The sequence below is a fragment of the Streptomyces sp. NPDC006365 genome, from assembly GCF_042870755.1.
Classification (GTDB): Bacteria; Actinomycetota; Actinomycetes; order Streptomycetales; family Streptomycetaceae; genus Streptomyces; species Streptomyces xiangluensis.
The window spans coordinates 1-54,445 of the sequence record NZ_JBIAHS010000025.1 but is presented as its reverse complement, the minus strand read 5'-3'; the positions used below and the strand labels follow the sequence as shown (position 1 = coordinate 54,445).

The 54,445-nt window shown below is 69.1% G+C and carries 56 protein-coding genes, 1 tRNA gene and 8 pseudogenes (1 of these 65 cut by a window edge); 25 read left to right on the top strand and 40 right to left on the bottom strand.

Annotated elements, in window-relative coordinates:
* From ACFYO0_RS41290 to ACFYO0_RS41275, 4 genes are all read left to right on the top strand, one after another.
* On the top strand, positions 1–1,244 hold the 3' portion of the coding sequence (locus tag ACFYO0_RS41290; RefSeq protein ID WP_388686680.1) for a benzoate-CoA ligase family protein. It extends 355 nt beyond the left edge of the window; the window shows 1,244 of its 1,599 coding nt (coding positions 356–1,599); the start codon falls outside the window, past its left edge; its stop codon occupies positions 1,242–1,244.
* A 248-nt stretch (positions 1,245–1,492) separates the two neighbouring features.
* Positions 1,493–2,530, top strand: coding sequence for an NAD(P)/FAD-dependent oxidoreductase (locus tag ACFYO0_RS41285; protein WP_388686679.1), 1,038 nt, complete (start codon positions 1,493–1,495; stop codon positions 2,528–2,530).
* 24 nt (positions 2,531–2,554) lie between these two features.
* On the top strand, positions 2,555–2,896 hold the full coding sequence (fdxA, locus tag ACFYO0_RS41280) for a ferredoxin (RefSeq protein ID WP_388686677.1): 342 nt from the start codon (positions 2,555–2,557) through the stop codon (positions 2,894–2,896).
* A 27-nt stretch (positions 2,897–2,923) separates the two neighbouring features.
* Complete coding sequence (locus ACFYO0_RS41275; protein ID WP_388686676.1) at positions 2,924–3,781, top strand: amidohydrolase family protein; 858 nt, start codon at positions 2,924–2,926, stop codon at positions 3,779–3,781.
* A 63-nt stretch (positions 3,782–3,844) separates the two neighbouring features.
* Here ACFYO0_RS41275 and ACFYO0_RS41270 read toward each other — a convergent pair whose 3' ends face one another.
* A complete protein-coding gene (locus ACFYO0_RS41270) occupies positions 3,845–4,753 on the bottom strand; it encodes a PaaX family transcriptional regulator C-terminal domain-containing protein (protein WP_388686674.1) in 909 nt (302 codons plus the stop codon).
* Between the two features lie 224 nt (positions 4,754–4,977).
* Here ACFYO0_RS41270 and ACFYO0_RS41265 point away from each other — a divergent pair, with 224 nt between their 5' ends.
* The 3 genes from ACFYO0_RS41265 (at position 4,978) to ACFYO0_RS41255 (ending at position 7,595) form a co-directional block, all read left to right on the top strand.
* On the top strand, positions 4,978–5,502 hold the full coding sequence (locus ACFYO0_RS41265; protein WP_388686672.1) for a gamma carbonic anhydrase family protein: 525 nt from the start codon (positions 4,978–4,980) through the stop codon (positions 5,500–5,502).
* A 41-nt stretch (positions 5,503–5,543) separates the two neighbouring features.
* Positions 5,544–7,136: a phenylacetic acid degradation bifunctional protein PaaZ gene (gene paaZ, locus ACFYO0_RS41260; RefSeq protein ID WP_388686670.1), complete on the top strand. Its 1,593-nt coding sequence runs from the start codon at positions 5,544–5,546 to the stop codon at positions 7,134–7,136.
* Between the two features lie 87 nt (positions 7,137–7,223).
* Complete coding sequence (locus ACFYO0_RS41255; protein ID WP_388686669.1) at positions 7,224–7,595, top strand: hypothetical protein; 372 nt, start codon at positions 7,224–7,226, stop codon at positions 7,593–7,595.
* A gap of 15 nt (positions 7,596–7,610) precedes the next feature.
* On the opposite strand, the gene ACFYO0_RS41250 is transcribed toward ACFYO0_RS41255, so the two are convergent.
* From ACFYO0_RS41250 to ACFYO0_RS41240, 3 genes are read right to left on the bottom strand one after another with little or no spacing between them, the layout of a single operon-like run.
* Entirely contained in the window at positions 7,611–8,138 is a 528-nt protein-coding gene (locus ACFYO0_RS41250; protein WP_386336203.1) for an NUDIX hydrolase family protein, read from the bottom strand.
* Positions 8,139–8,170: 32 nt separating this feature from the next.
* The gene (locus ACFYO0_RS41245; RefSeq protein ID WP_388686667.1) at positions 8,171–9,145 is read right to left on the bottom strand and encodes a pyridoxal-phosphate dependent enzyme; all 975 of its coding nucleotides are present in this window, start codon (positions 9,143–9,145) and stop codon (positions 8,171–8,173) included.
* Positions 9,142–9,855, bottom strand: a complete 714-nt coding sequence (locus ACFYO0_RS41240) for a transcriptional regulator (protein WP_388686666.1) — start codon at positions 9,853–9,855, stop codon at positions 9,142–9,144. Before ACFYO0_RS41240 ends, ACFYO0_RS41245 begins: the two co-directional genes overlap by 4 nt.
* 195 nt (positions 9,856–10,050) lie before the next feature.
* On the opposite strand from ACFYO0_RS41240, the gene ACFYO0_RS41235 reads away from it, so the two are divergent.
* The 9 genes from ACFYO0_RS41235 to ACFYO0_RS41195 all read left to right on the top strand — a co-directional run bounded on the left by ACFYO0_RS41235 (position 10,051) and on the right by ACFYO0_RS41195 (position 20,179).
* Positions 10,051–10,806 (top strand): alpha/beta fold hydrolase, encoded by a 756-nt coding sequence (locus ACFYO0_RS41235; RefSeq protein ID WP_388686664.1) that lies wholly within the window; start codon positions 10,051–10,053, stop codon positions 10,804–10,806.
* Between the two features lie 174 nt (positions 10,807–10,980).
* Positions 10,981–13,056: a pectinesterase family protein gene (locus ACFYO0_RS41230; protein WP_388686663.1), complete on the top strand. Its 2,076-nt coding sequence runs from the start codon at positions 10,981–10,983 to the stop codon at positions 13,054–13,056.
* A gap of 104 nt (positions 13,057–13,160) precedes the next feature.
* Positions 13,161–13,838, top strand: coding sequence for a helix-turn-helix domain-containing protein (locus tag ACFYO0_RS41225; RefSeq protein ID WP_388686661.1), 678 nt, complete (start codon positions 13,161–13,163; stop codon positions 13,836–13,838).
* 42 nt (positions 13,839–13,880) lie between these two features.
* Positions 13,881–15,218: a M24 family metallopeptidase gene (locus tag ACFYO0_RS41220; protein WP_388686660.1), complete on the top strand. Its 1,338-nt coding sequence runs from the start codon at positions 13,881–13,883 to the stop codon at positions 15,216–15,218.
* Entirely contained in the window at positions 15,215–16,210 is a 996-nt protein-coding gene (locus ACFYO0_RS41215; RefSeq protein WP_388686658.1) for a thiamine pyrophosphate-dependent dehydrogenase E1 component subunit alpha, read from the top strand. The genes ACFYO0_RS41220 and ACFYO0_RS41215 overlap by 4 nt, the downstream gene beginning before the upstream one ends.
* Positions 16,198–17,178 (top strand): alpha-ketoacid dehydrogenase subunit beta, encoded by a 981-nt coding sequence (locus tag ACFYO0_RS41210; protein ID WP_388686657.1) that lies wholly within the window; start codon positions 16,198–16,200, stop codon positions 17,176–17,178. Before ACFYO0_RS41215 ends, ACFYO0_RS41210 begins: the two co-directional genes overlap by 13 nt.
* A 22-nt stretch (positions 17,179–17,200) precedes the next feature.
* Positions 17,201–18,565, top strand: coding sequence for an amidohydrolase family protein (locus tag ACFYO0_RS41205; protein WP_388686656.1), 1,365 nt, complete (start codon positions 17,201–17,203; stop codon positions 18,563–18,565).
* Between the two features lie 28 nt (positions 18,566–18,593).
* Positions 18,594–19,499: a cupin domain-containing protein gene (locus ACFYO0_RS41200; protein ID WP_388686655.1), complete on the top strand. Its 906-nt coding sequence runs from the start codon at positions 18,594–18,596 to the stop codon at positions 19,497–19,499.
* Positions 19,496–20,179: an SDR family NAD(P)-dependent oxidoreductase gene (locus tag ACFYO0_RS41195; RefSeq protein WP_388686654.1), complete on the top strand. Its 684-nt coding sequence runs from the start codon at positions 19,496–19,498 to the stop codon at positions 20,177–20,179. Before ACFYO0_RS41200 ends, ACFYO0_RS41195 begins: the two co-directional genes overlap by 4 nt.
* Positions 20,180–20,202: 23 nt before the next feature.
* On the opposite strand, the pseudogene ACFYO0_RS41190 reads toward ACFYO0_RS41195, so the two are convergent.
* From ACFYO0_RS41190 to ACFYO0_RS41165, 6 genes and pseudogenes are all read right to left on the bottom strand, one after another.
* Positions 20,203–20,277, bottom strand: a pseudogene (locus ACFYO0_RS41190) (SAM-dependent methyltransferase); the annotation flags it as partial.
* A 102-nt stretch (positions 20,278–20,379) separates the two neighbouring features.
* A complete protein-coding gene (locus ACFYO0_RS41185) occupies positions 20,380–21,060 on the bottom strand; it encodes an endonuclease (RefSeq protein WP_388686652.1) in 681 nt (226 codons plus the stop codon).
* Positions 21,061–21,062: 2 nt separating this feature from the next.
* Positions 21,063–21,410 carry a DUF3140 domain-containing protein gene (locus ACFYO0_RS41180; RefSeq protein WP_388686651.1) on the bottom strand — a complete coding sequence of 116 codons (348 nt, stop codon included), beginning with the start codon at positions 21,408–21,410 and terminating at the stop codon, positions 21,063–21,065.
* Positions 21,411–21,462: 52 nt separating this feature from the next.
* Positions 21,463–21,942: a Dps family protein gene (locus tag ACFYO0_RS41175; RefSeq protein ID WP_388686649.1), complete on the bottom strand. Its 480-nt coding sequence runs from the start codon at positions 21,940–21,942 to the stop codon at positions 21,463–21,465.
* Entirely contained in the window at positions 21,939–22,241 is a 303-nt protein-coding gene (locus ACFYO0_RS41170) for a WhiB family transcriptional regulator (RefSeq protein WP_388686648.1), read from the bottom strand. The genes ACFYO0_RS41175 and ACFYO0_RS41170 overlap by 4 nt, the downstream gene beginning before the upstream one ends.
* A 134-nt stretch (positions 22,242–22,375) precedes the next feature.
* The gene (locus ACFYO0_RS41165; protein ID WP_388686646.1) at positions 22,376–23,185 is read right to left on the bottom strand and encodes an alpha/beta hydrolase; all 810 of its coding nucleotides are present in this window, start codon (positions 23,183–23,185) and stop codon (positions 22,376–22,378) included.
* A 178-nt stretch (positions 23,186–23,363) separates the two neighbouring features.
* On the opposite strand from ACFYO0_RS41165, the gene ACFYO0_RS41160 reads away from it, so the two are divergent.
* Both ACFYO0_RS41160 and ACFYO0_RS41155 read left to right on the top strand, forming a co-directional pair.
* On the top strand, positions 23,364–24,137 hold the full coding sequence (locus ACFYO0_RS41160) for a sulfite exporter TauE/SafE family protein (protein ID WP_388686644.1): 774 nt from the start codon (positions 23,364–23,366) through the stop codon (positions 24,135–24,137).
* 97 nt (positions 24,138–24,234) lie between these two features.
* Complete coding sequence (locus tag ACFYO0_RS41155) at positions 24,235–25,011, top strand: cobalt-precorrin-6A reductase (protein ID WP_388686643.1); 777 nt, start codon at positions 24,235–24,237, stop codon at positions 25,009–25,011.
* Positions 25,012–25,102: 91 nt separating this feature from the next.
* Here ACFYO0_RS41155 and cobF read toward each other — a convergent pair whose 3' ends face one another.
* Positions 25,103–25,873 carry a precorrin-6A synthase (deacetylating) gene (cobF, locus tag ACFYO0_RS41150; RefSeq protein WP_388686642.1) on the bottom strand — a complete coding sequence of 257 codons (771 nt, stop codon included), beginning with the start codon at positions 25,871–25,873 and terminating at the stop codon, positions 25,103–25,105.
* A gap of 81 nt (positions 25,874–25,954) precedes the next feature.
* Positions 25,955–26,467, bottom strand: a complete 513-nt coding sequence (locus tag ACFYO0_RS41145; protein ID WP_388686640.1) for a DUF309 domain-containing protein — start codon at positions 26,465–26,467, stop codon at positions 25,955–25,957.
* Positions 26,468–26,566: 99 nt separating this feature from the next.
* Here ACFYO0_RS41145 and ACFYO0_RS41140 point away from each other — a divergent pair.
* Positions 26,567–26,640: transfer RNA gene (locus tag ACFYO0_RS41140), tRNA-Pro, on the top strand.
* Positions 26,641–27,038: 398 nt separating this feature from the next.
* Here ACFYO0_RS41140 and ACFYO0_RS41135 read toward each other — a convergent pair.
* The 8 genes and pseudogenes from ACFYO0_RS41135 to ACFYO0_RS41100 all read right to left on the bottom strand — a co-directional run bounded on the left by ACFYO0_RS41135 (position 27,039) and on the right by ACFYO0_RS41100 (position 32,678).
* On the bottom strand, positions 27,039–27,653 hold the full coding sequence (locus tag ACFYO0_RS41135) for a hypothetical protein (RefSeq protein ID WP_388686639.1): 615 nt from the start codon (positions 27,651–27,653) through the stop codon (positions 27,039–27,041).
* Between the two features lie 148 nt (positions 27,654–27,801).
* Entirely contained in the window at positions 27,802–29,067 is a 1,266-nt protein-coding gene (locus tag ACFYO0_RS41130; protein ID WP_388686637.1) for an Ig-like domain-containing protein, read from the bottom strand.
* 78 nt (positions 29,068–29,145) lie between these two features.
* Positions 29,146–29,994: pseudogene (locus ACFYO0_RS41125) on the bottom strand (prolipoprotein diacylglyceryl transferase family protein).
* A gap of 46 nt (positions 29,995–30,040) precedes the next feature.
* On the bottom strand, positions 30,041–30,898 hold the full coding sequence (gene lnt / locus ACFYO0_RS41120; protein WP_388686635.1) for an apolipoprotein N-acyltransferase: 858 nt from the start codon (positions 30,896–30,898) through the stop codon (positions 30,041–30,043).
* Between the two features lie 114 nt (positions 30,899–31,012).
* Positions 31,013–31,594 (bottom strand): hypothetical protein, encoded by a 582-nt coding sequence (locus ACFYO0_RS41115; RefSeq protein ID WP_388686634.1) that lies wholly within the window; start codon positions 31,592–31,594, stop codon positions 31,013–31,015.
* A 17-nt stretch (positions 31,595–31,611) separates the two neighbouring features.
* Positions 31,612–32,067 (bottom strand): hypothetical protein, encoded by a 456-nt coding sequence (locus ACFYO0_RS41110; protein ID WP_388686633.1) that lies wholly within the window; start codon positions 32,065–32,067, stop codon positions 31,612–31,614.
* Positions 32,068–32,197: 130 nt separating this feature from the next.
* Positions 32,198–32,455, bottom strand: a complete 258-nt coding sequence (locus ACFYO0_RS41105; RefSeq protein WP_388686631.1) for a hypothetical protein — start codon at positions 32,453–32,455, stop codon at positions 32,198–32,200.
* Positions 32,456–32,471: 16 nt separating this feature from the next.
* On the bottom strand, positions 32,472–32,678 hold the full coding sequence (locus tag ACFYO0_RS41100; protein ID WP_388686630.1) for a hypothetical protein: 207 nt from the start codon (positions 32,676–32,678) through the stop codon (positions 32,472–32,474).
* Between the two features lie 477 nt (positions 32,679–33,155).
* Between ACFYO0_RS41100 and ACFYO0_RS41095 the strand changes: the two genes are divergently transcribed.
* A complete protein-coding gene (locus ACFYO0_RS41095) occupies positions 33,156–34,349 on the top strand; it encodes a DegT/DnrJ/EryC1/StrS family aminotransferase (RefSeq protein WP_388686628.1) in 1,194 nt (397 codons plus the stop codon).
* Between the two features lie 226 nt (positions 34,350–34,575).
* On the opposite strand, the pseudogene ACFYO0_RS41090 reads toward ACFYO0_RS41095, so the two are convergent.
* Together ACFYO0_RS41090 and ACFYO0_RS41085 are read right to left on the bottom strand one after the other, a co-directional pair.
* Positions 34,576–35,136: pseudogene (locus ACFYO0_RS41090) on the bottom strand (cytochrome c biogenesis CcdA family protein).
* Complete coding sequence (locus tag ACFYO0_RS41085; RefSeq protein WP_388686626.1) at positions 35,133–35,723, bottom strand: TlpA family protein disulfide reductase; 591 nt, start codon at positions 35,721–35,723, stop codon at positions 35,133–35,135. The pseudogene ACFYO0_RS41090 and the gene ACFYO0_RS41085 overlap by 4 nt, the downstream one beginning before the upstream one ends.
* A gap of 74 nt (positions 35,724–35,797) precedes the next feature.
* Between ACFYO0_RS41085 and ACFYO0_RS41080 the strand changes: the two genes are divergently transcribed.
* A complete protein-coding gene (locus ACFYO0_RS41080; protein ID WP_388686624.1) occupies positions 35,798–35,956 on the top strand; it encodes a hypothetical protein in 159 nt (52 codons plus the stop codon).
* A gap of 198 nt (positions 35,957–36,154) precedes the next feature.
* On the opposite strand, the gene ACFYO0_RS41075 is transcribed toward ACFYO0_RS41080, so the two are convergent.
* On the bottom strand, positions 36,155–36,502 hold the full coding sequence (locus ACFYO0_RS41075) for a transposase (protein WP_388686764.1): 348 nt from the start codon (positions 36,500–36,502) through the stop codon (positions 36,155–36,157).
* 63 nt (positions 36,503–36,565) lie between these two features.
* On the opposite strand from ACFYO0_RS41075, the pseudogene ACFYO0_RS41070 reads away from it, so the two are divergent.
* Positions 36,566–36,925, top strand: a pseudogene (locus tag ACFYO0_RS41070) (transposase); the annotation flags it as partial.
* Between the two features lie 90 nt (positions 36,926–37,015).
* On the opposite strand, the pseudogene ACFYO0_RS41065 reads toward ACFYO0_RS41070, so the two are convergent.
* A pseudogene (locus ACFYO0_RS41065) lies at positions 37,016–37,183 on the bottom strand (transposase); the annotation flags it as partial.
* 474 nt (positions 37,184–37,657) lie between these two features.
* On the opposite strand from ACFYO0_RS41065, the gene ACFYO0_RS41060 reads away from it, so the two are divergent.
* Positions 37,658–38,794 (top strand): amidohydrolase family protein, encoded by a 1,137-nt coding sequence (locus ACFYO0_RS41060; protein ID WP_388686622.1) that lies wholly within the window; start codon positions 37,658–37,660, stop codon positions 38,792–38,794.
* Between the two features lie 159 nt (positions 38,795–38,953).
* Here ACFYO0_RS41060 and ACFYO0_RS41055 read toward each other — a convergent pair whose 3' ends face one another.
* Together ACFYO0_RS41055 and ACFYO0_RS41050 are read right to left on the bottom strand one after the other, a co-directional pair.
* Positions 38,954–39,313 carry a hypothetical protein gene (locus ACFYO0_RS41055; protein WP_388686620.1) on the bottom strand — a complete coding sequence of 120 codons (360 nt, stop codon included), beginning with the start codon at positions 39,311–39,313 and terminating at the stop codon, positions 38,954–38,956.
* Between the two features lie 142 nt (positions 39,314–39,455).
* On the bottom strand, positions 39,456–39,782 hold the full coding sequence (locus ACFYO0_RS41050) for a rhodanese-like domain-containing protein (protein ID WP_388686618.1): 327 nt from the start codon (positions 39,780–39,782) through the stop codon (positions 39,456–39,458).
* Between the two features lie 36 nt (positions 39,783–39,818).
* Between ACFYO0_RS41050 and ACFYO0_RS41045 the strand changes: the two genes are divergently transcribed.
* Positions 39,819–40,448, top strand: a complete 630-nt coding sequence (locus ACFYO0_RS41045) for a TetR/AcrR family transcriptional regulator (RefSeq protein WP_388686616.1) — start codon at positions 39,819–39,821, stop codon at positions 40,446–40,448.
* 99 nt (positions 40,449–40,547) lie between these two features.
* On the opposite strand, the pseudogene ACFYO0_RS41040 reads toward ACFYO0_RS41045, so the two are convergent.
* The 13 genes and pseudogenes from ACFYO0_RS41040 to murJ all read right to left on the bottom strand — a co-directional run.
* A pseudogene (locus ACFYO0_RS41040) lies at positions 40,548–40,951 on the bottom strand (transposase family protein); the annotation flags it as partial.
* A gap of 464 nt (positions 40,952–41,415) precedes the next feature.
* The gene (locus ACFYO0_RS41035) at positions 41,416–42,645 is read right to left on the bottom strand and encodes an aminotransferase class V-fold PLP-dependent enzyme (protein ID WP_388686614.1); all 1,230 of its coding nucleotides are present in this window, start codon (positions 42,643–42,645) and stop codon (positions 41,416–41,418) included.
* Entirely contained in the window at positions 42,642–43,472 is an 831-nt protein-coding gene (locus ACFYO0_RS41030) for an amino acid ABC transporter ATP-binding protein (RefSeq protein WP_388686612.1), read from the bottom strand. The genes ACFYO0_RS41035 and ACFYO0_RS41030 overlap by 4 nt, the downstream gene beginning before the upstream one ends.
* Positions 43,469–44,116, bottom strand: a complete 648-nt coding sequence (locus tag ACFYO0_RS41025; RefSeq protein WP_388686610.1) for an amino acid ABC transporter permease — start codon at positions 44,114–44,116, stop codon at positions 43,469–43,471. The genes ACFYO0_RS41030 and ACFYO0_RS41025 overlap by 4 nt, the downstream gene beginning before the upstream one ends.
* Positions 44,117–44,136: 20 nt before the next feature.
* A complete protein-coding gene (locus tag ACFYO0_RS41020) occupies positions 44,137–44,976 on the bottom strand; it encodes a transporter substrate-binding domain-containing protein (RefSeq protein WP_388686608.1) in 840 nt (279 codons plus the stop codon).
* A gap of 396 nt (positions 44,977–45,372) precedes the next feature.
* Positions 45,373–45,537, bottom strand: a pseudogene (locus ACFYO0_RS41015) (ISAzo13 family transposase); the annotation flags it as partial.
* A 349-nt stretch (positions 45,538–45,886) separates the two neighbouring features.
* Positions 45,887–46,546 carry a class I SAM-dependent methyltransferase gene (locus ACFYO0_RS41010; RefSeq protein ID WP_388686606.1) on the bottom strand — a complete coding sequence of 220 codons (660 nt, stop codon included), beginning with the start codon at positions 46,544–46,546 and terminating at the stop codon, positions 45,887–45,889.
* Positions 46,547–46,633: 87 nt separating this feature from the next.
* A complete protein-coding gene (locus tag ACFYO0_RS41005) occupies positions 46,634–47,536 on the bottom strand; it encodes a M56 family metallopeptidase (protein WP_388686604.1) in 903 nt (300 codons plus the stop codon).
* Positions 47,533–47,883 carry a BlaI/MecI/CopY family transcriptional regulator gene (locus tag ACFYO0_RS41000; RefSeq protein WP_388686603.1) on the bottom strand — a complete coding sequence of 117 codons (351 nt, stop codon included), beginning with the start codon at positions 47,881–47,883 and terminating at the stop codon, positions 47,533–47,535. Before ACFYO0_RS41000 ends, ACFYO0_RS41005 begins: the two co-directional genes overlap by 4 nt.
* Positions 47,884–48,009: 126 nt before the next feature.
* Positions 48,010–48,486 (bottom strand): annotated as a pseudogene (locus ACFYO0_RS40995) (SulP family inorganic anion transporter); the annotation flags it as partial.
* Positions 48,487–48,687: 201 nt separating this feature from the next.
* Complete coding sequence (locus ACFYO0_RS40990; RefSeq protein WP_388686602.1) at positions 48,688–49,539, bottom strand: hypothetical protein; 852 nt, start codon at positions 49,537–49,539, stop codon at positions 48,688–48,690.
* On the bottom strand, positions 49,532–50,107 hold the full coding sequence (locus tag ACFYO0_RS40985) for a SigE family RNA polymerase sigma factor (protein ID WP_388686601.1): 576 nt from the start codon (positions 50,105–50,107) through the stop codon (positions 49,532–49,534). Before ACFYO0_RS40985 ends, ACFYO0_RS40990 begins: the two co-directional genes overlap by 8 nt.
* Positions 50,104–51,795 (bottom strand): murein biosynthesis integral membrane protein MurJ, encoded by a 1,692-nt coding sequence (gene murJ / locus ACFYO0_RS40980; protein WP_388686600.1) that lies wholly within the window; start codon positions 51,793–51,795, stop codon positions 50,104–50,106. The genes ACFYO0_RS40985 and murJ overlap by 4 nt, the downstream gene beginning before the upstream one ends.
* Before the next feature lie 143 nt (positions 51,796–51,938).
* On the opposite strand from murJ, the gene ACFYO0_RS40975 reads away from it, so the two are divergent.
* The gene (locus ACFYO0_RS40975) at positions 51,939–53,108 is read left to right on the top strand and encodes a lipid II:glycine glycyltransferase FemX (protein ID WP_388686599.1); all 1,170 of its coding nucleotides are present in this window, start codon (positions 51,939–51,941) and stop codon (positions 53,106–53,108) included.
* Positions 53,109–53,456: 348 nt separating this feature from the next.
* Here ACFYO0_RS40975 and ACFYO0_RS40970 read toward each other — a convergent pair whose 3' ends face one another.
* Positions 53,457–54,326: a F510_1955 family glycosylhydrolase gene (locus ACFYO0_RS40970; protein WP_388686598.1), complete on the bottom strand. Its 870-nt coding sequence runs from the start codon at positions 54,324–54,326 to the stop codon at positions 53,457–53,459.
* Positions 54,327–54,445 lie beyond the last annotated feature (119 nt).

Below are 54,445 nucleotides of genomic sequence, written 5' to 3'. Positions count from 1 at the left end.
GGGCGGCGCTCCAGCAGGCGCCGGAGGTCGAGCACACCGTCCTGACCGGAGAAGACAGCGCGGGACTGCCCGGCCACGTCCAGGGCCGCACCTGGCAGCAGCTGCTGGACGTCGGCGCCGGTGCGGACGACGGGCCGTATCCGACCTGGCCGGACTCGCCCGCCCTGTGGCTGTACACGTCGGGCACCACGGGCACGCCCAAGGCGGCCATGCACCGCCACGTCGACATCAAGTTCGTATCCGAGAACTACGGGCAGCGGGTGCTGGGCATCGGCCCGGAGGACCGCTGCCTGTCGGTCGCGAAGCTGTTCTTCGCGTACGGAATCGGCAACTCGCTGTTCTTCCCGCTGGCGGCGGGCGGGACGGCGCTGCTGGAACCTTCCAGGCCGTCTCCCGCGCTGTTCGCGAAGCGGGCGGCCGGCGACCGGGCCACGGTCCTGTTCGGCACACCCAGCTTCTTCGGGCCGCTGCTCGCGAGCGCCGACATCCCGGACGACGCCTTCGCGACGGTGCGGGTGGGCGTCTCGGCCGGGGAAGCGCTGCCCGCGCGGATGTACGAGGGGATGCTGGAACAGTTCGGTGTGGAGGTGCTCGACGGCATCGGGTCCACCGAGATGCTGCACATCTTCATCTCCAACCGTTCGGGCCAGGTCCACCCGGGCTCCTCCGGCGAACCCGTTCCCGGGTACAAGGTCGAGCTGCGCGACGTCGACGGCGGCGTGGTGGAGGGCGACGGCACACCGGGCGAGCTCCACGTCCGCGGTGAGTCCGCGGCCACCGGCTACTGGTGCCGGGCCGAGACCACACGTCAGGTCTTCCTCGGCGACTGGGTGCGCACCGGCGACACCTACATCCGCAACGCCGACGGCACCTACACGTGTATGGGCCGCACCAACGACCTGCTCAAGGCGGGCGGCATCTGGGTCGCGCCCGCCGAGGTGGAGGAGCGCCTCCTCTCCCATCCGGACGTCGCCGAGGTCGCCGTGGTCGGCGTACCGGACGCGGACGGCCTGGACAAACCCGTTGCCTGCGTGGTGCCCAGGCCCGGGCGTGAGGTCGACCCGGAGGCCCTCGTCGCCTGGTGCCGGGAAGGCCTGGCCGCCTTCAAACGCCCGCGCGGGGTGATCGGGCTGCCCGAGTTGCCCCGTACGCCCACCGGCAAGATCCGCCGCAACGTGCTGCGCGCCATGGTCCGCGACGGTTCCTGGGCGGAGGCGCCCTCATCGTCGGTGCCGCCGGGCTGACTCCGGGGGCTTCGCCCCCTACCCGTCCCATCCTCCAGGGGCTCTGCCCCTTCGACCCCGCCAGAGGGCTCCGCCCCTGGACCCCCGGGGTTGTGTTTGGACTGCGGGCCGTCCGTGGCTGGTCGCAGTTCCCCGCGTCCCTGACGGGGCGCCGGTTGTGGCTGGTCGCGTCCACGCGGCGGAGCCGCACATCGATACAGCCCCGAGCCCTGACGGGGCGCTGCCAACATGTGACAAGGAGGACGTGCATGTCCCCGCCCCCGCCCCCCGCGGATCACCGTACGGATCTGCTCATCGTGGGAGCCGGTCCCACCGGGTTGTTCGCGGCCTACTACGCCGGTTTCCGTGGGCTGTCCGTCACCGTTCTGGACTCGCTGCCCGAGCCGGGCGGACAGATCAACGCCATGTACCCCGAGAAGCAGATCTTCGACATCGCCGGACTCCCGGCGGTACGGGGGCGCGAACTCGTGGACCGGCTCCTGGAGCAGGCCGCGCCGTACGACCCGTGCTATCTGCTCGGCCACCGGGCCGAGACGATGGAGCGGATCCCCGGGGCCGGTGGCGGGCCGGACACCTTCACCGTGACTACGCATCAAGGGGCGCGGGTGCGGGCCAGGGCCGTGCTCATCACCGGCGGCATCGGCACCTTCACGCCCCGCCCTCTGCCGGCCGCCGCCGCGTACGAGGGAGCCGGGCCGGCGTACTTCGTGCGCAGGCCGGACGACTACGCGGGCCGGGACGTGGTGATCGTCGGGGGCGGTGACAGCGCCTTCGACTGGGCACTCACCCTGCACCCACTGGCCGCCTCCGTGACCCTGGTCCACCGCCGCGACACCTTCCGCGCGCACCCGGCCACCGTGGCCGCCGTACGGGCCGCAGGCGTGGAGATCCTCACCGAAGCCGAGCTGTCGAAGGTCATCGGCGACGGCGGGGACATCGAGGCCGTGGAGATCACCCGGCGCGACGGGCAGACGCACCGCCTGCCCTGCCGGGGGATCATCGCCGCCCTCGGCTTCACCGCCAACCTCGGCCCGCTGCTCAGCTGGGGCATCGACATCGCCCACCGGCGCCACATCCCGGTCGATTCGGCCATGCGGACCTCGCTCCAGGGGGTCTACGCGGCCGGAGACATCAACGACTACCCCGGCAAGGTGCGGCTGATCGCGGTCGGCTTCGGGGAGGCGGCGACCGCCGTCAACAACGCCGCGCACCACATCGACCCCGAGCAGCCGGTGTTCCCCGGCCACTCCACCGACGTCTCCACGGCGGCCCCCGCCGTCGCCTAGCACCGAAGAGAACCGAGACAGCCCATGCCCTACGTCATAGCCGAGGCGTGCATTGACATCATGGACCGCTCCTGTATGGAGGAGTGCCCCGTCGACTGCATCTACGAAGGCGACCGCAAGCTCTACATCAACCCGATGGAATGCATCGACTGTGGCAACTGTGAGCCCGTCTGCCCGGTCCAGGCGATCTCCCAGGACCGCCGGGTGCCACCGGAGCTGAAGGACTTCGTCGCCGACAACAAGCGGTTCTTCACCGAGTCCCTGCCGGGCCGCGACGAGCCGATCGGCCTGCCGGGCGGCGCCGTCGGCCACGGCCCGGTCGGCGCGGACACCGAACTCGTCGCCGGGTACGACCCGCGCGGCTGACCCATCGGCACATCCCGAGGAGGCGCAGTGATCGACGGCGAGACCGTGGTCGACGCGCACGTCCACGCCCCGAGGCTGTCCACACTCAAACCGGCCTGGTTCGAGTGGGCGGACACGTTCTCCGGCGACCACCCGTGGCGCGACGCCTACGACGAGCGGGGCGACCCCGTTCCCGAGCGGCTGGATGCCCTGCTGGAGTCCGAGGGCGTGGACCGTGCGCTGCTGTTCTGCGAGTACAGCCCACGCGCCACCGGGATCCAGCCGATCGAGGACCTACTGCCGATCGTCGCGTACAACCCGGTCCGCTTCCGCCTGGTGGCAAACGTCAATCCGCACCTGCACCACCCGCTGGTGGCAGAGGCCGAACGCCAGCTGGATCTGGGCGCGGTCGCGCTCAAACTGCACCCCGTACACGGCGGATTCGACCCGGCCGACAAGGAGTTCTACCCGCTGTACGCGCTGTGCGCCGAGCGCGGCGTCCCGGTCGTCGTGCACTCGGGCACCTCCAGCTTCCCGGGCGCCCGTGCCCGGTACGGTGATCCGCAGCTCCTGCTCGACGCCGTGGAGGACTTCCCGGACGTGCAGTTCGTCTTCGCCCACGGCGGGCGGGGCTGGTGGTACGACACCGCGGCGTTCCTCGCCCTGGCCAGGCCCAACGTCTGGCTGGACCTCGCCGGACTGCCCCCGCGGAAACTGCCCGAGTACTACGCCCGGTTCGGCCTGGCGAGGCTGGCCACCCGGTGGATCTTCGGCACCGACTGGCCGGGGGTGCCCGGCGCCTCCCGCAACATCGCCGCGCTGCGTGCGCTGGACCTGCCCGGCGACACCGTGCGTGCCGTGCTGTCCGGCAACGCGGCCAAGGTCTTCCCGGGCCTCGGAGTGTAAGGACATGACGACGGGTCAGCCGTAAGCCGGGCGGTTCGGTACGGTGCGGTGCGCCCCGCGATCTCACCTCTCGCCGTGCCCCTCGGCCAGCTCCTCCCAGCGCCGCAGCGCCACCGGATTCCACTCGGCGTGCCTGCTGTGGAAGAGTTCGGCCGCCTTGGCGCCGCTCCAGCCCGCTGGCAGCAGCTTCGACGGAAGCCGCGGATCGAGGAAGGGGAAGCGGCGCCACTCGTGCACCAGCATGGTCTGCGCATGCAGGACGGCGGCGCCGTCGGCGGGGCGCAGCCCGGTGAACTCGTCGATGAACGCCTCGTAGCGGTCCTCCACCTCGCTGAGGTCCCAGGCTCGGGCCACCATGGCCGCCTCGCTGCCCACAGCACCGTACGTGGCGGTGAAGGACATCGCGTCATCGGAGAGCCCGAGTTCCTTCAGGACGCCGAGCGCCTCCGCCTCACGGTCGGCGTGGGGCGTGATCCACACCCCGGGCTCCGGAGAGCCGAAGCCCGCCCAGGTGAGCCGGGTACGCACCCGGTGCCGCAGATCCCGCTTGGACTCCGGCACCGAGACCAGCACCACCAGCCAGGTGCCGTCCCAGGGGCGCTCCCCGCTGCCGAAGTCGTAAATGCGCTGCGCGCCTTCGGTCAGCAGCCGCCGCCCCGGCGGGGTGAGCGTCCAGCGGACGCGTCGTCCCATCCGCTCGGAGGCCAGCCAGCCCTCTGCCGCGGTCCGGGCGAGCGACTGGCGGGCCGACTTCTCCTCGACACCGAACATCGCCAGCGCGTCCACCAGGGCCGAGGTCCACACCGGCGTGCCCTTGGGCAGTACGTACTCGCCGAGCATGGTCATCAGCAGCGACCGGGCGCTGACGTCACCGACCTCCCGGCGCCGGCTGACCACCGGCCGTGCGCTCCCCGCTGCGGCCCGGTCGGCACGCTCCCTCCGGCCCGGTCCGCGCGACGCACGATCCACCATGGTCCTTCACTTCCCTTGTTGCTCGCCGATCCGATGTATCACGCCGTCGCGTGACATCGACGTCATCAGCGTATCCAGGGCGCTCCGGCACGAGAGCCCGGAGCCAAGCCCTCCCCACAGGGGAGCCCGCTCCTTCCTACACAATATCTTGTCGTTACGGAAAATATCAGTAGAGTGTCAGTCGCGTCGGCGGGCCGCCGACCAGAACGAGCGAGGTGGCAGCCATGCCGGTCTACGCCCTCGGACCCGACGAGCCGGACATCGATCCCAGCGCCTTCGTCCACCCGGACGCCGTCGTGATCGGGTGCGTGTCGATCGGCGCGGAGGCCAGCGTCTGGCCCGGAGCGGTCCTGCGCGGAGACCACGGCGGTCGTATCGAGATCGGCGCCCGCACCAGCATCCAGGACGGAACCGTGCTGCACACCACCGAGCAGTGGCCGACCGTGATCGGACCCGAGTGCGTGGTCGGCCACAACGCCCACCTGGAAGGCTGCACCGTGGAGCGCCACTGCCTGATCGGTTCCGGTTCCATCGTCCTGAACCGGGCCACCGTGCGCGAGGGCGCGGTGGTCGGCGCCGCCGCACTGGTCCCCGAGGACTTCGAGGTACCGCCCAGGACCATGGCGCTCGGCGTCCCGGTACGGCTGCGCGGGACACCGGTCGATCCCTCCTGGGTGGAGTACGCCGTACGCACCTACGGGGACGCCGGCGCGCGCTATCGGCGTGATCTCCGGCGCATCGACCGTTGAGAGCCCAAACGACCGCTGAGAGCACGAAAGGTGGGCCCGCCGTGGCCGCGAAACTGCACAGCTACCTCGCCGGTGACTGGTATGAGGCATCCGACGAGGGGCGTCCCCTGCGGGACGCGGCGACCGGCGCCGAGGTGGCCCGGCTCTCGGAGCGAGCCGTCGACGCCGCGGCCGTATTGCGCCACGCGCGTGAGGTGGGCGGCCCGGCACTGCGCGAGCTTACCTTCCACCAGCGGGCCGGCCTGATCAAGTCGTTGGGCAAGCACCTGGCCGCGCACACGGACGAGTTCCACGCACTGTCCACCCGCACCGGAGCGACCCGCCGCGACTCCGCGCTCGACGTCGACGGCGGCATCGCGGTGCTCTTCGTCTACGGCAGCAAGGGCACCAAAGAGCTGCCCGACGGGTATGTCCTGCCCGACGGCGACATGGAACCGATCGGCAAACAGGGCACCTTCGCGATACGCCACGTCCATGTGCCGCGGCAGGGCGCGGCCGTACAGATCAACGCGTTCAACTTCCCCGTGTGGGGCATGCTGGAGAAGCTCGCGCCGGCTCTGCTGGCGGGCCTGCCGTCCGTGGTGAAACCCGCGAGCCAGACGGCCTACCTGACGGAGCTGGTGTTCCGCCGCATCATCGAGTCCGGCATCCTCCCCGAAGGCGCCGTCCAACTGATCTGCGCCCCGCCGGACGGCATCCTCGACGCGCTCACGGGACAGGACGTGCTCAGCGTCACCGGGTCCGCTGCGACCGCGCGCACCCTGCGCAGCCACCCGGCCGTCGCCGGCCGCGCCGTCCGCTTCAACGCCGAGGCCGACTCGCTGAACTGCGCGGTTCTCGGCCCGGACGCCGGGCCCGGCACCCCCGAGTTCGACCTGTTCACGCAGACCCTGGTCACCGAGATGACCGTCAAGGCCGGACAGAAGTGCACCGCCATCCGCCGCGCTCTGGTGCCCGCCGGCCTTGTCGACGACGTACAGGAAGCGGTCTGCGCCAAGCTGGCCGACCTGCGCGTCGGCAATCCCGCCGATCCCGCGGTCGCCATGGGCCCGCTGGCAGGACTCGGGCAGCGGGAGGAGGTGCTGCGCGCGCTCAAGGCGCTCACGGCGGCGGCCCGCCTCGTCCACGGCGACCCCGACCGGTTCGAAGTCCTGGACGGTGACCGGGAACGCGGCGCCTTCCTCCCGCCGCTGCTTCTGCGCTGCGACGACCCCGACCGGGCCGAGCCGCACGAGGTCGAGGCGTTCGGCCCTGTCACCACCCTCCTGCCGTACGACGGGACCGCCGCCCATGCGGTCGCGCTGGCAGCGCGCGGCGAGGGCAGCCTCGTCGGCTCGGTCGTCACCCACGACCCCGGCTTCGCCCGCGAGGCCGTTCTCGGGGCCGCCCCCTGGCACGGTCGCCTGCTGCTCCTCGACCGCACCGACGCCGGGGAGTCCACCGGCCACGGCTCGCCGCTCCCGCACACCGTGCACGGCGGCCCCGGCCGGGCGGGCGGCGGCGAGGAACTCGGCGGCATCCGCAGCGTGCTGCATCACATGCAGCGCACCGCCGTCCAGGGGCCGCCCGCCATCCTCTCGACACTCACCGGGCTCCACCCGGTCGCTACCACTGAGCGACCGGGCGAGGCGTGACGTCAGGGCCGGTCTCGACGCGCGTGCTCCGGGAGCGCACGAAGCCGCCGGCTGTCGATGGCGAAGCGGGCCGGACGGGGCAGGACGATGGCGCCTCGGCCGCGGCTCAGGACCGGGGCGGGCATGCTCTCCGGCGGCGAGCAGTTGATGCTCTCACCGGCGCGCGCCCTGGGCCGGTCGCCGCGGCTGCTCCTCGCCGACGAACTGTCGCTCGGGCTCGCCCTGTTGGCGGTCGAGCGCCTGCTGCGCGCGGTCCGCGAAGCGGCTGACCGGGGCCTCGGGGCGCTGCTGGTCGAGCAGCACGTACGCAGGGTGCTGGACATCGCTGACCGGGTGTACGTGCTGCGCCGGAGCAATGGAGATGACCGGCACCCCCGGGAGCTCCGCGAGAACCTGGACGCCGTCGAGTCCTCCTGCCTCGCCCGGCCGGGGAGGACCAAGAACTCGGCGTCCCCGTGAGTGTCACGGGGTCCTTCAGGACAGGCAGCCGACATGCGCGAGGGCCTGCCTGAGGAGGACTCCCTGCCCGCCCGGCATCTCGCTCAGGACCAGTGCCTCAGAGGCTTCCTGAGGGCTGAACCAGACCAGGTCCAGAGCGTCCTGGCGGGGACGGCAGTCGCCGGTCACCGGGACGATATAGGCGAGCGCGACCGCGTGCTGGCGGGGGTCGTGGAACGGTGTGATCCCCTGCGTCGGGAAGTACTCGGCGACCGTGAAGGGTTGCAGGGAGGCAGGCACCTGGGGCAGTGCCATCGGGCCGAGGTCCTTCTCCAGGTGGCGCAGCAGGGCGTCCCGGACGCGTTCGTGGTGCAGTACGCGGCCGGAGACGAGGTTGCGGCTGACCGTTCCGTCCGACCCGATGCGCAGCAGGAGCCCGATGCTGGTGACTTCGCCGCTGTCGTCGACTCTCACGGGTACGGCCTCGACGTACAGGATCGGCATGCGGTCGCGCGCATACTCGAGTTCGTCGGGACTCAGCCAGCCGGGCGTGGTTTCGGTCATGTCAGACATTCGCTGATCATACTTTCCGCCACTCAGCTTCCGCTCCCGCACAGTTCTGCGAAGCGTCGGACATCGATGTTGCCGCCGGAGATGATCACGCCGACGCGGGAGGGGAGCCGCTCGACGTGACCGGCCAGCAGGGCGGCCAGTGCGGTGGCGCCGCTGGGCTCGACGATGACCTTCAGTCGTTCGAAGGCGAACCGCATCGCGACGCGGATCTCGTCGTCGGTGACCAGGAAGATGTCGTCCACCAGACGCTGGTTGACGGAGAACGTCAGCTCGCCGGGAATGTCCGCCGCCTGCCCGTCGGCGATCGTGCGCGGCACCGGGATGGAGACGCGCCGGCCGGCCTCGAGGGACCGCTTGGTGTCGTCTCCGGCCTCCGGCTCGATGCCGATCACCCGGATCCCGCTGAGCAGGCCCTTGGCCGCGGTGGCACTGCCCGCGATCAGCCCGCCACCGCCGACCGGCGTGACCAGGGCATCCAACTCCCCGGCCTCCTCGATCAGTTCGAGGGCCGCGGTGCCCTGTCCCGCGATCACATGCGGATGCTCGTACGGCGGGATGAGCGCAAGGCCGCGGTCGGCGGCGAGGGCCTCGCCGATGGCGACGCGGTTACCGGTGTAGCGGTCGTACGTGACGATCTCCGCGCCGTAACCCGCGGTGGCGTCCATCTTCGACTGCGGGGTGTCCTCGGGCATGAGGATCACCGCGGTGGTGCCCAGTTCCCGTGCGGCGAGGGCGACGGCCTGGGCGTGGTTGCCCGAGGAGTAGGCGGCGATGCCCTTGGCCAACTGCTCCGGTGACAGGCGGGAGGCGGTGTTGTAGGCGCCGCGGAACTTGAAAGCGCCGATGCGCTGGAAGTTCTCGCACTTCAGGAAGACCTGGGCGCCGACGAGCGCGTCCAGGGTGCGCGAACGCAGTACGGGGGTGCGGTGGGCCACGCCCTTGATCTGCGCGGCCGCGTCGCGGACGTCGTCGAGGGTGACCAGGGGAGTGTGCGTCATGGCTGGGCTCCGTCGGGGTGGGTGATGCCGGGCTGGGTGCTGTCTCTCGTGGAGGCGTGGAGCGTCGCCCTGGCATCGGACAGGTAGTTGTAGGCGGAGGCGCGGGAGATGCCGAGCCGGGCGGCGACCTGCTCGACCGCGCGTCGAACGGCGAAGACGCCGCGCTCGTCCAGGTTCCGGAACAACTCGAGACGCCCGGCTCGGTCGAGTTCCGACCAGGTCTTGTTCTGCCGCAGCTGATGACTGTCGACGATGGCGTCCACCACGGAACCGATGTCGTTGCCGAACGTCGTGGTCGGCACGGCGGCCGGTCCGACGGCGACCCCCGCGATCTCGCCGATCAGGGCGTGGGCCTGGTTGACGGCGGTGATGTCGAGATTGACGCACAGGGCTCCGAACACCGTGCCGGAGGAGTCGCGCAGGACCATCGTCGACGACTTGACGATCTTCCCCGTCCGGGTGCGGGTGAGGTAGTTCAGCTCGTCGCCCGCCTCGTCACCACGGGCGAGGATGCCCATCCCGATCTCGCTCATCGACCCGCCGACCGCGCGCCCGGTGACCGAGCCCGCGATGGCGACCACGGATTTCTCCGGTCGCCGGAAGTCGTGCACGACCACCTCGCAGAACGAGCCCAGCGTCGCCGCGATGCCGTCGACGACGGGGGTGAGCGCGGCGATGATCGCATCCTGTTCGTCGGTGTCGCTCGACATCGCGTGCTCCAGGGTCTGGATGTTGGGACCTGGATTTTTGGTCCAGTGCCTAGACTACACGTCCAGGATGGGTTTATGTACGGTGCTCATCCGGCCGTCCCTCCACATGCGCCGGTCGCGACCGCATGTGTGCGCCTACGGTGTGCCGTTGTGGTCCCCGTACGAGACGGTGGACCGGGGGAGAGGTGTTTCGAAATGACCGCGGTGTTCGTCCATGGCGTTCCCGAGACCGGTCAGTTGTGGGACCGGCTCCGGGCTCGCCTCTCGACCGACTCGATCGCCTTGGACCTGCCCGGGTTCGGCGTGCCGGTTCCCGACGGTTTCGGCGCGACCATGGACGAGTACAGCCAGTGGCTGGAGAGGGAGTTACGGGAGGTCGACGGACCGGTCGACCTGGTCGGGCACGACTGGGGCGCACTGTTCGTGGCCCGTGTGGCCACGAACTCCGCTGTTCCCGTGCGGAGTTGGGCCATGGACGTGGCCGGCATCCTGCACCCGGACTACGTCTGGCACGAGATCGCCCAGCTCTGGCAGACGCCGGGAGCGGGGGAACAGTGGGCGAAGGCCGCGGTCGAGGCCGCTCCGGGAAGCCCGGAGAGTCCCGCGGCGCAGCTCAAGAGGGCCGGTGTGCCCGCCGAGGATGCCGAAGCCTTGGGCGAGAGGCTGGACGCCACCATGGCCGCGTGCATCCTGGCCCTCTACCGCTCGGCGACGCCCAACCCGTATGCCCGCGCGGCGGCCCGGCTCTCCGGCCATGCTTCCGCACCGGGGCTGGTGCTCCAGGCCCTGCTCGACCCCTTCGACGACGCTGCGGCCTCCGATGAGATGGCTGCTCGCCTCGGCGCCCGCACCGAGCGGCTCGAGGGAGTGGGCCATTGGTGGATGCTGGAGGATCCCGGCACCGCGGCTGCCGTGTTGGAACGGTTCTGGGCCGGCGTCAGCGAGAACTGAGCTCAGCGCCGTCGGCACCGGAGAGCGAGTGGCCTCTCACGGTGCGCCGACAGGGCGCTGACTCCCTCCGTTCCGTCGAAAATTTCGCGGCAAGAAATGCGGCAACCCTTTCGCCCGGAGCGGCAACTGCCTGGCGGCAATGCACGACTTCATGTCACCAGGGCGGTTGAGATAATGGAAGCGAAGCAGCAGAAGGCGCGGCACCGCAGGCGCAGGGTCGGTCTGTCGATCGGGATCCCGGTGGCGGTGGCCGCGGCGGCGGGTATGGCGTACGGCACGGATCTGGGTGTGTTCGGCGAGGACGCCCAGCGCAGCGCCTCGGCGGCGACCGCGGCCCCAGCGTGGGCCGATGACGTCGCCGACGGCTTCGCGTCGGTCAACTCGCAGGGGCAGAACGGCACTTACGGCGGCCGGGACGGCAAGACCGTCACTGTGAAGACCCTTGCCGATCTGGAGAAGTACGCGACGGCCAAGGAGCCGTACGTCATCGTCGTGGCCGGCACGATCAACATGGACCCCAAGGGCAAGGAGATCAAGGTCGCCTCGGACAAGACGATCGTGGGGGCGGGGACCTCCGGGCAGATCGTCGGCGGCGGTTTCTTCCTCGGCCAGGGTGTACACAACGTCATCATCCGGAACCTGACGATCCGGGATTCGTACGCCGGTGAGTGGAACGACAAGGATCACGACTTCGACGCCATCCAGATGGACGGCGCGCACCACGTCTGGATCGACCACAACGATCTGCGGCACATGGCCGACGGCCTGATCGACAGCCGCAAGGACACCACCAACGTGACGGTGTCCTGGAACAAGCTGAGCGACAACAACAAGACGTTCGGCATCGGCTGGACCGAGAACACCACGGCCGACCTCACGATCCACCACAACTGGTTCCGCGAGACCGAGCAGCGCAACCCCTCCACCGACAACGTGGCCCACGCGCATCTCTACAACAACTACCTGCAGGACGTGCCGAACACGGACATCACCACGTCCTACGGCAACTACGCGCGCGGCAAGACGAAGATGGTGCTGGAGAACAGCGTCTTCGAGGGGCTCAAGAACCCCGTCACCAAGGACAGCACCGCGGCGGTGGTCCAGCGCGGCAATGTCTTCACCGGCACCAGCGGCCGTAACGAGAGCGGTGGCACAGCCTTCGACCCGAAGAGCTTCTACAAGTACACCCTCGACAAGGCGGCCGACGTCCCGGCGCTCCTCAAGTCCGGTGCGGGTCCCCGGACTTCCATCGGTACGACGGCGAGTGCGAGCACGAGGACGAACGCCGCCGCGACCGCGCTCACCGTCGCCAAGGACGGCAGCGGACAGTTCAGCAGCGTCCAGGCCGCCGTCAACGCCGTACCGGCGAACAACACTTCACGGGTCGTCATCTCCATCAAGCCCGGCACCTACCGCGAGCTGGTCAAGGTCCCGCGCGACAAGCAGCATGTGACGTTCCAGGGCACGGGTGCCAGCCGCAAGGACACCGTGATCGTCTTCAACAACGCCGCGGGGACGCCGAAGCCGGACGGTTCGGGGAACTACGGCACCAGCGGCAGCGCGACCGTCGCGGTCGAGGCCGACAACTTCCAGGCCCGTAACCTCACCATCTCCAACGACTTCGACGAGGCGAGGAACCAGAGCCTGAACGGACACCAGGCCGTCGCCCTGCGCACCAACGCCGACAAGGTCTTCCTCGACGGGGTCATCGTCACCGGCGACCAGGACACGCTGCTGCTGGACACGGCGGCCAAGGACAAGCTCGGCCGGGTCTACGTCAACAACTCCTACATCGTCGGAAACGTCGACTTCATCTTCGGCCGGGCCAGCGCGGTGATCAACAAGTCGGTGATCACGCTGAAGAAGCGGTGGAACGGCGACTCGGCAGGGTACGTCACGGCGCCCAGCACGGCGGCCAACCGCAAAGGCTTCCTGATCGCCAACAGCACGGTCAACGGCGATGTGTCCGCGTCCGGCTTCCACCTCGGCCGCCCCTGGCACGCGGGCGGTGACGCCGCCCTCGATCCGCAGACCACGGTCCGCAACACATCCCTGAGCAGCGCCATCAAGTCCGCTCCGTGGACCGACATGAGCGGCTTCTCGTGGAAGGACGACCGCTTCGCCGAGTACAAGAACACCGGCCCCGGCTCCGGCTCCGCGAGTGGCGACCGGCCCCAGCTCACCGATGCCCAGGCTGCCGACCAGGAGATCGGTGACTGGCTGGGCGACTGGACGCCCAGCGCGTCGTAGGACGGATTCGACAGTTCTCGGCCAGGCCCTCCGATCGGCTCGATCCCGCTGTTCAATAGGAACTGTTCAATAGCAGCGAACGATGCCCGCGAGAGGAGCCGTCCATGTCCCCAGTGGTCGTGCCGCCCGTCGGTGCGCGCATCCGGCAGGCGCGCACCGCGCGGGGCATGAGCCTGCGCGGTCTGGCGCGGGAGATCGGCGTGTCCGCGAGCCTGATCTCGCAGATCGAGACCGGGAAGAGCCAGCCGTCGGTCAGCACGCTGTACGCGATCACCACCGCGCTCTCCATCCCCGTCGAGTCGCTTTTCGACGGCTTCGACGGCTTCGACGGCTTCGACGGGGAGGAGACCGCGCCGGTGTCGGCTCCCGCCTCACCCGCCGCCGGTCCGCCCGGCACCGTCCTGCACGCGCTCGCCGCCTTCGCCGCCGACCCGGGCCACCGGATCGGACCGCTGGTCAGGGCCGAGGAGCGGGACGTGCTGGAGCTCGACTCGGGTGTCGTATGGGAGCGGCTCGGCCGTGTTCCGGGCGCGGACGTCGACTTCCTGCTGGTGACCTACCGGCCCGGCGGCGCCTCCTCCGGCACGGGCGGGCTTATGCGGCACCCGGGCACGGAGTACGGCTACCTGGTCTCCGGCGAGCTGGTGCTCACCCTCGGCTTCGAGGAGTACACGCTCCGCCCGGGCGACGCGGTCTCCTTCGAGTCCACGACGCCGCACCGCTATCGCAACGACGGCGACGAACCGGCCGTCGGCGTCTGGTTCGTGTTCAGTATGCCTTGACACTCTCCTCGGGCGGTCGTTCACTCGAAGGGGAGGTTCGCCATGGCGATCCGTACGTTCGGCCCCAACGCCGTCGACTGGGAAGAGCGCGTCGACCTCGACCGGCTGCGCAAGGAGCGCCTTGCCCGGCTGAACGCCGCGCTGAACCGTTCCGAACTGGGCGCCCTGCTCAGCTTCGACTTCTCCAACATCCGCTATATGTCGTCCACCCATATCGGCACCTGGGCGATGGACAAGCTGATCCGTTTCGCGCTGCTCGTCCGCGGCGGCGAACCGGTCGTCTGGGACTTCGGCTCCGCAGCCCGCCACCACCAGCTCTACAACCCCTGGCTCGACTACAGCGACGGCAAGGGCGGCCCGCCCACCGGCGCCCGCGCCGGTATCTCCACCCTCAGGGGCGCCTTCCATCCGGACGCCGGGATCGCCGAGGACGTCGCCGCCAAGATCGCCCAGATGCTGCGCGAACACGGCCTGGCGGGTGAGCCGTTGGGTGTCGACCTGGCCGAAATGCCCGTACTGCACGCCCTCAAGGAGGAGGGCATCGACGTCGTCGACGGCCAGCAGGTCTTCCTGGAGGCCCGCCGCATCAAGACCGGCGACGAGATCTCCCTGCTCACCCAGGCCTGCTCGATGGTCGACGCGGCGTACGAGGAGTTGTACGGCTATCTGCGGCCGGGCGTGCGCGAGAACGAGTGCGTCGGACTCGTCAGTAAGGTCCTCTACGACCTGGGTAGCGAGTACGTGGAAGGCGTCAACGCCATCTCGGGGGAGCGCTGTTCACCCCACCCGCACGTCTACAGCGACCGTCTGATCCGCCCCGGCGACCCGGCCTTCTTCGACATCCTGCACAGCCACCTCGGCTACCGCACCTGCTACTACCGCACGTTCGCCGTCGGCAGCGCCTCCGCCGCACAGCGCGACGCGTACGTCCGCTGCCGCGCCTACATGGACGAGGCCATCGCCCTGGTCCGGCCGGGCGCCACCACCGCCGACATCGTCCAGGTCTGGCCGCGCGCCGAGGAGTTCGGCTTCCCCGACGAGACGGCCGCGTTCGCCTTGCAGTACGGGCACGGGGTGGGCCTGTCCATCTGGGAGAAGCCCATCTTCAGCCGCCTCGTCTCGCTCGACCATCCCGAAGTCCTCGAAGAGGGCATGGTGTTCGCGCTGGAGACGTACTGGCCGGCCGCCGACGGCTGGTCGGCGGCGCGGATCGAGGAGGAGGTCGTCGTCACCGCCGACGGCTGCGAGGTGATCACCAAGTTCCCCGCGGAGGAACTGCTCGTGGCGGGCCGCAAGTACTGGACGGTCGGCGGCGCACTCAACACCCGGCGTGAGGCTCAGTCCCACCTCAACACCCCCGAGGGCAGGGGCGAGTCATGACCGGCGCCGCCTCGACGAATGCGGGTCAACTCCTCGCGCTCTACGAGCAGATGGCCGTGATCCGGCGTACGGAGAAGGCCGCCCACGACCTGTTCCTGGCCGGCCTCGTCAAGGGCACCACCCACCTCGCCTCCGGCCACGAGGCGATCGCGGTCGGCGCGAGCGCGGCCCTCCGGGACGACGACTACGTCTTCGCGACCTATCGCGGCCACCACCACGCGCTGGCCCGCGGCGCCACCCCCGAGGAATGCCTCGCCGAACTGATGAGCCGCGCCACCGGCCTGTGCAAGGCCAAGGGCGGCTCGATGCACCTCACCAAGGCGTCGCACAACATGCTCGGCTCGTACGCCATCGTCGGCGCCCACCTGCCCATGGCGGTCGGCGCCGCCTGGTCGGCACGGCTGCGCGGCACGGGACAGATCGCCGTGGCGTTCTTCGGCGACGGCGCGACCAACATCGGAGCCTTCCACGAGTCGCTGAACCTGGCCGCCGTATGGAAGCTGCCCGTGCTGTTCGTCTGCGAGAACAACTTGTACATGGAGTACACGCCGATCGCCGACGTCACCGCGGTGGCGAACCCCGCGGCGGACCGTGCGCCCGCGTACGGCATCCCCGGCGAGGTCGTCGACGGCAACGACGTGGTCCTCGTCCAGGAGGCGGTGGGACGGCTGGCGGACCGGGCCCGTGCGGGAGACGGGCCCAGCCTGCTGGAGGCGCAGACCTACCGGCACTTCGGCCACAGCCGCTCCGACCCGGCCACCTACCGACCGGCCGAGGAGGTGGAGCGCTGGCTGAAGCACGACCCGCTGGATCTCGCCCGCGGGCGGCTCGCCGAACTGGGCGTGCCCGAGGAAGCGGTCACGGAGGCCGACGCTCGCGCAACGGACCTCGTACAGCAGGCAGTCGATGCCGCGAAGCAGGCGCCCGCGGCCGATCCGCGGGAGGCGCTGACCGACGTATGGGCCGACGGAGGTGCGGCGTGGCGGACGTGATCACCTACCGTGAGGCGGTCGCCGAGGGCATCGCACGCGAGATGCGGCGTGATCCCGCGGTTGTCTGCCTGGGGGAGGACATCGGCGCGGCGGGCGGGGTGTTCAAGACGACCGTCGGGCTGCACAAGGAGTTCGGGCCCGAGCGGGTGTGGGACACGCCGATCTCCGAACAGGCCATCGTCGGGGCGGCGATGGGCGCCGCGATGACCGGGATGCGGCCCGTCGCGGAGATCATGTTCTCCGACTTCCTGGCCTGTTGCTGGGACTACCTCGCCAACGAGATACCCAAGGTGCGGTACATGACGGGTGGTCAGGTCACCGTGCCGCTCGTCGTCCGCACGGCCAACGGCGGCGGTCTCGGCTTCGGCGCCCAGCACTCCCAGGCCACCGAGAACTGGGCGTTCACCGTTCCCGGACTGAAGATCGCGGCACCCGCCACGCCCGCCGACGTGATCGGCATGATGGCCGCCGCCGTCCGCAGCGACGACCCGGTGGTCTTCTTCGAGCACAAGGGACTGTTCGCGGCCAAGGGGCCGCCCGCGCCACCTGACCACATCGTCGAGCTGGGGCAGGCCGCCGTCGTACGCGAAGGCGCCGACGTCACGCTCGTCGCCCTCGCCTCGATGGTGCCCGTGGCGCTGACGGCCGCCGAACGGCTGGCCGAGGAGGACATCGATGCCGAGGTGATCGATCTGCGCTGCCTGGTGCCGCTGGACACGCGCACGGTGCTCGGTTCCCTTGCGAAGACCTCGCGGCTCGTGACCGTCGAGGAGAACCCCTACCAGGGCGGATGGGGAGGCACCCTCGTATCGGTCGTGGCCGATGAGGGATTCGGCCTCCTCGACGCGCCCGTACGCCGGGTCGCGGCCGAGTGCGTGCCGCTGCCCTTCGCGGACGCGCTCGAAGAGCAGGTCATCCCCACCGTCGACAAGGTCGTGACGGCGGTCCGGCGGCTCGCCGCGTACTGAACACACCAAGGGAGGAAGGCCGATGACCAGTCGGATGCTTCTGCGCTCGGGCCACGTGATCTCGATGGACCCCGGCATCGGGGACCTGCCCGAGGGCGATGTACTGATCGAGGACGGGAAGATCGCGGCGGTCGCGGCGCAGATAGACGCCGAAGTCGACGCCGAAGTCCTGGACATGACCGGCCGCATCGTCGTGCCGGGCTTCGTCGACACCCACCGCCACACCTGGGAGGCGTCGATCCGCGGCTGCGCGCCCAACGCCACGCTCGACGACTACTTCGTCGAAGTCCTCGACACCTTCGCACCCGTCTACGGCCCCGAGGACGTGTACGCGGGCAATCTCGCGGGCTCCCTCGAGTGCCTGAACGCCGGGATCACCACGCTCGTCGACTGGTCGCACATCAACAACACACCCGAGCATCCCGACGCCGCCGTACGGGCGTTGAGCGAGACCGGGATCCGCGCCCAGTACGCGTACGGCAGCGCCAACACCTCGCTCGCCGACTACTGGTTCGACAGCAAGATCGCCATACCGGCGGACGACGTACGGCGGGTGAGGGAGCGTCACTTCGCGTCGGATGACGGCCTGTTGACCATGGCGCTCGCGACCCGCGGCCCGGGATTCTGCATCAACGACGTCGTCGAGGCCGAGTGGCTGCTCGCGCGCGAGCTGGACATCCCGATCACCGTGCACGTCGGCATGGGCCGGCTGGCCGGCCGCTTCGGGATGGTCAAGCAGCTGCACGACCTCGGGCTGCTCGGCTCCGACACCACCTACATCCACTGCTGCTACTTCAGCGAGGAGGAGTGGCGGATGGTCGCCGACAGCGGCGGCACGGTCTCCATCGCGCCGCAGGTGGAGCAGCAGATGGGGCACGGCTGGCCGCCCGTCATGAAGGCGATCGAGTACGGGCTGCGGCCGAGCCTGAGCATCGACGTGGTCACCACCGTGCCCGGCGACATGTTCACCCAGATCCGCGCGGCCTTCGGCGGCGAGCGCGCCCGGGTGAACGCCGAGTGCTGGGAGGCCGACACACCCGTTCCCGCAACGATGCTGACAGCACGCCAGATGCTGGAGATCGCCACCGTCAACGGCGCACATGTCGCGGGACTCGAGCACCGCACCGGCTCACTGACCCCCGGCAAACGCGCCGACATCGTCGCCATCGACGCGACGGCCCTCAACATCGCGCCCCTCATCGACCCGGTCGCCGCGGTGACCCTGTGCGCGGACGTGTCCAACGTGGACACGGTCATCGTCGACGGCACGGTCCGCAAGCGCGACGGCAAGCTGCTCGCCGACACCGCGCGGGCACGGCGCCTTGTCGAGGAATCCCGCGACCGCCTCGCCGTGGCGGTCGAGGACCGGAAGAGGCAGTCGGCGTAGGGGAGTTGACGCGGAGGTGGCGGCAGACATGACCCACTTCGTGGTACGGCGGGCGGCGGACGCCACGTTCGCCGTCCCGCCTCGACTGCCTTACAGCAGTACGGGATTCCGGCGGCGGACGGTCGTCGACGAGGCGGACGGCGCCGTGCACACCGGTTTCGGCGTCTGCGAGCTGTCCCCCGACGGAGCGATCGGCGCGCACGTGCACGCGTACGAGGAGTCCTTCCACGTGCTGTCGGGAAGGCTGATCCTCGATGTGCCGGAGGGCACGTACCTGCTCGAAGAAGGCGACTACGGACTGCTCCCGACGGGCGTGCCGCACGCCTGGCGCGGTGCCGGGGACACGGTGGCGCGCTGGGCGGACATGCTCGCGCCGGTGCCGCGGGCCCGCTATGGGTACGACACCCAGGCGGTACCCGCGCTCCCGGTGCTGCCGGCGCGTGAGCCGGTCCGCATCGACGTACGCGATCCGCGCACCCGCTCGTTCGGCCACTTCGAGGCCGTCCAGATGGACCCCGGCAAGCAGTCCCAGGACCTCCTGGCCGTGTCGGCCAGCATGCGGACGGCGCTGCTCGTCTACAGCGGCATCACCGTGAAGATGATGGTGGACAGCGATCTGGGCGCGGTCGCCTCGACGATGTTCATGGTGCAGTACGCGCCCGACGGCGTCGCCGGCAGCCACGACCACCCCTTCGAGGAGACGTATCTGATCGTCGAGGGCACCGTGGACGCCACCTTCGACGGCGAGCGCCACCGGCTCGGCGTGGGCGACGCCGCCTGGGCGGGCGCCGGTTGTGTGCACAGCTTCGCCAACGCCGGTACGGGACCGGTGCGTTGGCTGGAGACACAGGCGCCGCAACCGCCGTCGCGGCACTCCTACCGGTTCACCAGGGACTGGGACTATCTGCGCTCGACCTTGGGAGAGAAGCCATGAGCAGCGTGGTCGTCATCGGCGGTACGTCCGGGATCGGCCGGGAGTTCGCCCGGCACCGCGCGGCGAGCGGCGACGAGGTCGTACTCACCGGGCGCGACGCCGGCCGGGCCGCCACCGTCGCCAAGGAGACCGGCGCGTCCCTCGGCCTCGCCCTCGACCTGTCCCGGCCGCACGAGATCGCCGCGGCGCTGACCGATATCGGGCGTGTCGACCACCTCGTCCTCGTCGGGATCTCCCGTGACAACAACAGCGTCACGGAGTACGACATCGACGCAGCCACCCGCCTGATCACGCTCAAGCTCGTCGGCTACACGGAGGTCGTGCACACGCTGCGGCCAAGGCTGCACGACGACAGTGCCATCGTGCTGTTCGGAGGGCAGGCCAAGGAGCGGCCCTACCCGGGCGCGACCACGGTCGCCACCGTCAACGCGGGCGTCACCGGCCTCGTACGCACCCTCGCCACCGAGCTCGCCCCGATCCGCGTCAATGCGGTGCACCCCGGGGTCGTCGGCGACAGCCCCTTCTGGTCGGGCAAGCCGCTCGACGCCCTGATCACCAGGACGCCCACGGGCCGGCTGGCAACCATGCGGGACGTGGTGGACGCAGTGGACTTCCTGCTCGGCAACCGGTCGGTCAACGGGGTCGACCTGAGCGTCGACGGCGGGTGGCTGCTGCGTTGACGGTGCGCGTTGCGTTCGTCAGGAGGGGCTGAGCCGCGAGCTGGGTGGAGGTTGGGCCCGGTCGGGATGCCGGTGCCGATGTCGAGGAACTGCCGGATGCCCGCCCAGGTGGCTGACCTGGGGTCCCCCAGGCATTCAGCTCGACTGATTCCTGGGCGGCAAGGACAACCACCCGGTCGACGAGGAACTGGGCCAGGCTTTCAGCCCTCGTCCTTCGCCCGTTTCTCCGCGCGCCGCAGAACGTCGTCCACGACCTTCTTGTCGAGCGCGGCCCGCACCAACGCGGCTGCCAGCACGGCCGGTTCGGTGTGACCGGCGAGCTTCACCAGGTGGTCCGGCTCCTTGGGCAGCCCGAGCCGCTCCGCGCCCTGGAGCGCCTTCGCGTCGAGCCAGGGCGCGGCCTCGGGCCAGACCAGCTGCACCTCCCGCAGGAAGATGTCCACGCCGGCCGGACCGAGAGCCGGTATCTCCCGCAGCAGGGAACGCAGTTCGTCGAGATCGCCGTCCGCCTCGTCCCGCATACGCCGCAGATCGCCGCCCCAACGCTCCAGCAGCAGCTCGGCGCCCTCACCGAGCATCGTCGCCGTGCGCTCGTCGTAGCGCCGATAGCCGCCCTCGCCCAGTGCGTCGACCCGCTGCTGCCAGCTCGCGTCGGCCATCCGGCGCGGATCGCGCATCCCCGCCTCGTACAGGGCGCGGGTGGCCGCGAGGGCGACGGAGCCGCGGATCCGCGCGCTGAGGAGACAGGCCAAGACCAGGGTGCGGTACAGCGGCTGCGGTGTGTTCCGCAGTTTGATGCCCGCCTCCTCGGCGAACGTACGGCCGTGTTCGGCGATCAGCGTCTCGAGGACCCGGCTGTCCTGGTCTGTTCGTCTGGCCATGACTACGGCCTGAGCGGGTCATGGCCGAGCGTCATCAGCCGGTGACGGCGTTCGGTCTCCCGGGTCGCGGCTTCCCCCGCCGTGGGCTCCAGCGAGGGGTCCGTCTCGGCCTCGACCGTGTCCACGACCTCGTACATCACGCTGATGTCGTCCTCGGTGAGGTCCGTGCGACGCTTCTGGAGGATGGCCAGGACGTGCTGGCCGGTGGGCGAACCCGCGTGCTCCGGCAGCGGTTCGGTCTCCTCGTCGGCGTCACTGACCTTCAGCCAGGCGGCCAGTTCCTGCGAGGTCATGTTCACCACGCGGTGGAACTCGTCCCACAGCACGTCGAGTTCGAGGGCGTCGGCCATTGCGTACCCCTTTCGTTCGTACGCTGGTATGCGGCCATGCACTGGGCGGTGGTCAGTCGCGTGGCCAGTCCTCGGCCTGGAACATCCAGCGGTGCTTCTCGAGTTCGGCCGTGAGGGAGATCAGCAGGTCCTGGGTCACGGGGTCGGCTTCGTCCGTCGCGTTGATCCGCTCCCGAAGCTGCCCGATGGTCGTGTTCAGGGACTCGATGAGCAGGCCGACGACCTCGGTGTCCTGCACCCAGCCTTCTTTCGGGCTCTGGTGGGCGCAGGTCGCGGCGATGGTCTCGGGCCGCCCGTCGGGCGGGATGCCGAGTGCCGCGGCGCGTTCGGCCACGGTGTCGGCGTACGAACGTGCCGTGGCGACGACCTCGTCGAGCTGGAAGTGAATCGTGCGGAACCGGGGGCCCACGATGTTCCAGTGGACCTGTTTGCCGATGAGTGACAGCCCCAGCAGGTCCACCAGAGTGCCCTGCAGGGCGTCCGCGACCACCTGACGTGCGGGGTCGGGAAGGGTGCTCTTCACCACAGTCATGACGCGTTTCTCCTCGTGGTTTCGCGGCTTCTGGTTTCGCGGCTCGTGGCTTCGGCGCTTGTGGTCTGACGTCGGACAAGACGAAGCAGTCCCGCGCGTTCCTCCTCACACGTTCCGCCCCACACACCCGAGGTCTGTCCGGTTTCGAGCGCCCAGGCCAGGCACTGGTAGGACACCGGGCAGCGGGCACAGACCTCCTTGGCGGCCTCGACATCCTGCAGGGCCGGGCCGGTCGTGCCCACGGGGAAGAACAGTTCGGGGTCCTCATCCGCGCAGGCTGCTCTGAGCAACCACTCCATGCGGGCGCGAGTGCCCAAGGCGGATCTGCGGAAACACGTGCCTTTCGGGTCCCCGCTTCCCGAGCTCGCGGTCCGGTCAGCTCGCCGTTCTCCCGGGTACGCGGATGGGTCCGTTTCCCGAATCGACCGTCCGGTCAGTTCCCGAGCACGCGGTCCACGAAGCCGGTCACGTCCGCGAGGACCGCGGCCTTGTCCGTCTCGTTGAAGACCTCGTGCTGTGCGCCCGGGTAGACGCGCTCGGTCCAGTCGGCTCCGCGCAGTTCCTCGACACCCGCGCGGCTGGCCGGCAGTGGCACGAGGCGGTCGTCGTCGCCGTGCAGCCACAGCAGCGGGAGTGGGCCGACGCCGCCGCTCTTGGAGACGGTCTCCAGCGTGCGGACGAAGGCTTCCAGCGTCGGGCGCTTGAACGGGCCGTGCCAGACGAGGGGATCCTCCGCGTACGCCTCGCCCACCGCCGGGTCGCGCGAAAGCGTCGCCGGGTCGATGGGGACCTCGGGGATCGGGTCGTGCGCCAGCAGCTGCCGGGGAACGCCCCAGTCACCGATCACCGGCCCGGACAGCACGAGCGCGGCCAGACCGTCGCCGTACCGCTGTGCGTACCGCGCCGCGATGAGCCCGCCCATGGAGTGGCCGATCAGCACGACGGGCACGCCGGGGTGCGCGGCGCGGGCCAGCCGCTCCACCGCGTGGACGTCGGTCACCACGTCCTCGAAGTCCTCGATCAGCACCGGCTCGCCCGCCGACTTCCCGTGGCCCATGTGGTCCGGCCCGAAGACCGCGGCGCCATGCCCGTTCAGTACGTCCGCCACGTACTCGTACCGGCCGATGTGCTCCCCGTAGCCATGGACCAGGAGCGCGACATACCGCGGCCCCTCCCGTGGCCACTCGCGTGTGGTGATGCTGCCCCTGGTGCCGGTGAGGGTGTACTCGCGGGAGTCGGCCATGGCTCGCTCCTCCATCGACGTCGGCGAAGGTTCCGGATGATCTTCCCAGGCAGCGGGGCGGCGGTCCACAGCGCGATACCAGCGGCGTCACCTGGCGAGGTGCCTCTTACGGGCAAGGGGCCACCTGGCGAGACGGTTCTGACACGGAGAGATGGCTGCGCATAGCATCAGTCTCCGCATGAACACGATGACGCTCTGGCACATCTCTGTCTGGGAGTTCGCCGCACTCGCCGCCGCGGCCATGCTCGTCGGCTTCTCGAAGACCGCCGTGAGCGGGGCCAACACGGTCAGCCTCGCGATCTTCGCCGCCGTCCTGCCCGCCCGCGCCTCCACCGGCGTACTGCTGCCCGTGCTCATCGTCGGGGACGTACTCGCCGTGCTCACCTATCGCCGGCACGCCCACTGGCCCACGCTGTGGCGGCTCTTCCCGGCGGTGGCGGGCGGCGTGGTGATCGGCACGGTGTTCCTGATGTGGGCGGACGACCAGGTCGTACGGATGTCGATCGGCGCGATTCTGCTGCTGATGGCCGGGGTCACGGTATGGCGCCGCCGGAAGGCCACGGCGGAGGAGGAACCGGAGGCGGTGACCTCGCCGGCGGGCCGGATCAAGGCGCGTTCGTACGGTGTGCTCGGCGGCTTCACGACGATGGTCGCCAATGCGGGCGGTCCCGTCATGTCGATGTATCTCCTCTCGGCGGGCTTCCGCAAACTCGGCTTCCTGGGGACCTCGGCCTTCTTCTTCCTGATCGTCAACGTGTCCAAGGTGCCCTTCAGCGTGGGCCTCGGCCTGATCGACGGCCGCTCACTGCTGCTGGACGCCGCCCTCGCCGCCTTCGTCATCCCCGGTGCCGTGATCGGCAAGCTCGCTGTGGACCGCATCAACCAGCGGCTCTTCGAGCAGTTGGTGATCGCGGCGACGGTGGTGGGCGGGGCGCAGCTGCTGCTTCGCTGAGCCTGGTGTTTTGCCGATCCCTGTGGCCGGCTGGTTCCTCGTTGATTCCTGTGCCCCGTACGCTCGGCTGATTCGTGTGGCCCGTACGCTCGGCGGCATGTCCCCGGATGCCCGTGCCCGCGCCCATGTCCTGGTCCTGGGTGGCACGGCCGAGGCCCGCGAACTCGCCGCGGCCCTCGCCGCCCGGCCCGGCGTGCGCGTGACCACCTCGCTCGCGGGCCGGGTGTCTCGGCCGGGGGCCCTCGAAGGGGACGTACGCGTCGGGGGATTCGGCGGGGCGGAAGGGCTCGCCTGGTGGCTGCGTGCGGAGCGCGTGGACGCACTGGTCGACGCCACGCATCCCTTCGCCTCGGGCATCACGGCGAACGCGGCGCAGGCCGCGAGGGCCGAGGGTGTCCCGGCCGTAGTCCTGCGCCGCCCCGGCTGGCAGGCAGGGCCCGGCGACCGCTGGCACTCGACGACCTCCCTCGCAGAAGCCGCCGACCTGCTCCCGTCGCTGGGCCGCCGCGTCTTCCTCACAACGGGCCGCCTGGGCCTGGCAGCCTTCGCCCCGCTCTCCGAACTCCACTTCCTCGTACGCTCGGTGGAGCCTCCCGAGCCGCCGCTGCCACGCCACACGGAAGTCCTGCTGGCCCGCGGCCCGTTCACGGTGGAAGACGAGTCGACCCTCCTACGCGAGCACGCAATCGACGTCCTGGTGACGAAAGACAGCGGCGGCGCCTCGACGTCAGCCAAGCTGACGGCCGCCCGCGCCCTGGCCGTCCCGGTCGTGGTGGTACGCCGCCCTCCGCTGCCGGAGGGGGTGGTGCCTGCCGCCGGTGTCGCCGAGGTGCTGGCTTGGCTGGAGGGCGGCCTTCCGGGGACGGGGCCCTGATGGGGTGCCGGTGCGGTGAGTTGTTGCCGGCCCAGGGGATGGGACAGGGGAGACGGGGACACGTGGCGGGGCCCGGTGCGACCGTCCCGCCCTACCCCCGCGGCCGCCTGCGCAGCAAGTACGTGTCCATGATCCAGCCCTTTCGCTCACGAGCCTCCGAGCGGAGCTCGGTGATGCGAGGCGCCGTGTCCGCGAGCGGGCCCGAGGCGAGGATCTCGTCCGGGGTGCCTATGTAGGCGCCCCAGTAGATGTCGATGTCCTGGTCGGCGTACCGCTGGAAGGTCTGGTGGGCGTCGAGCATGACGACGACATCGTCGACGCCCTCGGGGAAGCCTTCGGCAAGGCGTCGGCCCGTCGTGATCTGCACTGGTCCTGCGACCCGATTGAGGCCCGTGCGATGGCGGGCGACGAGGGCGGAGACGCTGCTGATGCCGGGTACGACGTCGTAGTCGAAGGCCACCGCGCCCCGCTCGAGGATCTCCTCCAGGATCCCAAGTGTGCTGTCGTACAACGCGGGATCGCCCCAGACCAGGAACGCCCCGCTTTCCTCCTCGCCCAACTCCTCGCCGATCAAGCGCTCGTAGATGTCGGCGCGAGCCCGGCGCCAGTCCCCGACAGCGGGGGAGTAGCCCGCGCCACCGGCGGCCCGGTCCCGCTCCGGATCGCGGGCCTCCGCCAGCCGGTACGTCCCCTCCGGTATGTGCGCGTCGAGAATGTCACGGCGCAGCTGAACGAGGTCCGACTTCACCTCGCCCTTGTCCAGGATGAAGAACACGTCCGTGCTCCGCAGGGCCTTGACCGCCTGAAGGGTCAATTGGTCGGGGTCGCCTGCCCCAATGCCGATGACATGAATCTTTCGCACACCCCGAGTCTGCCCCACGCCACTGACACTCGGATCACCGCACCCGACCGGAACGGCCGGCAGGCCTTCAGGCCTGCGCCGCTACGCCTTGCTCCCGCGCAGCCGAGGAGCCCACGCCTCCGCGTCCACCGCGGCCTCGTCCCGCTCCACGACCCCGGCCAACTCACGTGCCCAGGCGATGAGTTCCGGCAGTTCCATTCCGTACGGCCGCTCCTGCCCGGCCTCCACGCCCCACTCCTCGACCGCCTCGGCCCCCCGCCGCAACAGCCGTGCCCCACCCGTGAGGTTCCCGCGAGCCGCATGCGTGAGCCCCACCGCGAGCTGGGCCAGTCCGCGCCACAGGGCCCGTTCCTCCTCCGGTCCCGACTTCCAGGCGTCCTCGAAGACCTCGTGCGCATGGAACGGCTTCCCCGCCTCCAACAGCGCCTGCGCCTCGTCGACGGTCTCCTCGGGCGTACGTACGACCCCTTCAGGCTGCCGCTCCACCCCGTCGGCCCCGTACGGCAACGGCCGCCCGAGCCCGTCCCGCGGCCGCGCACTGCGCGCCCGCCCCTCGGCATCTCGGTCCCGTCCGTCGTCAGAAGCACTATCCATACCCCGATTGTCCCCCGTCCCACGCCCACTTCGGAGCACGCCGCGACGTGAGGTAAAGTGCTCTACGCGCGATCACGCGGTTCACCGCGACGGTCGCATCGGGACGTGGCGCAGCTTGGTAGCGCACTTGACTGGGGGTCAAGGGGTCGCAGGTTCAAATCCTGTCGTCCCGACAGTGCGAAGGGTCTTCGCAGGCGAGAGCCTGTGGGGGCCCTTTTCGTATGGGTCGCATTCGGGCTTCGAGGTTGAGCATGCCGCTCATAGGCGCCTTTACTCGGAGGTTTGCGAGGATGCCGCTGCTGGACCTGGACAAGATCACTGCGGGGCTGTCGACGACCTGTCCGCGATTCCAGAAGACCTCCACGAGTACGTACTGACCGACGGCCCGGGCGCCGACAAGCGGCTACTCCTCGCCCGGTCCGACAGCTGGGTTGCCGTCCTCGCGGTCTCCACCGCAGCCGCGTACGACCACGCGCATCCGGACAGCCGTACCAATCAGTGCCTGGACCACGTGCTGCTCGGCGACGGTGCCACGGCCCGGCCGACGGATCCGGCGCAGCACTGCTGAGCGTCAGGACATACCTGGCATGCCCTCCGTGTCGCCGGACGAACCGGACCCACCCGATGTGCCGTCGGACGAACCGGAGCCGTCCGAGGACATCGCGGCCTTCTCACCGCCGGGCGTGACCGCGTACCACTTGCTGTCCTTGGCTTGGCCCTTCATCTCGCCAGCCTTGGCATCGCCCATGTAGCGGTACAGCGGCCGACCGGCGAGGGTGAGCTGCTTCATTCCGTCCGAGCGGTCCACCGAGCCGACGAGGTTCTGCTCTACGCCCATCGCCTTCACAGAGTCCTGTGCCATGACCGGCATCCAGGTCTTTGCACAGTCGCCGGTACACATCGACTTGGACGGGGACGCCTGGTCCATCTCGTAGCGATAGAGGGTCATCCCCTTGTCGTCGGTGACGAAGGTGCCCATGCCCTCCATCTCCTCGGTCATCAGCATGGAGGTGGTGGGCATGCCCATGCCGTCCGCATCACCGCTGCCGGCCGGGGCGGAGGACGCGGGCCCGGCGGCGCCGGAGTCCGTACTGGAGGAACTGTCCCCCGAGCTGCCGCATGCGGCCAGGAGGAGTGCGGAGGTGACGCCTGCAGCTGCGGCCAGGACAACACGTTGCCGGATCACGGAGGTTCCCTTCACTGAGCCCTGTTTCTACTTACTCACTTAGTACGTCGGATCTCAGTGGACTGTTCAGCCACGGACGCCTCACATCACAAAGCCTTGCCCGACGGCACACGGCCGTCGGGCAGGGCTCTCGTCGGGTGCGTGGTGGTCAGGCCAGCGCACTGCCCTTCTTCCAGGACTCCCAGTCGACGTTCCAGGCGCCGTAGCCGTTGTTCACGTCCACGGTGTCCGTGGACTTGACGACGGTCACAGGGTCGCCGTAGTTCACCCGGTCGTAGAACCACTTGGCGTTGGCGGTGCTCAGGCCGATGCAGCCGTGGCTGGCGTTGACCTTGCCGAACTTGCCCTCGTTCCACGGGGCGGCGTGGGCGTAGGTGCCCGAGGGGGTGAGCTGGACGTCCCACTTGACGGCGCCCAGGTCATACGCCTCGGGGCCGAAGATGCCGACCGTGGCGGAGTTCATCCGGATCGTCGGGACCTTACTCAGTACCACCATGGTGCCGTTCCACGTCTCGAAGGTCTTCTTGCCCGTGGAGACCGGAAGGGTCTTCACGACCTTGCCGTTCTCGGCCACGGTCATCGTCTTCTTGACCACGTCCACCGTGCTGACGACGGACTTGCCGATGGTGAAGTCGATCTCGCGCTTCTGCGTGCCGACCAGGTCGCCGTTCTTCACGCCGACCAGGTCCATCCGCAGCTTCACCTTCGTGCCGGACTTCCAGTACTCCTTGGGCCGGTAGTCGACCCGGTCCTTGCCGTCCCGGTCCTTCATCCAGCTCCACGCGCCCTCGACGGCCGGGGAAGAGGTGACGCTGAGCTTGCGCTCCACCGCCGCCTTGTCGTGGATCGCCTTGTTGAAGACGATCGAGACCGGGAGGGCGACGCCGACGGTGGCGCCCTTGTTGACGTTATAGGTGCCGACGAAGATCTCGTCCTTGCTGAGCGTCGTGAAGCTGCTGGTGCGGGTCGTCTTTTCGCCGTCGGGGGCGGCGAGTTGGGCCTTGAGTGTGTAGGCGGTGCCGTATCCGGTGGCGTGGGACGAGGTCCAGGAGGTGCCGTCGGAGGACAGTGCGCCGTCGAGGGTCTTGCCGTCGCCGGCGGTGACCGTGACCGACGCCAGCTTCCCGTCGCTCGCCTTCACCGTGAGCGGCTCACCGGGTATGACGTCCTTGTCGTCGGTGGCGGGAGAAACCGTGACGGCAGCCGACCCGTTCTTGCCGGAATCCGCGCCCACCTCTGCCCCGGGCTTCGAATCCGAGGCCGGTGATTCCTTCGAGGCGCCATTGGCGGTCTGGCTGCAGGCGGCCAGAGTCACGACCCCGGCCAGGGCGAGCGCCGCGAATCCCAGCCGCCTGCGCCGAGGCCGTCGCTCTGCGGGCGCCATGTGCTCCCGTCGGCTGTCTTGCACAGTCATTCTCCATCCAAGATGTAGCTAAGTGATTTAGTAGACGAGTGCCGGGGGTGCTCGGTTCCCGCTGTCGGGGCTCGTGATTCAGGTGGCCCCCTGTGGCGCCGACTCGACCGAATGGTTGCGGCCCTCGAGATCAAGAAGATGGCGCACTACTACGAAATATATTCGTAGCCCAAGATCGGCGCCGACGAACACCACGATCGAGGTCCAGTCGTTCAGCCGCAGGCCCAGGAACTGGTGCGCCTCGTCGATCCGCAGGTACTCGATCCAGAACCGGCCGACGGTGTACGCGGCCACGTAGAGCGCGAAGGTCCGCTCGTGCCCGAGCGCGAAGCGCGCGCTCGCCCAGACGGCCAGTACCGCGACGCCGCCACAGTGACTCGTAGAGGTGGGATGGAACGTCGCGATGTCCGCGTAGCCTTCGGGCTGCTCGTCGGGAGAGATCTCCAGTCCCCAGGGGAGGGAGGTCGGGCGCCCGAAGAGCTCCTGGTTGAACCAGTTACCCCACCGCCCGATGGCCTGCGCGAGCGCGATGCCGGGTGCGACAACGTCCGCGTACGCGGGGAACGGACCCCCGTGCCGACGGCACCCGATCCAGGCACCCAGGCCGCCCAGCGCGATGGCGCCCCAGATGCCGAGGCCGCCCTCCCGGATGTACAGGGCCTTGATGGGCTCGCCGCCCGCACCGAAGTATGCGTCCGGGCTGGTGATCACGTGGTATAGGCGGCCGCCGACGAGCCCGAAGGGCACCGCTCAGATGGCGATGTCCGCGATCGTCTCCTTGTTGCCGCCGCGAGCCACCGAGCGGCGCGTGCCGAGCCAGACGGCGATGGAGGCGCCCGGGATGATGCAGAAGACGTAGGCCCTCAGGGGGACGGGGCCCAGGTGCAGGACTCCGGTCGAAGGGCTGGGCAGTGCGGCGAGTTCCATACCTGCACCATAGGAGATTCAGCTGAGTAGCTTAGTGAGTAGTTGATCAGGCCCGTGCCGTGGAAGCAGGTGTATGAGCTGCGGCTCCGCTGCGCCGCGAGCGACGCAGCGAGAGCGCCAGGCCGACGAGAGCGGGCGCTCCCAGCAGCACCTCGGGCCACACGCCCAGCCACTCGGAGAGGGTGAGCCCCGAAGCAAGCGGCGCCCGCTCCACTAGGTGGCCGCCACGCCAGGTCCCCAGCCAGTCCATGACCTGTCCGTCCGGTCCGACGATGGCGCTCACCCCGCTCGTCGAGGCAAGGGCGACGGCCCGTCCGTACTCGATTGCGCGGATGCGGGCCATCGCCAGCTGCTGCTCGGACTGCCCGGCCTGGATACCGCGCTCGTACGTCGCGTTGTTCGTCTGGACCACGAGGAGGTCGGCGCCCGCCCGGACGGTGTCGCGGACCCGGTCGTCGTACGCGATCTCGTAGCAGATCACGTCACCGAGCCGCACCCGCCCCGCATCCAGCGGGGCTGTCGAGGTGCCCGGCAGGAGGTCGCGGGGGATGAGCTGGAGCGCGCTGAGGCCGCCGAGGAGCGAACGTGCAGGGATGTACTCGCCGAAGGGTACGAGCTGGCGCTTGGCGTACCAGGAAGCCGGGCCCTGGCCGGGCAGCCACAGCTGGCCGGCGTTGTACGCCCGCTCGCCGGGGGCTTCCAGCATGGCGCCGATGAGGAGGGGGCTGTCCAGCTCCCGGACCGAGTCGGCGACGAGGGAGCCGAGCTCCGGATTGCGCCCCGGGTCGCCGTCGAGGGAGTTCTCCGGCCACAGGACGATGTCCGGTCGAGGGACTTCGCCTCGGCGTACGGCGTCGGCCAGGGCCTTGGTCTCGCGGGCGTGGTTCTGTGCGACGTTGCGCACCCGGGCCAGCCTGCTCCTCCAGCGTGCGCTTGCGTTCGACGTTGCCCTGGACGACGGCGACCACGGCGCTCGGCCCGGATGTCCCCGGGGCTGGGAGGGCGAGCGGTGTCGCGATCAGGGCGACCGCGCCGAGGCATACGGCCGCGCTGGCTGCCGATGGCCGTTGCGCCACGCCGTCAGGCCGTACACCAGCAGCGATCCCAGGAACGCGACAGCGAAGGAAAGGGCCGGGCCGCCGCCGATAGCGACCCAGGCGGCATGGGGTGCGTCCGCCTGACCGAAGGCCAGCCGACCCCAGGGGAAGCCGCCGAGCGGAACCCGGCCACGTACCGCCTCCAAGGCCACCCACCACGCAGCGGTGTACATAGGCCAGCCCGGCAGCGCGATCAAACGGGGCAGCGGCATCGCGACGAGCGCGAAGACCAGGGCCTGGACCGCCGTGAGGGCGAGCCACGGAACCAGACCGAGGTTCGCCAGCCAGACGATCAGCGGGGCGAGGAAGGCGATACCGAAGATCCCGCCCGAGGCGAAGGCGGACCGGGGGCGCCGTCCGCGCACCGCCAGGATCAGCAAAGCCGGGCCGAGCGCGGCCAGGAACCACCATCCGACCGGCGGGAATGAGGCGTAGAGCAGCAGTCCACCAGCGCAGGCGGCTGCCCAGGACCGGAGCGTGGCCGCAGTGGGGCGGCGGGTCACGCGCGGTGGTCCGGCCCTCACGAAGGTACTGGGCAGACGTTCGCGGTGCGCAGTCGTCGTACGAGCACGTGGACCAGCAGCGCCACCGAGACGGCGGCGAGTACCGGTTGCAGCGGAGCGAAGTACGACAGGGCGCCGCTGACGCCGATGGCCAGCACCACGAGCTTGTTGCAGATCGGGCAGCCGACCGCGAAGACGGACAGTAGACCCGCACCGAGGGCGCGAGCGGTGCGGGGACGCTCGGGCAGCGCGGCCTCGGGGGCTTCGGCTGGGCCGATGCGGACGTAAGTGGCCACGAGGAGGCCCTCCAGTACGGAGCTGACCAGCCACACCGGGTAGTTCCACCAGAGCACGGGGGTCATCCGCGTGTAGAAGGGGGTCGGTACCACGCCCGTCGGGACGCCGATGACGAGTGCGGCGATCACCGTGACCGCTGCTGCCAGGAGCCATCTGCGGGCGGGCCAGGTGCGCATGAGGCTGCTCCTCGGGATCGGGCCGCCGACCGGGCGGCACGTCAAACCGGGGAGCCTGACAACGGCCTCCGGTCGGCGGCTGGCAGCCATGTTAAGCCACTAATTGACTTAGTAACAATGAAGGGCTTGATCAGTGGCGAGGGCGGGGTTCGACGACGCGTCGGCTGCGGGCAAGGCCGCTCATGCGTCGCTGGTGGGAGCGCGTGTCGATCCGTCCGTGCAGCGGCAGGTCGGCGCGCCACCGCTCCTCGTCCTCGAGCGCCGCGCGCCTTCCCCTGACGCGGGCCAGGGGAGGGCACCGGCTCTGGTGTGTGCTGACCAGCCGGGCTATGTCGTAATAGATCGCGGCGAGAAGCAGGCCGCCGATCAGTATCGCTATCGCGGCCATGGGGCCACGGCCCAGTTCACAAGGTTCCGCGTGTGTCCTTCTGTGCGGCGCGCAGCGCGGCGACTTCCTTGCGCAGCTCGTTCAGCTCGGAGTGTGCCGCGGGTGAGTCGATCGAGGTGCCTCGCCGTGATACGCGCAGCCCCCCGCGCGTCATGAACCACATCATCAGGCCCATGCCGATCGGGCAGGCCAGGAGGAGCAGTGGATACAGAAACTGAGGCATGAGGCCCTCCCGGTGGGCTGCGGGGCGCTCATCGAACCCGCTCTAGCTACTAAGTAGTTTAGGTAAACGGGAACGTTGACGCCAGTCCGGGCGCACTCGGTCGCAGTGTGTGGCAGACCTGTTACTGAGGGTGTCTCTGGGTGGGGGTGGGCCTGGTTGGCTGCGGCGCGGTCGGCGAGGTCGATGGTCGGGTGTGCGCGTGCAGGCCGGAGGCGATGCGCTTGCCTTTATTTACTAATGAGCTTAGTGTCTCATTCGGTAGCCGACACTCGATCTCCAGCGGCCGCCTTCTTTCCGCCCGCTGTGATCCCGCCCTCAAAGAACGCCACCGGTCACCGGTTGGGAGCTGGTCATCCCGCACGACTCTCCTTGTCTCCGAAAGTCTCGGGTGACCGCATCGAATGGATAGGGAGAGCCGTGCGGTCAGGAGAGTCTCCACATCCATCGCCGTCGGTCGGCGGTGCCCTCGAGGATCTGATGCGTGAGCGGCTCGGCCGTGAGTGCGTGTATGTCCCGTCGTGCAGACTGGCCGTGTACCTGGCGCTACGCCGCTGGTGCGCTCCAGGTGGAAGCGTGCTGATGTCGCCGGTCAACGACGACGTCATGGTGTTCGTCGTGCTGGCAGCCGGGCTGCGTCCCGTTATGGCGCCGGTGTCCTCTCGGGACGGGAACATCGACATCCGCGCGGTGCCGGAATCGACCTGGCGCAGCGTGGGCGCGGTGCTGACGACCAACGTCTACGGCATGCCGGACGACGCGGACGAACTGCGCACTCGGTGCGACCGCATGGGCATCCCCCTCCTTGAGGACGCGGCACACGCGATCGGTACGACGGTGGGAGACCGCCCGATCGGCGCCTTCGGAACAGCTGCGGCTTTCAGCCTGGGCAAGCATGCGGGGGCGACCGGTGGCGGGTTCCTGGCGCTGGAGGATCCAGCGGACCGCAAGGCGCTGGAACAACTGCGTGATGAGCTGTTGGCGCCGCGGCAGCTGCATCGGGACTTGGCGTACACGCTGCGCCCTGTCGCGCGCGCTGCGGTACAGCGGCTCCATCTGGTCCGACCCGTGTGGAAGACCATGCGGACCCTGGGGCTGTTGGAACGCGAACGCTTTCGTATGGAGCTCCAGGAACGGCACTTGCGGGAGGGGGTGGGCCGCAGTCCGGACCTGGGAGCCTTCGACCGCTGGGTGCGAGTCGATCTGCACGGATACCGCAGGGAACACGGACGCGTTCTGCAGCGCACGCTGAGGCGGCGGATGAGTGGCCTGGACGCGGACCTGTCTCGGCGGCGTGAGGGGGCGAGGCTGCTGGGCGGCACCGTCTGGGCTGCTGCAGGCGTGCGGGACGCGGTCGCGGAGGGAGTGCAGGATCGCCACGTGCCGCCGCTGTTCCGTGTGCCCCTGATGGTGCGCGACCGGGACAAGCTGGTGGCACGTCTGGAGCGGTGCGGTGTCGTGATCGGGTACCTGTACGACCCGCCCTTGGACGACTTCGCCGGACCCGAGTTCGTGGAGCCGTCCCCGGCGCCTGAAGCGGCCCGCTGGTTCGCGGCGCACGCGCTGCCGGTGGACCCCCTCCTGGCGCGGAGGATGATACGCCTGCTCCAACGGGAGGCTCCGCAGCCGGCGGATCCGTTTCCGAGCCCGGCCCTCCGCGACCAGGCGCCGTGAGTGTGATTTCCCGGCCTCGGCCTCCTCTCGGCCTCCGTCGGCCGGGCGCATCGCATCCGCCGCTTACGGGACACGCCGCTTGTGCCGCGGCTGTGCGGGCCAGAGTTGCGCCGCCTCGGCGAGGTCGCTTCGAGTGCTGCCCGTACAGGCTGGGGAGGGACAGTTCGCCCGCGCGGGCTCGTATCCGGAACGGCGAACCTGCCCACTCCCAGTGCCACGGGCGGACTCAGAGTGGGAGTTGGAAACCTGCGATCGGTGTCTGAAGCTGAGCGATGAGCTGCCCCCACCAGCCGGTCACCTGCATGACTCCCACCGCCGGCAGCAGTACTCCACCGACTCACATCACGGCCCGCGCGTGCCGCCGTGCCCAGGTGAAGCGCCGCATCACACCGTCGAACGACGCGGCCGCGAGCAGGAAGGGAAGCCCGAGGCCCAGGCTGTACGTGAACGAAAGGACGGCCCCGCGCCCGGCGCTCGCACTGTCCGCCGCCAGGGAAAGGACGGCCGCGAGGGTGGGGCCGATGCACGCCGTCCAGCCGATCGCGAAGAGGGCGCCGAGCAGCGGCGCGCCCGCGAGGCCCGTACCGGGCCGGAAGGAGGGTCGCCGGCTGAAACCGGCCAGCGGCAGCTTGTCGAGCAGCCCGGCGACGTACGAGAGATAGCCAGGGATCAGGGGCAGGCAGCAGGGCGAGAAGAAGGAGAGCGTTCCGGCGGCGAGGGCCAGGAGGAGGGTGAGGACGAGAGGGCCCGCCAGGACCGTTTCGCCGACACCGGCGGCCAACGTCACTCGTCCGTACCTCCGCCGTTCTTCTCCGTGGCGAGATCCGTCACCAGCTCGCTCAGCGTCGTGTACGTGGTCCGGCCGATGATGCGGGCGGCGATGCGTCCGTCACGGTCGATGATCACGGAGCTGGGAACCGCGGACAGCGGGATGCGTCCGTTGAATCCCAGGAGGAGCTTGCCGTCCGGGTCGCGGAAGCTGGGGTACGTGATGCCGTAGTTCCGCTCGAAGGCCGTCGCCGCCGCGTCGTTGTCCCGTGTGTTGATGCCGACGAACCGCACGCCGACGTCACGGGTCTCCTCGGACACCTTCTTCAGGTCGGGTGCCTCGGCCCGGCACGGAGCGCACCAAGATCCCCACACGTTGAGCACGATCACGTTGCCGCGCAGATCGGCCAGGTCCAACTGGTCGCCGATGATCGTCTCGCCGCTGAGCGTGGGAACCATTGGCCGTTTGCCTGTCAAGTACTCGGTCAGTCCCTCCTGGGTGCTGGAGGCGGCCGCCTTCTCGGTGTCCGACGAGCCGGAAGTCGTACTCGTGCCGCACGCGGCGAGCAGCAGAGCGGCCGCGCCCGCGCCCGCAGCCTGTCCCACCAGCGCCGGGGGCTGACGGTTGACATGAGGTTTTCCTTCCTCTCGATATACGCCTAGGGGGTATGCTCCGGTGTATGCGTATCGGAGAGATGCCGCTGGCAACCTCGAGCCACCCCTGCCGGTCGCTGTGCGGGGTGGGATCTGTCGAAGTCGTCCTGCTCAAGCGGGTGTTGGGGCTGTGTCTGAGGCTGCGGCTCGTCGTGTCCGGTGACTGTTCCAGGACCATCGGCTGACGTGGCGGGCGGAAGCTCTCGCGCTGTCGGACTGGCCGGGGTCGCTGGGTCGGGCCATGCTCTTTGAGGTGCAAGCAGGCGTCGGCGGGGCCCCAGTTGCGGCTCTGATGCGGTGTGGGCCCCGCCGGGCTCAGATCAACTCAGTGACCCTTGTACTCGAAGATGTACAGCCCAACGGCATTGTCTTTAGGGGATGTCTCACGTGGCGAGTTTCGCGAGCTTCTTGTAGCAGGTGAGGGCGGCTGCGAGGCCGAGGAGGGCGAGGAAGTGAGATCCCTTTCGCTCGTACCGGACGGTGAGCCGGCGGAAGCCGAACAGCCAGACGTTCGACCGCTCGATCTTCCAGCGGTGCCGGCCGAGCCGCTCGCACGTGGACCGGCGATGCGCGGTCGCGGGCGAGACGCCGAACGTCTCCGGCAGATGCCGCCAGGCGCACCCGCTGGTCAGCACATACACGACCGCCGTGAACACGGCCCGCTCGTCACACGGAGCGGTCCCGCCGCCCTGCGGACGGGAGTTGAACGACGGCAGCAACGGTGCGACCAGCTACGGTGTCCTATGTGGTGATCGCTCGCTGGGTTGTTCATGGGGCGGGGTACGTGGAGTTGAATTGTTCCGGACGGGCTGTGGGAGATTGCCGAGTCGCTGATCCCACCGTCGAAGGTGCGGCTACAGCGCGGCGGAACGCAGGACACGCCTGATGAGACGCTGTTCGCGGCGATCATCTACGTGCTGGTCAGCGGTTGTGCCTGGCGGGGTCTGCCGCCGTGTTTCGGGATATCGAAGTCGACCGCGCACCGCCGGTTCCTGATCTGGTCGCGGGCCGGGGTGTGGGGCCGGCCGCACGAGACGGTGCTGCACCGACTCGATGACGCCGGCCTCATTGACGTCTCGCGCGTGGTCCTCGACTCCGCTCACGTGGGGGATAGAAATGGGGGCGAACTCAAGGTCCGGGACCCCCTTTTTCGTGTCGATGTGGCTGCCGTCGATCACCGCCCGGGACCAGTCGATCTCGTTTGCCGCGTTCAGCTGGGCAAGCAGGATCCGATGCAGATCGTCGAACACCCCGGCGTTGATCCACCGCTTGATCCGCCGCCAGCACGTCATGCCTGACCTGAAGCCGAGTTCCTGCGGAAGGTCTTCCCAGCCGATCCCGGTATGCAGCACGTACAAGATGCCCTGCAGGCACTGCCGATCCGGCACCGGCCGCGGACCGGGCGCCTTCATCGGGCCACGGCGGAAGCAACGGCTCGAGAAGCTCCCACAACTGATCATTTAGCAGAGCGCGTGAGCAGCTCTTTAACGTTCGTCTCAGGTTCGCTCGGTAGGAAGTAGGCATGCGGATAAGCGATTCAACTCGTATGTAGAAGGCTAGTGATGGCAGTCGACGCAGCACCATCGGGGAAAGCGCAGCCCGGCCGGTTGCGGTTCGAGGCGGCCACCAGGGCGCTGGCGACGACGTTCTCTGTCGCCGCATGCGGGTCACACGCCGACAACAGTGCGGGGCCCGCCGCGGCCGGTCCGCACAGCGCGCACGCGGGCGGTCGTCAACTCCACCACAGCCGCTGCGCACCGGCGAGCGGTTCCTCGACCTGAGCGCTGCCGCGGTGCGCGAGCAGGACGCGAAGACCCCTGAAGCATCTCGCAGACGGATGTCGTACGGATACATCACCACACAAACGCCTGAAGAGAGGGACTGACATGAAGCCCATGGGACGCCGCGGCTTTCTCACCGCCAGCACGGCACTTGGCATTGGTGCCGGCTTGTCCACGCACGCCATTCTCTCGGAAGCGAGCGAGAACGAGACTTCGGACAAGACTTCGGACATTTCACGGCGGGACCAGGACCTGCCCTTCATCGGCACGGAGGAGACCTTTTCGACTCCCACGTTGTTGAAGCTGAACTCCATCAATCAGGATCACATAGCGTTCCTTGAGGAGATTGGTCTTTCGGATCTAGGCCAACGCCGCATCGGCGATATGGATGCGGGGGGACTCAACGTTCAAATCCTCTCTGCTCATACACCCTCCGTACAAAGTGTCCCTGGGCAGAGGGGCATCGACCTTGCCTATCGTCTTAACCGGCAACTTGTAGACGGGCCAATCGCCAAATATCCGGACCGCTTCAAGGCTTTCGCCACCTTGCCCTTGCAGAGCCCGGAGGCGGCGGCGGACGAACTGGAACGCTCGGTTCGGGAAGATGGCTTCTTGGGCGCACTGACCAACGGACACATCGCGAAGAAGTATCTCGATCATCCCGATTTCGAGCCTGTGCTGGCACGTGCCGTTGCTCTCGATGTGCCGATCTACCTGCATCCCGGCTATCCAGCTGACGAGGTCTTCAAGATCTACTACAGCACCACACGGTCTAAATACACGGAAGAGTACCAAGACTACATTTTCAGTGGGTCTGGATATGGCTGGCACCAGGAGGTGCTGACCCAATGCATTCGGATGATCGCGTACGGGGTTTTCGACAGATTCCCCAAACTGAAAATCATCATCGGCCACATGGGCGAAGGTCTTCCCTTCTACTACGAGCGGATCGTCAATGACATGGGCGAGCCGACCAAAGACTCGCTCGAGAAGCCCATCGGGCAATACTTCCAGGACAACTTCTGGGTCACAACCAGCGCATTCCCCCAGACCGAACTGCTCGATCTCCTGCTGAAGTACATAAGCGTGGATCGAGTGATGTTCGCAACCGACTACCCGTTCGCGGACATAAAGGAGCAGACCGACTGGTTCCGCGGAGTCGATTTGCCACGCGAAGACAAGGAAAAGATTGCATTCCGAAATGCAGAGAAACTGTTCAGAATGAAAGTGCCCGTGAAGTGATACGCCAGCGTCGGCCGGAGTGAAAGAATGCTTTGCTGTAAGGCGAGAGTACGGCCGAAGTATGCGATGCGCGGCTGCCCCATAACGCGGTCTCATACAGGCTCTTCTAAGAGGTCATCTCGTTTGGGGCTGTCATTTCTTGCCCGTGCGGTTGGCGCATCACATCCCGCGGTCTGGGCCGTACTGGGGCTCAGGACGTTCGTTGGCGGTCATAGGAAGGTCTTCGAGCTTTACGGGGCCTGGGTAGAAGGCGGAGCTGTTGGGGCCGCCCATGTCCTCGCCGATCAGATAGCGGTACAGCCACTCGGCGAAACTCATGCGGTATTCCGCCCAGCCGATCTCTCCGTCCTCGACCAGGAGCCGCGGGGTGGCAGATCCGGGGAGGAGGAAGATGGTCTCGCCGCGGTCGGTGCTTGCGATCGGCCACAGCCCGTCTCGGGTACCGAAGGTGAGTTCCTTGAGGCCGAAGAGCAGCCGGGGGTCCTCGTCCGCGTCGAGGTCAAGTTCGTCCCAGCACACCTCTGACCACGCCTGGATGGTGTCCTGAATCCACTGCCCCAGGTTCCATGGCTGCGTCGCGGGGTGGGAGAGGTATGTGCATGGATGCGTGGCTGTCCGGGGGAGGGCAGGGCTTCTCGGGCTGCGCTCCCCCGGGGTGGGGTCAGGCGGACTCGGTGGGAAGGCCCGCCTCCACCCAGTCCTGGATGCCCTCACGGTACTTGCGGACATTGGTGTATCCGAGAGCGGTGAGCCGGTCGGCGACCTGTCCACTGTTGGGGCACGCCGGGTTGGAGCAGTAGGTGACGATCGCGGCGTCGCGGTCGGGGAGCAGGGCGGACGCCTGGGCGTCGACGTCGGCCAGGACCAGTTCGAGTGCACCGGGCAGGTGCTGCTTGGCGTAGTACTCGCCGCCCAGAGTGTCGACGACGGTCACGCTGTCCGCGTCCATGGCTGCCTTGAGCTTGTCTCGTGTGATGAGTGCGGTCATGCCCCTGCCTTTCAAGAATCGGACTATAGTCCGGTCGTGGCTCACGACGATAACGGACCGCAGTCCGATTCTGCAATGCTGCTGGAGCTCCTGCGCACCCCGCCGCCCAAAGAGCAGGCACGCTCGGCACGCAACCGTGCCGCCGTGCTGGAGGCGGCCGCGCGGCTGTTCGCCGAGCACGGGGTGGAAGCGGTCTCCATGGACCAGGTGGCCGAGGCCGCCGGTGTCGGCAAGGGCACCCTGTACCGCCGCTTCGGCGACAAGTCCGGGCTCGCCGCCGCACTCCTCGACGCCCGAGAACGCGTGCTGCAAGAGGCGATCCTGCACGGACCGCCACCGCTTGGCCCTGGAGCCGCCGCAGAGGAGCGGCTCACCGCGTTCGTCGACGCCTATGTCGACTACCTGCTGGAGAACCTGGCTCTCATCCGCACCTCGGAGACCGCCGCGGTCGGCGCCCGGTACCGGATCGGGGCCTACCGGTTCTGGCACCGCCACACAGCGATCCTGCTGGGCACCACACCCGACCCCGAACACACCGCTCACGCCCTGCTCGCCGCGCTGGCCGCCGAACACGTGGCCGCACTCCTGCCGGAACTCGGCGAACAACGGATCCGAGCCGGCCTCATCCGCCTCGCCCGCTCGGCGATGCAACCCCCCAGCCCGTAGGGCAAGGGCCGAGTCATGAACCCACACCTATCCGCGCGACCTCTAAGTTAGTTCAGTCAACATGCCTGCATCGACGTCCTGACCCAGGTCGCGGCCACCACCTTCGGCGGCGGCATAGGCGAAGACATCCGCGAGGGTGCGCAGCCGCAGGCCAGGCGGTCGGGGACGGCGAAGCCGCGGTCGGCGAGCAAGGGCCGGATCTCGCCGATGGCCTCGGTGACGGTGGAACGGCCCACGCCGTACAGCTCGGCGAGCGCGGCATGCGGGAGCTGGCTGCGTAGATGGACGAGGGCGACCAGCACCCGGTCGGTGAACACCAGCACGGGCTTGCGCCCGGCCGCGGCCTGACGCCGGCGCTCTGCGCCCCGGCGCTGGCGCAGCACGGACTCCCGCCTCGCCTGCCATGGGCCGGCCAACTCTTCGATCAAACCGCCGAGATGTGCGCGCGAGATGCCCGTGAAGGCAGGATGGGACAAGGCCGCACGGGCCCACTTCCTGGTCACACTCGAAGAACCCGTGCGGCCACCTACACGTCACGGCCATGGTCGCGATCCCCAATAGCCGACAGCGTCGTAAGTCTCCCTGGCGAACGGGCAGTTCGACCAAGGGGGTGCACGATGACCTTGTCCCAGTTTGACCTGATGCGGTTGCTGGAGTCACCACGTGCGGCCGACGGCGTTGAGACGATCAGGGTGCTGTGGTACCGCCGGAGTCGTCCCGCCACCGGCGGATGAGCGCGTCGACGGCTTCGTGGTCGAAGGTCGGGCACGAAGGAGGGCGCGGAGGAAGGCATAGGGAGAGTCACACCATGCATTCCGGCACTGGATTGGACGAAGCGTACCGGTGACGAAGTATGCGAAGGGCTCGGCGAGGGACACGGAGTGACGCCGTGCATGAGCACTTGGCCCGTGCTCGCACGGCGTCACTTGGCCTCTCGTTCACACGAAGCCGTAGGTGGCAGCCTTGGTCAGGTACAGGTACAGGTGCGGACGGCTCGGACGAGGGCGCCGATCTCGTCCTCGGTGTTGTAGTAGTGGACCGATGCCCTGAGGACCTCCTTGAGGCCGCGGTCGTCCATGTCCAGGCGGGTGGAGGGCGTCCGGGACACGCTGATGTTGATTCCCTGCCCGGCCAGGGACGACTTCACCCGATCCGCGTCGGCGCCGTCCACCGTGAAGGTGGTGATGCCGCAACGCTGGACACCCAGGTCTCTGACGCGCACGCCGGGGATCTCCGCGAGCTGCCCCCGCAGTGACTCCGCGAGTGCGGTGACACGCGTCTGGATCCGGGGCAGTCCCCACCCGAGGGCGTGGTCGATGGCGGCGCCCAGGCCGAGCTGAGCGGCGTAGTTGGCCTCCCAGGTCTCGAACCTGCGTGCGTCCGACCGCATTTCGTACCGGTCACGGGCCGTCCAGGTGGCGGCATGCAGATCGAGAACCGGCGGGACAAGCTGGTCGAGCACTGCCCGGCGCACATAGAGCAGCCCGGTCCCGCGCGGTCCGCGCAGATACTTGCGACCGGTGGTGGAGAGTAGGTCGCAGCCGATCTTCCCGACATCGACGGTGAGTTGCCCCACCGACTGGCAGGCGTCGAGGAGGTACAGCGCCCCCGCCGCGCGGGCGATCTTGCCGACCTCGGCTGCGGGATTCACCAGGCCCCCGTTGGTGGGGACATGGGTGACCGAGATGACCCGGACCCGCTCGTCCACCGCCGCCCGCAGGGAGTCGACCGAGATCTGTCCGTACTCGTCATTGGGGATGACGTCCACCTGGACCCCGTACCGCTCGGCGACCTGCAGATACGCGATGAAGTTGCTGCCGTACTCGGCCATGCTGGTCAGGACGCGGTCTCCGCGGCGGAACGGGATGCCGTAGAACGCCATGTCCCAGGCGCGGGTGGCGTTGTCGACCAGTGCGATCTCGTCGCGGTCGCAGCCGAGGAGTCGAGCCGCGGAGTCGTATATCGACTCGATGCTCTCGGAGGCGTGAGCGGCTGCCTCGTAGCCGCCCATGTCCGCTTCCAAGTGCAGGTGGCGGGTGGCCGCGTCGACGACCTGCCGGGGCATCAGTGCGGCGCCGGCGTTGTTGAAGTGTGCCACCTTGGTGCATCCCGGGGTGTCGGCGCGCGCCCGGGCGACGTCCTCCGGCGAGTAGTCCCTGTTCCACGCCGGCTGCCGCACGTTTCGTGTAGCCGTCAACTCGCGTGCTCCCATCGTGTCGGCTTCTGTGACCCTTCCTCCACGGCCTTCGGGTCTGGCGCATCGTGCGCGACGAGGCGCAGGAACGCCTTCGCGCGAGGGTGGACCGGATGGTTCAGGAAATCCTGCGGGCGCCCTGATTCGAGGACGACACCGCTGTCCATGAAGACCACCCGGTCGGCCACCTCCCGGGCGAACTCCACTTCGTGGGTGACGACGACCATGGTCATGCCGTCGTGTGCGAGTTCGCGCATCACTTCCAGGACCTCCGCATGCAGCTCGGGGTCGAGTGCCGAGGTCGGCTCGTCGAAGAGGACGACTTCCGGTTCCATGGCCAGCGCCCGGGCGATGGCGACCCGCTGCTTCTGGCCGCCGGACAGCCGGGAGGGGTACTCGGCGGCCTTGTCGGTGAGTCCGACCCGGTCGAGCAGTTCCCTGCCCAGCGCCACGGCGGTGTCCTTGGGCATACGCCGCACGGAGAGCGGTCCTTCGATGACGTTGCCCAGGGCTGTCATGTGAGGGAACAGGTTGAACTGCTGGAACACCATGGCGGTACGGTGCCGGATCGTCCGCACCTTCCGGACGCGCTCCCGCCTGCGCACCGCGCCGCCGCACTCCACGGAGCAGCCGCAGATGGCCACTGTGCCGGCGTCGGGCTCCTCCAGCAGGTTCATGCAGCGGATGAGTGTGGTCTTGCCGGAGCCCGAGGGCCCCATCACCACGACCACCTCTCCGCGAGCCACGGTGAGGTCGACGCCCTTCAGCACCTCGAGCGCTCCGAACCGCTTGTGCAGGCCGCGTATGTCTATCTGGTCCGTCCGATTCATGCGTACGCCCTCCCCAACCGGCGCTCCAGAGCGCCCTGGCCCACGGACAGCAGGGTGTTGATCAGCCAGTAGGCCGCACCCGCCACGAGAAACGCCTCCATGTAGCGGAACGTCGAGCTGCCGATGCTCTCCGCGGCCCTGGTGAGCTCGACGACGGTGACCGCAGAGGCCAGCGAGGTGTCCTTCATCAGCGCGATGAACCGGCTGCCGATGGGAGGCAGGGCGACCCGCACCGCTTGCGGGGCGACGATCCGGCGAAGCATCCTCCAGTACGGCATGCCCATCGAGTGGGCCGCCTCCCACTGTCCGTGGTCGACGGCGATGATGCCGGCGCGGAAGTTCTCACTGAGGTAGGCGGCGGCATACACCGTGAGCGCGAGGATCGCCGACGGGACTGGCTCGATCATGATGCCGATCTGCGGGAGACCGTAGTAGACCAGCATGATCTGGATCAGCAGTGGTGTCCCCCGGAATACCGACACGTAGGCGATGGCGAGCCCCTTCAGAAGCCGGAACCGGGAGATCCTGGCCAGTCCCACCAGCGCGCCGAGGGCGAATCCGAGGACGAAGGACACCACTCCAAGCATCAGGGTGATGCCCATGGCGCTGAGGAGTTCGGGGAAGTCCTGGGCAATCAGATCCATGGTCTCTTTCCTTCCCTCCGTCAGCCCGCTTGGTCTGCGGGCAGGTCGCGGAGCTCTTCGGCCATGTCGAGGCCGCCGAGCCAGCGGCGCGAGATGGCCGACAGAGTGCCGTCGTCGATCATCTCGCCCAGGGCCTTGTCGACCTTCTGCTTGAAGTCCTTCTGGCCCTTGCGGAACGTCATGCCGTTGACCTCGGTCTCCAGCAGCGCTCCCGAGGCCTTGACAGGCAGGTTGTTCTTGTCGGCGAGATAGGCGCCCTGGAACTTCGAGACGAGCGCCGCGTCGGCCCGGCCCCGCCCGACGTCCGTGAGCGCGAGCGTGGCGTTCTTGTACGTCTTGATCTGCGCGTCCGGGATCTTCGTACGGGCGTAGTCGGCCTGGGTGGTGCCCTCCGTTACCGCGATGCGTTTACCGCGCAGGGAGGGAAGGCCGGTGAGGGACGTGTTGTCCTCGCCCACGAATACGGAGACACCGTTGACTTCGTAGGGTCGGGAGAAGTCGACCTGCTTCTTGCGCTCGTCGGTGATCGTCTGGCCCGAGATGACGATGTCGAACCGGTTGGCCTGCACACCGCCGATGAAGTTACCGAAGTCCGATCCGATGAACTCGACCTTGTCGATGCCGAGTCGCTCGGCCAGCTCATACGCCACGTCGACGTCATAGCCGGCGGGCTTGTTGGCGTCGAGGAAGTTCCACGGTGGGTTCGCCTCGGTGAGTGCGACCCTCAGGGTGCCCTTCGAGCGTGCCGTGTCGAGGGTGTTGGCGGAGGAGCCGGCCGAGCAGCCGGCGGTCAGCACCGTTCCGGAGACGAGCAGCGCCGCAAGTCGACGACGTCGGGAGGAAGTCGGAGTGGTGATCACGATCGCGGTCCTTCCTACGCAGCAGTCGTGGCCTTACGCGGTGGCATGAAGCCGGCTCGTCCTCGATGACGGGCAAGTCGCGTGTGGGGGCAGGGCGGAGGGCTGCGGCTGATCGGAGGTTAGGGGCGCATCCGCAGAGTGCGCCTTACCGCAGAGAGGCGTCAAGTACCCCCGAGGGGTATTTACGTGGAGGTAACAACGACGCGATCGCCCCTTGTTGGCTCGCGGGGCGTCAACGGTCTTGCGGGAGCATCTCCGCGCCCGGCCTCGCCGCGCCGACGCGACGTGACGGGCATGCCCGACCAGAGGAGGTGAACGGCCATCGTATGAAGGGGAGTTGGAGTCATCTGCGAAGCTGCGGGCGCCCGGCCGAGCCCTCGCGGCGAAGGTCCGCCCGTGCTCGAGCTTGTTCCACTTCGATGTTCCAGGAGGGAAGTCAAAGGCCGTGATCGCCAGGCCGGTCTCGGCGGCCAGGGCGGCCAGTTCGGGCTTCCAGGCCCGGTAGCGGTAGCTGTTGGAGCCGCCCGCGTCCGCGGTGATCAGCAGCCGGGTGGCCTGCGGGCCATAGGGGCGAGTGCGGCTGCTGGTCAGCACCGCCCTACGTCGTTGCGTCGATGCGCCGAACTCCGGGCGGCGGCAGAACGGCTTTTCGGGCTGATCGGGCAGGTGTCGATGCTTCTTGCTCGGCTTGCCGTGCAGGCCCTTTGGTGGGATGCCGCGGACAAACGGTTGACGGGCGGGAACGGACCGGCGGGTGCGATCGTCGTCATGAAGCGTGGGTCCGCACGCGCCGGAAGGGATGCTGCACTGCCACAACGCGTACCACGGTGAGGCCGGGATGATGGCGAACGTGGCCTATCCGGCCTGACGTTGACCTCGCACCGTCCGGACGCGGCGTGCGGATGGCTTCTCAGCTCTCCGGCTTGCGCGCGACGCCGATGACACACGGGGAGCTGGGCGTCGTACGGCCGTTGACGAGGAAGTCGAAGTGCCGCGCGTGCTCGATGGCGAAACCGGCGTTCTCGATGGCCCGTTCGGTGTCTCGGTCGAGGTTGCAGCCGCCGGTCAGCAGGGGCCACACAAGATTGATCCTGCGCTGCTTCCTGGCGAACCGGGGATCGGTCGAGCGGATGTGCTCGTAGAAGTACAACCGCCCACCGGGCCGCAGGACGCGCGCCGCTTCCGCCAGCGCCGCGGGCACGTCGGTGATGCTGCACAGGACGAGGGATGCGACGACCCCGTCGGCGGAGCCGTCCGGCACTGGCAGCGCCTCCGCGCGGCCCTCGCGTACGTCGACCGACGTGGGCGACTCGGCCGCCGCCCCCATCGCCAGCTTGCGCAGCCGTGGTTCGGGCTCTACGGCGATGACTTCCTCCACCTTCGCCGGGTAGTGGGCGAAGTTCGCGCCGGTCCCCGCACCCACCTCGACGACGTGGCCCTCGGCGTCCGCGAGGAGTTCCCTTCGGTGATCGAGGCCGCCGTGGGCCTCCGCGAACGCGTTGATCCTCGGGTAGATCCGCGCGAAGAACGGGTGCTTGACCTTCGGGCGCTTGGCTGCGGCCATGGACATGACGGCATCTCCCTGGTGGTGAGTGACGCCGCTACGCTACTACGTTGACGTAGTAGATACTACCTTTGTGTAGTAGGTGAGAGGGAGTCAGGCAGGTATGCAGCTCAACGGTGTCGCGGCGATCAGCGCGGCGGAGCCTGTCAGCGCCCAGGCATAGGCGGCTACCCCGGCGACGGAGACAGCCACCTGCCCTCGGGCCGGTGGCGCCAGGCGTGGTGGGTGCCCGGCTTCGAGCTGGGTGATCCGCGCGTCGAGCAACTCGGCAGACCCCATGGCGCTGGCGGGTACGGCGAGCGCCCAGCCGGGCATGCCGGACACCTTCAGCAGCGCCCCGGCAACCGCGGGCGTACCGCAGTGAGCGACCGCTCTGCGATCGGCGGTGAGTTCGCGGTCGGCGGCGAAGGTGTACCGCAGGTGACCCAACAGCGGAAGGGTGAAGTGTCGCGCCGCCAGGACGCCGGTGATCAACACCCTGAGCGGGTCGTGGCCGCGTACGTGCTCGGCCTCATGGGCCAGGACCGCATCGAGTTCGTGCCCGGTGGCGGTCGTCGCAAGGCCACTGCTCACCGCCACATGGGGGCGGAACAGGCCGTACGTGAATGCGAACGGAGCCTTGGAGCCGACCAGCGTGACACGGCCGGCCAAGCCTGCGCGCTCGGCCGCGTGCCTGACCTCGTGAGTGTCTGCGGCAGTGCCGTCGTCACGGGCTCGGGCTCGCACCTCTTGGCCCAGGGCTCGTGTGGCGCGCAGCCCTTTCCAGAGGTGGACGGCGGATCGTACGCCGCCGATGACCGAAAGGGCCAGGAGTACGGTGCCCGCCCAGGTGCTGCCGGACAGCAGAACGCCCGTGCCGCGACGGCCGACCTGCCAGGCGAGCGCCATGGTCAGGCAGCACGCGACGTAGACCACCGCGGCACGGATGACCACCGATGCGGCGACCAGGGTCCAGAAAGCGCGACTTCCGCGGTCGAACGCCACCGCACCGATCACGGCGACTCCTCCAGCAGGCGTCGCAGCCGGTCACGGAGGCCGGGATCAAGGGCTGCCTCAGCGGCGAAGTGCGCGACTGCCGCGTCTCCGTGAGCGCGCAGTACCTCACGGACGGCGAGGGCGGCCTCGTCCGGCGCGGTGGGGGAGTATGTGTAACCGCGGCCCTGTGGAGTGCGGTTGAGCATGCCTTTTTCGGCGAGCCTGCTCATCACGGTCATCACCGTCGTGTACGCGAGCGGCTGGACTCGGTCCGAGTTCAGCTCTTCCAGCACTTGTCGGACCGTGACCGGGTTCCCCACGTGCCAGCACACTCGCATGACCTCGCTCTCAAGTGCTCCCAGGACCACCGCCGACACCCTCTCCAGGACGTTACAACTATGCGAGCGTAGTACCTGGCATGCGGCGTGGACCCCTGGGCGTGGAGGCCGCTGTGGTACCGGAAGCGATCCCGGTACCACAGCGGCCTCGGTCCGTCAGACGGCCGACGTGACCTTCACGGGCTCGGTGCCGTCGGCGCTGTGCCGTGCCGCCCAGTTCTCCAGAGCCGTGCGGCAGGCGTGGTCGAGGTGGTGCACCCCGGACAGGTTGACCTCGACGGGGCGGTTCTGGGGCAGCGCCTCCAGACTGTCGAGGATCTTCGGCAGCCGCAGGAAGGTGGCGCTGCCCGTCAGGTGCGCCCGAATGGGCCCGGCGCCCTTGTCGATGATCTCCAGCCGGACGTGCGAGGCATCCCAGGCCGTCTTGACTACTGCGAGGGCTAGGCCGATGAGTACGCCCTCGAACATGCCGACCGCGACGATCGACACTGCCGTGACGACGAGGATCAGTGCCTCACCGCGGTGTTCCCGCCACAGCGCCTTCACCTCCTTGGCCGGGATCAGCTTGAAGCCCGAGTGGACGAGGATGCCGGCGAGCGCCGGAATCGGAATGACTCCGAGCGCGGCCGGAAGCGGAGAGGGCCGCGCAGCGGAGACCTGCCCTTAGCTCCGCTAAGTTCATTAGTGCATTCGAGGATGTCTGAGCGACCCGCCCGGACATGGCCGCAGGCCGACGCCCGGTGTGCCGTGATGCGTGGCGTCAGGAACCTGATGCCCTCGGCCCCGGGCGGCGTGTTCCGTTGACCCGCGCGGCTCAGGGTGCTGACCACGGCATCAGCAAGGTCCCGTCGACGACGGGGAAGGAGTATGCGGCTGCACGGAGTTCAGGGTCTGCTCCAGGCAGTGCTCTGTCCGGGGATCGGCGTGTGCGTGATCGTCGGCCTGTTGGGTGGCGAGCACGAGCACGGCGACCCGGTGGTCGGACTGGACCAGCGTCACGCGCAGCGGGGCTCCCGCCCCGTTCGTCAGGACGTATTCGTAGAGCGCGGGCGCCGTCGAGCCGTGGTCCTGCGTATCGGGACTTCGGGTCTCGTGCCAGCCGCACCTGTGCAGGGCTTCGGCCAGCTGTCTTACGGCGTGCTGGGCGGCGGAGTTGTCCGCGTACGCCGCGATGCGGTGCTGTGCCGTCGCTCCGCTGGTTCCTCTGTACGCACGAACGATCTGGTCCTCGGTGCCGGTCCCGTCGAACCACTGCAGAGCGCAGTCCCCCGTCCCGCCGGTGGGCAGGGGAGTGGTGGCACCGTTACCTGTGGTTGTGGTGCGCCAGTGATACCCGGCGTTCCAAGGCAGCGCGGACGGGGACAGTAAATCCGTACGCGGGAGACCACCACCGCTGCCCGGTGAGGGCAGGATCGAGGCGGCCGAGACCAGACCGGGGTTGGTCCGCTCGGGACGGTCGGCCGGCGCGCTGCCGAGCAGAGACGTCAGGCCCCACAGGCCGATGGAGAGCAGGGCGGCGCAACCCGCCGTGGTGACCGCCAGCCGGCGGGTCCGGTGGCGGCCCACCCGCTCGTGCACGTCGGTGACGCCCCCGCTCACGGTGATCAGAGGCTCGGCGTCGGCGGCGTAGCCGTGGAACAGTGTGCCGAGGTCGTCCTGCGAGGGACGGCGGGTTCCGTCACTCATGGGGGAGGACCTCCTGCCGGGGTCGTGCGGCGGTCGCCGTGCGGCCTGCTCGTGCCGTCGGCGTGTCCGGCGAGTCGGTGAGATGGGCGCTGAGGACGCGGCGGGCGCGCATGAGCCGTGAGCGTACCGCCGTGCTCGTCGACCCGGTCTGGCGGGCGACCTCCTCCACCGGGAGGTCGAGGAGGTGGTGCAGCACCACCGCGCGCCGCTGTTCGGGGTTGAGGCGACGCAGCGCGGCGACCAGAGCGACGTGGTCGGGCGCGAGGCCCGGTAGATCAGGCGGCGGACCGTGCCGGAAGTGGGCGCGGATCCGGTTGCGGGTCCTGCGCCACGAGCTGACCGCTAGGCGCAGGGCGACTGTACGCACCCACGGCGTCGGATCCCCTTGTGCGACCAGCTGCTCCCACCGCGGCCAGGCCCTGGCGTACGCCTCCTGGACCGCGTCCTCCGCCTCGCCGAGGTCGCCCGTCACGGCGTACACGACGGTGACGAGCCGCTTGACGCTCTCGACGTAGAAGCGCTCGAAGTCCCTGCGTGCGTCCGGTGGTTGCCCCTGGCTGTCCGTCATCGCCCCCTCCTGTGACGGCCACTCGCTCCAAAACGGCGGGTCAGCGGAGCAACGAGTTCGCCGACCTCGGGGATGCGCAGCGGGCGCGCCAACACCACGGCCGACAGGCCGATGACGGCGACGCCGAGCACCAGGCCGGAGGCGTCCCCTGCCAGGCCGCCGCCCAGTCGGTCTGTGGACCAGCCGCTCACCGCGTATGCCAGGCCGGCCCCCGGCAGGCACGCGACGCCGAGTCGCAGATGCGTGCCGAGGACCCGCTCCACGGGGCGGCCCAGCCTGCGGCGCAGCACCAGCGCGGTGCAGCACAGGCCCGCCGTACAGGCGATCGCGTACGCGGCCGCGATGCCGGTGACCGCCCAGCGCGCGGGCAGCAGGACGTACGAGGCCACGGACAGCCCCGCGTTGACGCCAGCGATGACCAGGGTCAGCAGGAACGGCGTACGGGTGTCGCCGAGCGCGTAGAAGCCGCGCGAGAGCACGTACTGCGCGGAGAAGGCCGCCAGCCCGGGCGCGAACGCCGCCAGCACCCAGCCGATCGCTCGGGTATCGGCTTCGCTCACCTGCCCGTACTGGTAGGCGAGCCCGGCGAGTTGGGGCGCGAGCACCACGAAGAGGAACACGGCGGGCACGATCGCCACGGCCGTCGTACGCAGAGTCCGGGACAGGCCGGCGCTCACCTGCGCCAGGTCACCGTCGGAGGCGGCCCGGCTCATCCGCGGCAGCAGTGCGGTGACCAGGGAGACGGTGATGATGCCCTGCGGTACCACCCACAGCTGATAGGCGCTGTTGTATGCCGTATAGCCGACGCCCTCCGTGACGCCCTCGGCGACGGCACGCACCCCGGCAGAGGTGGACAGCCGGGTCACCACCCAGTACGCGACCTGGTTCACCAGGACCAGCAGCAGGGTCCACACGGCGGCCCGCACCGGTCGCCCGAGCCCCGATCCGCGCCAGTCGAACCGCGGCCGCCACCGGAACCCGGCCGCCCGCAGCGACGGCAGCAGCGCCAGCGCCTGGACGGCGATGCCCGCCGTACTGCCCAGGCCGAGCAGGAGCAGCTGGCCGTCCGTGACCTGGTCCGCCGTGCTCGCGGTACGGGCGATCACCAGGTACAGCCCGAACACCGCGATCACGATGACGTTGTTGAGGACCGGAGTCCACATCATCGCCCCGAACCGGTCGCGGGCGTTGAGGACCTGGCCGAGCACGGTGAACACGCCGTAGAAGAGGATCTGTGGCAGGCAGTAACGGGCGAGCGCGACGGTGAGGTCGCGCTGGGAGCCCGTGTAGTCGGTGTACGCGGAGACGATCCAGGGCGCGGCGAGGACAGCGAGCGTCGTGATCGCGGTCAGCGCGGCCAGACAGAGCGTGAGCAACCGGTCGGTGTACGCGGCCCCGCCGTCCGCGTGCTCCTTCGCCGCCCGCACCAGCTCCGGCACGAACACCGAGTTGAGTGCTCCGCCGATCAGCAGGACGTAGACGATGTTCGGCACCGTGTTGGCGACGTTGTAGGCATCGCCGAGCAGCGCCGTACCCAGTGCGGCGACCACGACTGCGCCGCGGACGAACCCCGTGGCCCGCGACACCAGGGAGCCCAGCATCATCACGGCGCCGCCGCGCAGCCGGGGCGTCGGACGGGACTTCGGAACCGAATCCGTGGCGGCTTCCGCCTGTTCCTGAGCCGTCACGCCCTGTGTCCTCCCCGCCGCTCGAGCAGCTCGGTGAAATTCCCCGCCACAGACCGGGGCCGCCGGGCGTGCAAGAGGCAGGCGGGTCTGTCCCGCCGCCCTCCCGGCGGAGGAGTACGGAACGGATCGAGGAGACCTGCCACATGGCCGTGACAGAGGCGCAGATGTCCGAAGCCACACACACCCGCAGCCACGAGGTGCTGACCACGACCGCCGAGCAGCACCTGGGATATCTGGACTCTTTCCCCGGACAGGCGAGCTTCCTCCAGTACCCGTCCTGGGCCGCGGTGAAGGCGGGCTGGAAGGCGGAACGGCTCGGCTGGTTCGACAGCTCGGGACGCCAGTGCGGCGCGGCCCAGGTGCTGTACCGGCAACTGCCCGGAACTCGCCGGTACTTCGCCTACCTGCCGGAAGGGCCGGTGGTGGACTGGGCGGACCCGCGGCTGCCGCATCTGCTTCAGCCGCTGCTGGACCATCTCCGGTCGGCCGGCGCCTTCGCGGTGCGGATGGGGCCGCCGCTGCCGTACCGCCGCTGGAATGCCGCGACGCTCAAGGAGGCGGTCGGTCCCGGTCGCCGCGTCGGGGACGTACTGCCGGACCTCGTCGACCCGGTAGGCGCGGCCGTCGCGGACCGGCTGCGGGCGGCCGGATGGCGGCGCTGCGGCGAGGAGGGGGACTCCGGCGATGCACAGCCCCGCTACCTCTTCGAGGTGCCGCTCGCCGGCCGCAGCCTCGACGACCTGTGGGCAGGGCTGAACCAGGAGTGGCGACGCAACATAAAGAAGGCGGCGAAGGCCGACGTCGAGCCCTGTATCGGTACGGCCGACTATCTGCCGGAGTTCTACCGGCTGCTGCAGCTCACCGAGCAGCGCGACGGCTTCCGGCTCGGACGCTCGCTCGACTACTTCCAGCGCCAGTATCAGGAACTCAACGCGGAGGAGCCCGGCCGCATGCGGCTGTACCTGGCGTGGCACGACGGGGAGGTGCTCGCGGCGCACACACTGATCGTGGCGGGGCGCCGGGCCTGGTACCAGACGGGGGCGTCCGCGGACCACCGCCGCGAGGTGCGACCGAGCAACGCCCTGCAGTGGCGGATGCTCCGGGACGCGCACGCGCTCGGTGCCGAGGTGTACGACATGCGGGGCGTGCCCGACGTACTGGATCCGCAGGAGCGGCCGTTCGGCCTGATGCGTTGGAAGCTCGGCACAGGAGGGCAGGTCGTCGAGACGCTCGGTGAATGGGAGCTGGCGCTTGAGGGCGCCGTCAACAAGGCCCTGCACCGTGCCATGCAAAGGTATCTGGCACGGCGCTGAGGGCAGCCCCGTGATGTGCGGATCGGTCATGGGGAAACAGTAGACCTAAGGTGCTAAGTAAGTTAGCAGGATGGACCTCGATGTGTGATTGGGCGCCCGGGGCGGGAGAGGTGCGCCCGGCGGTCGGCCGACTCGAAAAATCGAAAAGGGCGGCTGGCCTGTGGTCACCATGCCAGCAGTCACGGCTCTGCTCTCATCCACTGGCCGCACTGCGAAGGTCTGCTGAGCGGTACCGCGGAGTTGGTGCTGCTCCGGGAGGTGCTGGGGCTGTGTCTTCGTCCTGAGTATCCGGCTGTCCGGCGATTGTCCTTCAGGCAAGAAGCGTTGATCTCCCGCCCGTCTGCGGTGTCACGACGCGAGCGGCGCGAGTTCCGTGAAGGTCTTGCCGCCGTCGCGGGACTCGTACACGCCCGTCTGTGTCGCGGCGAGGATGTGGTCGGCGTTGACGGCCGTCAGGTCCTGGGGCTGTCCGCCGGGCACGGCCGTGAGCTGCTTCCAGGTCTTGCCGCCGTCCGCGCTGCTGTTCAGCTTCCCGGACGGGTCGATACCGAACAGGGACTTCTCCGTGGGCCAGGACAGGAACGCCTGCACCGGCTCGGCGCCCTTGGCGAAGGTGCGCCCGCCGTCGGTGCTTGCGACGACGCCCTCCGCGGTGCTGGCCAGCAGCCTGCCGCCACTGGGGTTCACCGCGAGGTCGAGGGCTTCCAGCGTCGCGCCGTCCTCCCAGCTCTGCAGGTCGCTGCTCGTCCGGATCCGGCCGCCCTCGTATCCATAGACGGTGCCCTGGGCCGAGTCCAGGGAGTGGAAGTCGGCTTCCCCCGACAAGGACCGGGACGTCCAGGTACGGCCCGCGTCCTTGCTCTCGATCAGACCGACATTGCCCGGACGGTCGCTACCGGGGGCGCCATGTCCGCTGGCGATGAAAGTGTTCTCACCGGTGATGGCGAAGCCCATGAAGTCGTCCTCGCGGTCGCCGACGAGCTTCGGCTTCTCGCCCTTGGCCACGGTGTACAGACCGCTGTGGGTGGCGACGTACACACTCCCGTCAGCGGGGTCTACACCCAGGCCGTGGACGTGGGACAGCGCCCCCGAGGACTCCGACGTGTCCGCCGCCGCGCCCGTGTCGACAGTGCCGCCTCCGCAGGCGGCGAGGACCAGGGAGGCGATCGAAGCGCCCGCCATGGCGAGCAGGGTACGGACAGCCGGGCGTGCGGTCACTGAAGTTCCTTGGGCGGTGGGGGCGTTGGTGCTCAGGGCCTGCTGGCGGCGAAGAACGGCATGGAGTCCAGCGGGACGATCTCGATGTTCTTGCCGGTGCGCGGCGCGTGGATGGCCTT

What these genes read in the sequence shown, in the direction of transcription:
- ACFYO0_RS41285 (WP_388686679.1), top strand. Translation starts at nt 1,493, where the DNA reads ATGTCCCCGCCCCCGCCCCCCGCGGATCACCGTACGGATCTGCTCATC.
- fdxA (WP_388686677.1), top strand. Translation starts at nt 2,555, where the DNA reads ATGCCCTACGTCATAGCCGAGGCGTGCATTGACATCATGGACCGCTCC.
- ACFYO0_RS41270 (WP_388686674.1), bottom strand. Translation starts at nt 4,753, where the DNA reads ATGGTGGATCGTGCGTCGCGCGGACCGGGCCGGAGGGAGCGTGCCGAC.
- ACFYO0_RS41265 (WP_388686672.1), top strand. Translation starts at nt 4,978, where the DNA reads ATGCCGGTCTACGCCCTCGGACCCGACGAGCCGGACATCGATCCCAGC.
- ACFYO0_RS41255 (WP_388686669.1), top strand. Translation starts at nt 7,224, where the DNA reads ATGGCGCCTCGGCCGCGGCTCAGGACCGGGGCGGGCATGCTCTCCGGC.
- ACFYO0_RS41250 (WP_386336203.1), bottom strand. Translation starts at nt 8,138, where the DNA reads ATGACCGAAACCACGCCCGGCTGGCTGAGTCCCGACGAACTCGAGTAT.
- ACFYO0_RS41245 (WP_388686667.1), bottom strand. Translation starts at nt 9,145, where the DNA reads ATGACGCACACTCCCCTGGTCACCCTCGACGACGTCCGCGACGCGGCC.
- ACFYO0_RS41240 (WP_388686666.1), bottom strand. Translation starts at nt 9,855, where the DNA reads ATGTCGAGCGACACCGACGAACAGGATGCGATCATCGCCGCGCTCACC.
- ACFYO0_RS41235 (WP_388686664.1), top strand. Translation starts at nt 10,051, where the DNA reads ATGACCGCGGTGTTCGTCCATGGCGTTCCCGAGACCGGTCAGTTGTGG.
- ACFYO0_RS41230 (WP_388686663.1), top strand. Translation starts at nt 10,981, where the DNA reads ATGGAAGCGAAGCAGCAGAAGGCGCGGCACCGCAGGCGCAGGGTCGGT.
- ACFYO0_RS41225 (WP_388686661.1), top strand. Translation starts at nt 13,161, where the DNA reads ATGTCCCCAGTGGTCGTGCCGCCCGTCGGTGCGCGCATCCGGCAGGCG.
- ACFYO0_RS41220 (WP_388686660.1), top strand. Translation starts at nt 13,881, where the DNA reads ATGGCGATCCGTACGTTCGGCCCCAACGCCGTCGACTGGGAAGAGCGC.
- ACFYO0_RS41215 (WP_388686658.1), top strand. Translation starts at nt 15,215, where the DNA reads ATGACCGGCGCCGCCTCGACGAATGCGGGTCAACTCCTCGCGCTCTAC.
- ACFYO0_RS41205 (WP_388686656.1), top strand. Translation starts at nt 17,201, where the DNA reads ATGACCAGTCGGATGCTTCTGCGCTCGGGCCACGTGATCTCGATGGAC.
- ACFYO0_RS41200 (WP_388686655.1), top strand. Translation starts at nt 18,594, where the DNA reads ATGACCCACTTCGTGGTACGGCGGGCGGCGGACGCCACGTTCGCCGTC.
- ACFYO0_RS41195 (WP_388686654.1), top strand. Translation starts at nt 19,496, where the DNA reads ATGAGCAGCGTGGTCGTCATCGGCGGTACGTCCGGGATCGGCCGGGAG.
- ACFYO0_RS41185 (WP_388686652.1), bottom strand. Translation starts at nt 21,060, where the DNA reads ATGGCCAGACGAACAGACCAGGACAGCCGGGTCCTCGAGACGCTGATC.
- ACFYO0_RS41180 (WP_388686651.1), bottom strand. Translation starts at nt 21,410, where the DNA reads ATGGCCGACGCCCTCGAACTCGACGTGCTGTGGGACGAGTTCCACCGC.
- ACFYO0_RS41175 (WP_388686649.1), bottom strand. Translation starts at nt 21,942, where the DNA reads ATGACTGTGGTGAAGAGCACCCTTCCCGACCCCGCACGTCAGGTGGTC.
- ACFYO0_RS41170 (WP_388686648.1), bottom strand. Translation starts at nt 22,241, where the DNA reads ATGGAGTGGTTGCTCAGAGCAGCCTGCGCGGATGAGGACCCCGAACTG.
- ACFYO0_RS41165 (WP_388686646.1), bottom strand. Translation starts at nt 23,185, where the DNA reads ATGGCCGACTCCCGCGAGTACACCCTCACCGGCACCAGGGGCAGCATC.
- ACFYO0_RS41160 (WP_388686644.1), top strand. Translation starts at nt 23,364, where the DNA reads ATGAACACGATGACGCTCTGGCACATCTCTGTCTGGGAGTTCGCCGCA.
- ACFYO0_RS41155 (WP_388686643.1), top strand. Translation starts at nt 24,235, where the DNA reads ATGTCCCCGGATGCCCGTGCCCGCGCCCATGTCCTGGTCCTGGGTGGC.
- ACFYO0_RS41145 (WP_388686640.1), bottom strand. Translation starts at nt 26,467, where the DNA reads ATGGATAGTGCTTCTGACGACGGACGGGACCGAGATGCCGAGGGGCGG.
- ACFYO0_RS41130 (WP_388686637.1), bottom strand. Translation starts at nt 29,067, where the DNA reads ATGACTGTGCAAGACAGCCGACGGGAGCACATGGCGCCCGCAGAGCGA.
- ACFYO0_RS41110 (WP_388686633.1), bottom strand. Translation starts at nt 32,067, where the DNA reads ATGCGCACCTGGCCCGCCCGCAGATGGCTCCTGGCAGCAGCGGTCACG.
- ACFYO0_RS41105 (WP_388686631.1), bottom strand. Translation starts at nt 32,455, where the DNA reads ATGGCCGCGATAGCGATACTGATCGGCGGCCTGCTTCTCGCCGCGATC.
- ACFYO0_RS41100 (WP_388686630.1), bottom strand. Translation starts at nt 32,678, where the DNA reads ATGCCTCAGTTTCTGTATCCACTGCTCCTCCTGGCCTGCCCGATCGGC.
- ACFYO0_RS41095 (WP_388686628.1), top strand. Translation starts at nt 33,156, where the DNA reads ATGCGTGAGCGGCTCGGCCGTGAGTGCGTGTATGTCCCGTCGTGCAGA.
- ACFYO0_RS41080 (WP_388686624.1), top strand. Translation starts at nt 35,798, where the DNA reads ATGCGTATCGGAGAGATGCCGCTGGCAACCTCGAGCCACCCCTGCCGG.
- ACFYO0_RS41060 (WP_388686622.1), top strand. Translation starts at nt 37,658, where the DNA reads ATGAAGCCCATGGGACGCCGCGGCTTTCTCACCGCCAGCACGGCACTT.
- ACFYO0_RS41050 (WP_388686618.1), bottom strand. Translation starts at nt 39,782, where the DNA reads ATGACCGCACTCATCACACGAGACAAGCTCAAGGCAGCCATGGACGCG.
- ACFYO0_RS41030 (WP_388686612.1), bottom strand. Translation starts at nt 43,472, where the DNA reads ATGAATCGGACGGACCAGATAGACATACGCGGCCTGCACAAGCGGTTC.
- ACFYO0_RS41025 (WP_388686610.1), bottom strand. Translation starts at nt 44,116, where the DNA reads ATGGATCTGATTGCCCAGGACTTCCCCGAACTCCTCAGCGCCATGGGC.
- ACFYO0_RS41010 (WP_388686606.1), bottom strand. Translation starts at nt 46,546, where the DNA reads ATGTCCATGGCCGCAGCCAAGCGCCCGAAGGTCAAGCACCCGTTCTTC.
- ACFYO0_RS40990 (WP_388686602.1), bottom strand. Translation starts at nt 49,539, where the DNA reads ATGAGTGACGGAACCCGCCGTCCCTCGCAGGACGACCTCGGCACACTG.
- ACFYO0_RS40985 (WP_388686601.1), bottom strand. Translation starts at nt 50,107, where the DNA reads ATGACGGACAGCCAGGGGCAACCACCGGACGCACGCAGGGACTTCGAG.
- ACFYO0_RS40975 (WP_388686599.1), top strand. Translation starts at nt 51,939, where the DNA reads ATGGCCGTGACAGAGGCGCAGATGTCCGAAGCCACACACACCCGCAGC.